Origin of the sequence: Pseudobutyrivibrio xylanivorans (genome assembly GCF_008935055.1) — a bacterium.
GTDB lineage: Bacteria > Bacillota > Clostridia > Lachnospirales > Lachnospiraceae > Pseudobutyrivibrio > Pseudobutyrivibrio xylanivorans_A.
This window is the reverse complement of record NZ_CP043028.1, coordinates 2392102-2449772: the sequence shown is the minus strand read 5'-3', so window position 1 is coordinate 2449772 and position 57671 is coordinate 2392102. Positions and strand designations below refer to the sequence as shown.

Here is a 57671-nt window from a genome sequence, read left to right as displayed (position 1 = left end):
GTGATGGTTTCAATATAGTTCTTCGCAATATCTGCGAAGGATGACTGCTTGATAAACTCACTATTTGATGCGCACTCAATTGCCTCCTCGATGGTCTGAGGCAGCATCTCTAAATATGCAGACTGGTTGTCATCTGTCAAAAGTCTGGAATTAATCTCAAGTGCTGGTGGAAGCTTTTCCTTTCCACGCACTCCTGCCATACCTGCCTGAAGAATAATTGCACTAGCCAAATATGGATTAATGCAAGAATCAGGCGAACGTAGAATAAAATGCTTTCTCTTTCCGTTAATCTCAGGCACTCTAAAAAGACGTGAGTTATTCTGCTGTGACCAGGTAATATACTTTGGTGCTTCCTGCTGTCCAAAGCGATTATAGGAGTCAGCTCGGCAGTTAAGGAACAGTGTGATATCCCTCATTCTGTTGATAATGCCCGCCATGAAGCTCTCAGAGAAATCCTTATCCTCTGTTACGAGATTTGTCTCACCCTTGTAGTTTGCCATACGAATGTGAAGACCATTTCCTGGTGCACCCTCAATTGGCTTTGGTTCAAAGCATGCATAGGCACCATTTCTGGCAGCAATATTTTCAACAACATTCTTGTAGGTAACAAGGTTATCGGCAGTAGTCAAAACATCTGCAGACTCAAAATCAATCTCATTTTGTCCAGGACCACGTTCGTGATGTGAAGACTGTGGACTGATTCCCATCTCCTCAAGTGTAAGACAGATTTCTCTACGAATATTTTCACCCTTATCATTTGGCGCGACATCAAGATATCCACCATTATCAAACGGCTCCCTGGTAGGATTGCCGTTCTCATCAGTTTTGAAGAGATAAAATTCTGACTTAAGTCCCATTCTTGTAGTGAAGCCCATCTCCTCACACTCCTTTAAGGTGTCCTTGAGGAAGTGTCTGTAATCAAGTGAAAATGGTGTGCCGTCAGCATAAACCACATCACAATAAAATCTGATTACACGACCAGACTGTGGACGCCATGGCAGAACGTGCAGGGTATCTGGATCAGGCTTTAGGAACAAATCCTTTTCCACATTTGAATAACCTAAAATCAAAAATGAATCGAAGTTAATTCCATCCTCGAATGCAGTCTTCAACTCCTGTGGCATGATAGAAATATTTTTCTGGGTACCATACAAATCGCAGAAGGCAAGTCTGATGAATTTAACGTCGTTCTCCTCCACAAATTCTATGATGTCCTCAATAGATAAATGAGACATAATATCTCCTCCAGATTTTTCTTTAAATTTTACCCTAATTGGGCATCATGGTAAAGAACTACAGATTAGTGTAGCCCATTAAATATTCGTCAACCTCTCTTGCGCAGTCTCTGCCCTGACGGATTGCCTTTACAACAAGAGACTGACCTGTATGCATATCGCCTGCTGTGAATACCTTCTTTACACTTGTGGCAAAGCCATTTGGCTTTGAAGCTGCCACATTAGTACGTGCATCAACCTCCACCTTGAAGGCATCTGTAACATATTTTTCAGAGCCTAAGAAGCCTGCGGCAATAAGACAAAGCTGACAAGGAATTTCCTTCTCTGTGCCCTCAACTGGAACCATCATTCTTCTTCCAGATTTCTTATCAACCTTGGACTCAAGTGACACTAAAATCAATGACTTAAGATTTCCATTTTTGTCTGTCTTAAATTCCTTTACAGTTGTTGTGTAAATTCGTGGGTCGTGTCCGAACTTTGCAATAGCCTCCTCCTGACCGTAGTCTGTCTTGCAGACAAGTGGCCACTGAGGCCAAGGGTTCGACTCTGCTCGTACATCTGGTGCCTTTGGCATCATCTCAAGCTGAGTCACAGACTTACAACCGTGACGAATTGAAGTACCCACGCAGTCATTTCCTGTGTCACCACCACCGATGATAACCACATCCTTATCCTTTGCAGAAATGTACTGGCCCTCTACCAGCTTCATATTGTTAGCCCAGAGACATTTTGTAGTTGAAGTCAAAAAGTCTAAAGCAAAGTAGATTCCCTTTGCATCCTTGCGACCTACTGCATCAATATCACGAGGATTTGAAGAACCGCAGCAAAGAACAACCGCATCATATTTTGATGTCAAATCCTTTGCCTTGATATCAGCACCAACATTCGCATTTACGATAAAACTGATGCCCTCCTCTTCCATAATTTTCACCTTGCGGTCAATAACCTGTTTTTCAAGCTTCATGTTAGGAATTCCATAACGAAGAAGTCCACCCACGTTGTCATTACGCTCATAAACAGTTACCTTATGACCACGTTTGTTGAGCTGGTCAGCAACAGCAAGTCCTGAAGGACCTGAACCAATTACCGCTACACTCTTTCCTGTACGAACCTGTGGTGGTTTAGCATCAGCAAGTCCATTCGCATATGCGAATTCAATGATTGCCTTCTCATTTTCCTTTGTGGAAACAGCATCACCATTCAAGCCACAAGTACATGCCTTTTCGCAAAGACCTGGACAAACCTTGCAGGTAAACTCAGGGAAATTGCTGGTCTTGTGCAATCTCTTGTAGGCCATCTCATAGTTGCCCTGATAAACCAGCTCGTTCCACTCAGGGATGAGGTTGTTAAGAGGACAGCCTGAGGTCATCCCCTTAATTGTCATACCTGACTGGCAAAAGGGTACGCCACAATCCATGCAGCGAGCACCTTGTCTCTGCTGCTCTTCCTTTGAAAGTGGCTCGTGAAACTCGTTAAAATTCTTTATTCTTTCAAGAGGCTTAACTGCGGCAGCCTCAACTCTATTATAATCTAAAAATCCAGTTGGCTTTCCCATCTAATTAATCCTCCTACTTACAAAGTGCATTGAATGCTTCTATCTGAGCCTGTTCTGAAGATAATCCCTTTTCCTCCATCTGAACAATGGTCTGCATCATCTTCTTGTAATCAAATGGTACGATTCGCTTGAACTTAGGCAGGTACTCGCTGAAATTATCATAGATTTCCTTGCCCTTCTTAGAGCCAGTTGCAGCAACGTGCTCAGCAATAATCTCCTTCAGCTCAAGGACGTCATATTTATCTGTGACAGTCTCAAGACTAACCATGCTCTTGTTCAAACGCTTGTAAAGTGTAGCATCCTCGTCTAAAACATAGGCAATACCACCAGACATACCAGCAGCGAAGTTCTTTCCTGTTGTACCAAGAACAACAACTCGACCACCTGTCATGTACTCGCAACCATGATCACCACAGCCCTCAACGACAGCAGTTGCACCTGAATTTCTTACAGCAAAACGCTCACCGGCAACACCATTGATAAATGCCTTACCAGAGGTTGCACCGTAAAGGGCAACGTTTCCGATGATGATATTCTCATCCTGCTTGTAGGTTGCCTCCTTAGATGGATAAACAACAAGCTTTCCACCTGAAAGTCCCTTGCCAAAATAATCATTTGAATCGCCCTCAAGACGAAGTGTAAGTCCCTTAGGAATAAATGCACCGAAGGACTGACCACCTGCACCATGGCAATTAACTTTGTAGCTATCCTCATTAAGAGTCTCGCCAAATCGACGGGTAAGCTCTGCTCCAAGCAAGGTTCCAAGTGAGCGGTTAACGTTTGAAACCTCAACATCAACCTCTCCATCAGATTCACTTTCGATAGCAAGTGCAAGCTTCTTTAGGAGAATCTTTTCATCTACAGTCTTTTCAAGCTCAAAGTTAAATACGTTCTTCTTGCCGTAGCTAATCTTCTCGTAAGGATTTGGATTAGTAACTACAGCAGACAAATCAACCTTTGCCAAACGTGGCTTAGATTGAACATCCTTAAGCTTCAGCAAATCGTAGCGACCACAAAGATCGTCAACAGTCTTGCAACCAAGTTCTGCCATGTACTCACGAAGCTCCTGTGCGATGAAGCGCATAAAGTTCACCACGTACTCAGGCTTTCCTGAAAATCTCTTTCTAAGCTCAGGATTCTGTGTAGCCACACCAACAGGACATGTATCAAGATTACATACACGCATCATTACACAGCCCATTGTTACAAGTGGAGCTGTTGCAAAGCCAAACTCCTCTGCACCAAGTGCACAGGCAATGGCAACGTCACGTCCACTCATAAGCTTTCCATCTGTCTCGATGACAACCTTGTTTCTAAGGCCATTCATCTCAAGAGTCTGGTGTGCCTCAGCAAGACCAAGCTCCCATGGAAGTCCAGCATTATGGATTGATGACTTTGGAGCAGCACCTGTTCCACCGTCATAGCCTGAAATAAGAATTACCTGTGCGCCAGCCTTTGCAACACCTGAAGCAATTGTTCCAACACCTGCCTCAGAAACCAGCTTAACAGAAATTCTTGCATCCTTATTTGCATTCTTCAAATCATAAATCAGCTCAGCCAAATCCTCGATTGAGTAAATATCATGATGAGGTGGTGGCGAAATCAGCGCCACACCTGGTGTCGAAAGTCTGGTTTTTGCAATCCAAGGATAAACCTTCTTTCCTGGAAGATGACCGCCTTCACCTGGCTTTGCACCCTGAGCCATCTTAATCTGAATTTCCTTTGCAGAAACAAGATATTTGCTGGTAACACCAAATCGACCTGATGCCACCTGCTTAATTGCTGAGCAGCGGTTGAGACCATCTGGACCAACTGTGTAACGCTCCTCTTCCTCTCCACCTTCACCAGAGTTTGACTTACCATGAAGCATATTCATGGCGATAGCCATTGTCTCGTGGGCTTCCTTAGAAATTGAGCCGTAACTCATTGCACCAGTTTTAAATCTCTTAACGATTGAATCAACAGACTCAACCTCATCAATGCTAATACCCTTCTTTGGATATTTGAAATCAATCAAACCGCGAAGATTTCTAACTGCATCCTCCTTGTTAACCAGTGAGGTGTACTCCTTGAAGGTATTGTAATCTCCTGTTCTTGTAGAAAGCTGAAGGAGATGAATTGTTGCAGGATTGTAAAGATGCTCCTCTGCTCCTGAGCGCATCTTATGTTGACCTCTTGAATCGAGAGTTTCGTCCACAGAAAGTCCAAGTGGATCGAAAGCCTTTGAGTGCTGCATCTCCACATCTGCCTGAATATCTGTCAAAGTGATTCCACCGATACGGCTTATTGTGCCAGTGAAATATTTATCGATAACATCTGAGCTGATACCGATAGCCTCAAAAATCTTTGCGCCCTGATAAGACTGAACAGTTGAGATACCCATCTTAGATGCAATCTTGATGATACCTGTGATAACAGCCTCGTTATAAGAATCAATTGCCGCATGAACATCCTTCTTTAGCTGTCCCTTTTCAATAAGCTCAGCAATTGTTTCCTGTGCAAGATAAGGATTAATTGCAGAAGCACCATAACCCAAAATTGTTGCAAAATGATGCACCTCTCTTGGCTCACCAGACTCCAGAATAACTGAAAGGCTGGTACGCTTCTTTGTCTGAACCAAATGATGCTGAACTGCAGCAACTGCAAGAAGTGATGGAATAGCCACATGGTTCTCGTCCACACCTCTGTCTGAAAGGATGATGATATTTGCACCCTCTCGATTTACTCTGTCAACCTCCACATAAAGATGCTCAATAGCCTTCTCAAGGGAAGTATTCTTGTAATAGGTGATAGGCACAGTTTCAGCGCGAAGGCCTGGCACCTTCATAGATTTAATCTTCATCAAATCTGTAACTGTAAGGATTGGGTTGTTAATCTGCAGCATGTTGCAGTTTTCTTCCTTCTCCTCAAGCACGTTTCCAGCTGTTCCAAGGTAAATAGTTGTGGCTGTAACAATCTCCTCACGAATTGAATCGATAGGTGGATTTGTTACCTGTGCAAACAGCTGCTTGAAATAATTGAATAGTGGCTGATGGTGATCTGAGAGCACAGCAAGTGGTACGTCGATACCCATTGCGCCTGTGTTTTCTGCGCCATTAAGAGCCATTGGAAGGATTGACTCCTTAATTTCCTCATAAGAATAGCCAAAGGCCTTCTGGAGTCTGTCGCGCTCTTCCTTTGTGTAGCGAGGCACTGGCTCGTTTGGAATCTTAATCTCTGCAAGATGTGCAAGGTTTGAATCCAGCCACTGACCATAAGGCTGACGCGCAGCATAAGTTGCCTTAAGCTCATCATCATCAATCAGTCTTCCCTTAACAGTATCAACCAGAAGCATCTTGCCTGGCTTTAATCTATCCTTAAGTCGAATTCTCTCTTCTGCGATTGGAAGCACGCCAACCTCAGAAGAAAGGATAAGGTAATCATCATTTGTAATATAGTAACGTGATGGGCGAAGTCCATTTCTATCAAGAACGGCACCCATAATGTCACCATCAGAGAAAAGAATTGAAGCAGGACCATCCCATGGCTCCATCATTGTTGAGTAGTACTGATAGAAGTCACGGCGCGCCTGATCCATTGCCTTGTTCTTTACCCATGGCTCTGGAATAGTAATCATAACTGCAAGAGGAAGTGGCATGCCATTCATTACAAGGAACTCGAGGGCGTTATCAAGCATGGCAGAATCCGAGCCTGCCTGATTGCACACTGGAGTAATCTTTGTCATCTCTGGCTCAAGAACCTGAGAAACCATGGTCTCCTCTCGTGAAAGCATCTTGTCCGCATTACCCTTGATTGTGTTAATCTCACCATTATGAACGATGAAACGGTTTGGATGGGCACGTTCCCATGATGGATTTGTATTGGTAGAGAAACGTGAGTGTACTGTACAGATAGCAGACTCATAGTCCTCATCAAGCAAATCTTCGAAGAAAAGTCTAAGCTGATTTACAAGAAACATTCCCTTATAGACAATTGTTCTGCTTGAAAGTGATGCAACATAAGTATCCTCTGCAGTCTGCTCAAAGACACGTCTTGCAACATAAAGTCTTCTGTCGAAATCAAGTCCCTTAGGGCAATCCTCTGGTCTCTTAATAAACGCCTGATAAATTGTAGGCATGCAGTCTAATGCTGTCTTTCCTAAAATCTCAGGCTTAGTTGGAACTGCACGCCAGCCAAGGAATTCTAGATTTTCCTTTGCCACAATTATCTCAAACATCTTCATGGCCTGCTTTCTCTTCAGCTCCTCAGCTGGAAAGAAAAACATACCTACGCCATAATCTCTTTCATCACCGATGTTAATCCCAATCTCTTTTGCGACTTTAGAAAAGAATTTATGAGAAATCTGAAGAAGAATTCCAACACCGTCTCCAGTCTCTCCATCAGCATCCTTTCCTGCTCTGTGTTCCAGGTTTTCTACAATTTTAAGAGCATCTGACACTGTCTGGTGTGTCTTGATTCCCTTAATGGAAACCACAGCTCCTATACCACAGTTGTCATGCTCAAACTCGGGACTGTACAAGCCCATCTGATGATTTTCCATCTTTCTACTCCTTCCACTTACATACGAAAAAAAAGCGCCTAAACAGACACCCACTTCGGGTGTTTGTTTAGACGCCTTTGTCTTTGAAATAATATACAATTATTTCTATAATATTGCAAGCACTTTTTCACATTAAAGTGTTAAACAAAAATCTCAGGCCACAAAAATGACCTGAGATTTTTAAGAATATAGGGATTATTTTTCAAAAAGGAACTTCTCTGGAAGTTCTACCTTGAAATCATTTGCAAGATGTCTGAACTGATCAGGAGTAATTGTCTGAAGCTTGTTTGGTGTAATTGAAAGAACCTTTACAAGAATCTCTGCTGCCTTCTCAACTGTATGCATTAGACCAAATGTAAGGTCGAAATCCTCACCTGATGCGAACATACCGTGGTGAGCCCAGATAGCTACGTCATACTGCTCCATAAGCTTTGAAGTTGCAACTGCAATATCCTTTCCGCCTGGAACCATCCAGTCTACAACGCCAATACCAGATGGGAATACAACTGGACACTCTGTAGCCATTTCCCAAAGCTCTCTTGTAAATACTTCATCTGAAAGAGGAAGTACAAATGTAAGAGCGATTGTATTTGTAGTGTGAGCATGGTAAACAACTCTGTACTTACCATTTGTCACACGCTTCTTTACTTCAAGATTCATAAGGTGTGATGGAAGCTCTGAAGTTGGTCTGCCGCCGTTTACGAAGCCCCACTGAATCTGATACTTTGTGCCAGTCTCATCTACCTTGATGATACCAATTGAATCCTCTGGATCGATGATAACGTTACGGAAGTACTTTCCACTACCTGTTACCATGAAGTACTCATTTGCAAGACCAGGAACCTCTGTGCCGATTTCCTTCCACTCGCCATCTTCCTTAAGGTATTCCTTAACAGCTGCAACATCTTCATCCTTCATACGATAAGAAAGGTTACCGCCGTTACGCTCATGCCAGCCCTGCTCCCAGCCGTCGTTGGCCATTCTAATAAATCCTTCTACAAACTTAACATCTAAAATACTCATAATAAAACTCCTTACTATAGTCCGGCTGTTACGTCCACAAGCATTATGAATTCTTACGTCGACTACATGTCTCCTTCAGAATTATAATAGCTTGTGAACTACAGCCTCATTTATAAACTTTAATTATCGTGTAATGATTTCTACTGGTACGTCAAATACTTTAGCTACCTTGAGGATTGTATCAATATGACGACCAATTGCTGCTGCGAAGTGATGGGTTGGACCAGCCTCGCTCCACTTTGTTACGAATTCAGCTGGTGAGATTGCAAATTCTGTACGCATCATTGTGTCACCATTCTGAAGAATCTTTCCTGGTACATTTACACCCTCTGCACATACGAATTTGAAGTGTCCTTCACCATCCTGTGTTATTGCAAGGTATGTAATGTCGCCCTCTGGTGGATAAAACTGTGTAAGATATCCGCCGCCAGTCTTTCCGTGGAACACATCTACAATCTTCATAGTAGGCTTCTTTGCCTGAGAGAAGTCAGCATCACCTGAACCACTGTGACCGATGAGAGTTACACCATCATTGAAGTCGATTGTGTACATCTCTGAAAGCTGACCAGAACCAGCGATTGTCTTTAAGATACTCATTGCCATGGCAACCTTGATATCGCCTTCTACTGCGCAGGCTGTTCCCTGCTTAATAAGCATTGAGAATGCTGGAATAAGAAGACTATCAACTACACCAGCCTGTCCCTTTGCAAATCCATCATAGTGAGATGCAACAAATCCAAGCTTCTCGTCCTTAACCCACTGTTCGAAGGCAACAACGTATTTTGCCATCTCGTGGAGCTTCTCCTCATCAACACCGCCAACTACCTCAAAGGTATCAAGGATATCATCAGCCTTTGCCTTGATAGCAGCCTCGTCTGTAATATCATCTGCAATAGCCCAAATCTTTTCCCAATCGAACTGCTTCGTATATACGTGCATTCTTCTGTAAAGATTTGACTCATCAATGTAAAGGTCCATCATACCTGGGTATGGACGGCCAATCTGTGCAAGATTTGTCTCTCTAAATCTTCTACGACACTGAGCAGCTCTACACCACTGGTCAATCTCCTTAGCTACCGCTGCATCACCGCCTTCAACTACACCTGTAATTACAGCTGAACGCTTGCCGTAACGATTTAAATCTGCAACCATTTCGCCTACAGCACCACAAGCGTATGCCTCTCCAAGCCACTCTGCTGTGCCTGCTGTATCATAATCAAGAGCCTTAAGCTTCTGAAGATTTACAAGAACAACAGGAACATCAAGATCCTTTACTGCTGGAAGCATATTGTAGCTTGTTGCATATGTAAGAAGCTGCATGAAAACCAAATCTACATCTGCTGCTCTAAATAAATCACCTGCTGCCTGTGACTGCTCCTTTGTGGTTACCACACCACCATCGATGATTTCAACTGTGTCAGGGATTGACGCTTTGAAATCCTCGAATTGCTTATTGAACTCTGGTACCAAGCTTGGGAACTGTGGTAAGTAAGCACCCAGAGCTATTGAAAAAACTCCCACTTTAGCCTTTGTATTAACTAACATCTTATTCCTCCTATAGTCCGGCTGTTACACTCTCAAGCCTAATGATTTCTTCCGTCGATTACATGTCTCCTTCAGAAATATTAGAGCTTGATAGTTACAGCCTCATATAAATAATTAATTATTCTGTGGATTGAATATCTCAATATTAAACGACTCTCGCACACACTCTCGAGCCGATACGAGGTCGGCAAGTTCGCCTGCCTCAATCATCTGAACCATTGCATTTCCTATTGCTGTTGCCTCTGATGGACCAGCCAATACCACAAGTCCTGTGGCGTCTGCTGTCAGCTGATTGAGATACGCATTCTTGCAGCCACCTCCAATGATGTGGAGTGCCTCGTAGTCTCTGCCTGTGTTGCTTCGTATTTCCGTTATCGTATTTCCGTAGCACTTTGCAAGACTCTTATAAATTACAGCTGCCAACTCTCCTGAGGTGCCAGGCACCTGCTGTCTCGACTCCTCGCAGGCCTTCTTTATCTCCTCTGTCATGTTCCTTGGCGAAAGGAACCTCTCATCATTGGCATCAACAAGTGATGGGAAGCTTTTAGCTCTAGATGCAAGCTCTGCATACTCAGCAAAACTTAGTGCATCATTTGCCTCATGTCTCACCTGCTGAATCATCCAAAGTCCCATGATATTCTTCAGATAACGATATCTGTAGTCATAGCCACCCTCGTTTGTGAAATTGCCCTGACGGTCACAGTCTCTAGAAAGCACATTCTTATTTTCAACACCCATCAGTGACCAGGTACCTGAGCTGATATAAAGTCCCTCATCGCCAAGGTGAGGCATTGACATTACAGCTGATGCTGTGTCGTGACTTGCACACTGAAGTACCTTACAGCTAAAGCCAACTTCTTCGGTCACCTGATTAGAAAGCTGTCCAACCTCATTACCAGGAAGCTTCAGCTCTAAGAATATTTCCTTTGGAAATCCAAGCATTTCGATAAGCTCATAATCCCACTGCTTTGTAGCTGGATTTACAAGTCCTGTGGTTGTGGCATTGGTATACTCCGATGCCTTGTTTCCAGTTAAAAGGAAGTTCAAATAATCAGGAATCATCAGAAGTGTCTTAGCATTTGCAAGTGCTTCTGGTCTTTGAATCCTGTCTGCTGTCAACTGATAAATTGTATTGAAGATTGCCTTCTGAATTCCAATGCGCTTATAAAGCTCATCCTCAGGAATAACCTTATAAACCTCAGCATCCATGCCGTTTGTTCTATGATCTCGGTAACCAAATGTATCGCCAGTGAGATTTCCGTCCTCATCCAAAAGAACATAATCCACACCCCAGGTATCAATAGACATAGAAACTGGAATCCTGCCCATCTCACTACATTTCTTCATACCATTTTTAATCTCTTCAAAAAGAGACTTTGTGTCCCATAGGAGCTTTCCGTCCACCGACTTCATGCCATTTTCAAAGCGATAGATTTCATCCATCAAAATCTTACCGTCTTCAATTGTAAATAGCATGTGGCGTCCGCTTGACGCGCCTATGTCCACGGCTAAATAAAACTCGCCCATAACTTTCCCTCGTTTTTATTTGATGATGCTATTATAGGCCCAGGCAATCCACTATTTAAGGTCGGCAAAAAATAAAAAATAGGACTTTATTTGCAGTTATATTCATTTTATAATTGCATTATGAATGAGATTTTATTGAAGGAGCTAAGCAAGCTCACAGAGGAAGAACAAGAGATTTTAAAGGGAAAAGACATCGACCGCTCCCGCTATTCAGCGGGCAATGCCTTTGTCATCGATAGCGATAAGCTATTAAAAAAAGGACGTCTCATAGAGATACGTCCTCATACCCGTTTTGTGCATTTTCCGAAGCACAGCCATAACTATGTAGAACTGGTTTACATGGTTTCCGGCGAGACTCACCACATCTTAAATGGAAAGGATGAGCTTACTTTAAAGGCTGGCGAGCTTCTTTTCCTGAATCAAAATGCCACCCAAGAAATAATGCCTGCAACAGAAAATGATATTGCAGTCAATTTCATATTACTACCAGAATTCTTTGATGAGGCACTTCAAATGGTTCCTGAAGGCGACTTGCTCCGAGACTTTTTGATTTCTACACTGTCACCAGAATCTTCCTTCCTGACCTATCTGCACTTTCCAACTGCAGATATTCTTCCTGTGCAAAATCTCATGGAAAATATGATTTACACCATTACAAATCAGGAATCAGAAACTATCATAAACACCATCAACCGTTCCACAATGGGTCTTCTTCTGCAGACCTTATCTGTCTATGTTGGTCGAGTTAATGAGCAGACTCCATCCCAGTACGAGCAGAATCTGCTTCTGACTGCCCTGAAATATATCGACTCTCATTACAAGCATGGAAGCTTAGAAGCAATTGCAGAAAAAACAAAGCAGCCTACCTATTACATAAGCAGACTGCTGAAAAAACATACTGGTAAAAATTTTAAAGAACATCTTCTGGCAAGACGCTTGCAGCAGGCAGCCTACCTGCTCAGCCACACCACCCTTACCATCGAAGACATCTATACCTATATCGGCTACGATAACAGTAGCTACTTCTACCGCAAATTCAAGGAAACCTACGGTATGTCTCCGCGAGACTTCAGGCTTCACACGATGTAGCGCTTAAAGAATTCGACCTCGTCCTGGTTGATTTGCTTTGCCTCATCTAAGTTCATATTCACATGGCATACATGCTCCATGTATGTCTGGCCTTCCTTACCATAGCACTTGAACTCTGTGTCCACGCCCTTTTTCTTAAGGAAATTGTGCATAGGCTCCGCATTGCCACGAAGGAAATCATAATAAGCTGTCATCACATAACTAGGTGGGAAGTTTTCAGTAATGTGACCAAGCACATTCACATGATCATCCCATCTTTCTGAGTGCTTACCCAGATAAATATCATGTAAGTCCTTTGTAAGCTTTCCCATCTGGTCATTCTGACTCGGCTCAGTAAACTCGTAAATTCCACAGTTCAATGCAATCGCCCTAATCTTGATGGACTGAGGTGTCTTGAAATCAAACAACTTCTCAAACTCTGGATTAGTGAAAATCGCTGCATAATGACTACACATCTGGGCTCCTGCCGAATCACCCACAAGAAATACGTTATTAATATCAATGAAATGCTCCTCTGCATTGGCAGCAATCCACTCCATCACCTGATTAATTTCTGTAAGCTGCGATGGAAATTTTGCCTTCGGTGCAAGATGATAATTAAAATTAACAACCGTAAATCCAAGGCTTGCCAGATATGCGCAGTAATGCTTGTAAATCTCCTTGGAGCCATAAATATATCCACCACCGTGAATGCTGATAATGGTTGGCTGAAGCCTCTCGGTATGCTTCTCATAATAGATATCCAACAAATTGTCCGGATCGTTATTTCCAAGATAATTTATATCCCGCTCCATGGTGATATTCTCTGGCACCACCAGCTTGGCATCACGCTTCTTATCATTCTTCCCTGCAAGATATTTAAACATAAAAGTCTGAAATGACATAACATTACTCCTCCATCTTAACTACCGCTTTCGCAGGCACCTCTTCACTAAGTGTATATATTCTATTGTCTTCCTTATTCATAATAATCTTTCTGTAAATTATAGTTACCTGACCACAATGAGGTCTGGCTTCAAGAAATGTTTTCTAACAAATAGTGTAATATTATTCCACTAAAATTACACTATATTTTACACTATTTTTTCATTAACCATTTTCTATATTGCCGAAAAATATTAGCGCCTGACTTAGTGTGATATGTACCCTCCTTACTGGTTGTCCAGTAAAGAGGGTACATATCAGTGTAGTCAGGCACTATAATAGTTAGTTTTTATCTAAATAAAGAATAGGTAATAAAAGACATGCCATATAGCACGTATATGTGTGCTGGGTAGAAGAAATAAAAGAACCTTGAATTTCCATTTCCACGCTCTCCATTATAACAAAGCATGAATATAGCTGAAAAGGCAGACATCCATTCAAAGGATTCAAATATAAGGGCGTGGACATTAAATGTTCCCATAGTAAGTGTCACAAGTCCTACTCCAATTAAGAGCTTAAAGATAATGTATGCGTAGATTCTTATGTTCTTGTTCTTGCAAAAACTAAATAGATATAGAATCACTCCTTCATAAAGTGTTAGCGTCCCGCCATCTTGAATCATATTGTGAAGTGGAAGGACTGTGAAGTTGATAAGGCTTGCAAGTATATTAACTATGTGGTTATCTGGATTTGAATATACAAAGCGTACAAAGATATTTGGCAGTATAATAACTGGGATTACCACCGCCAGGATTCCAATTAAGTATTTCTTTTGTCTAATCCACTCAATTCCCATAAGTACTACTAGAAGTATCGAAAAGCTTGAAAGCATGGCGTTTACAGGGAAGAAGCCATCGCCTCTAACTGCAAAGTCAAGTACATTATAGAAGCCAAATTGTATCAGGCCCATAATAATTGAGATAACGTAGATTTTTAGAAAATAGCGTTTTCTGTCATGAGTGTGGATGAAGCCTTCTATGAGGCAAAATAAAAATAAAGGCGCTGCCAATCTTCCGAGCCATGAAAACCATATTGGTATCCTGCCTGTGAATTCAAAAAAGTAGTGAATGTGGTCTAACACCATAAATACAAGTGCCAGATATTTCAGGTCAAATCCTGTTAGGCCTTTTTCAAGTAAGTTTTTCATTGTGATTTCCTCCAAAGCCGTTTTCATCTACTATATCTCATTTTTGTGGATAAAAAAAGCCCTATAGCAGTATTTTTCAATACTTTATAAGGCTATTGTCTTCCCCTATGACTTGGCTTTCACCATCTCATCGTGTGCCATCCATTTTTTGACTTATATGTTACTCTCATTGCCAGTGCTCTGAGAAATGTACCTATGTAACTGTTCTTTGTTCATAGTCATATGCCTCCTCTTAACACAGATTGGGACGTCCTAATAAAAGGCTAATATGATTAAAAATTCTTTTCAAGAATAATCTTAAAAATTTTATTATTACAGTGTTATTTAGGTTTTCTTCAAAAACACTGTAATCAAAAATTTTCAGTTCAGACAACCTACAGTGTTTTTTTGCATTTTTGCAAATAACACTGTAATTTCAGCTACATTTTCACAATCACAATCCATTTTCATATTAAAATCTATCATGAAAGCCTCATTTTTACAGTGTTTCTAGCATTATTCTAAAAAACACTGTAACCAAACATTTTCTCTTACAGTGTTATTTCTATTTTTATAAAAAAACACTGTAACATCCATGATTTACGTAATTTTGAACCAAACTAGCCCCATGCCATTAAATGAGCTGTGGCCTAGCCACAATCCCCTTCTTCAGCCGGCTTGATTACCATTTATAATGCTCTACCACTAACTCAAGAGAGCGAAACTCCCGAAGGGCTTGCTCTTGACCAGTGGTAGAGCCATATACAATGTAGAAAGCTGGATGAAGAATAGCAAAAAAGCTCAGAATCCCTGCGAACAGGAATCTGAGCTTTTCATTTATGTCATTGACTTAACAAATGGTAAATTACTTGTTTGCTATAGCTGCCTGTGGTGGCGTGCTATCCTACGACACTTTTTTACGACTCATTCACAAGCTTTCCTGTCATATGTTCTGGCACTAGTTCTATACATTGGACATTTTTAAATGAGTTCTTAATCTCCTTTTCTAGATAAGCCTGATCATCGGTAAACTTCTTAGTAAGCTCTGAACAAATCTTAAGAGCCACCTCTTCATCTTCAACTAGATGGATTCTACCAAATGTTATTACACTAGTGATATTCAGCGCCCAATCTCCTTCCTTACAAAAGCCATCGTTATGAACACAATAGCTAGCTTTATCGCAAGCCTTGATAGCATCAATCTTGTGTCCTGCCTTTGCTCCATGGAAATAAAGCTTACCATCCTCTTCACAATAATAATGGTTAATTGGGATACCATATGGATAACCATCATCACCAATTACAGATAAGACACCACGCTTAGTGTTTTTCAAAATATCAATACACTCCGCATCTGACACCTGCTGCTTAAATCTACGCATTTCCCTAAACATCTCAAACACCTCATTCTTTCGCTAAAATCTTAAGCCCGGTTATTCCAATTACAATCAGAATAACACAAACCACCTGTGGAACTGACAGTTTTTCATTAAAAAGAAAAACACCTAAAAGTGTCGTTCCTAATATTCCCATACCAGTCCACATTGCATATGCAGTCCCCAATGGAAGCTGCTTTATAGCTATCGCTAAAAACACTGCGCTGGCTATATAGCCTATTCCTGTGATAATAGATGGAATAAGTACTGTAAACCCATTTGACATTTTCATCGCCACAGCCCATGTAATTTCAAGTACACCAGCAATCAATAAATAAATCCACTTCATAAAAACCTCCGTATAATAAAATACGCCATTCCTTCACCTGCGATGACCTAACGGTAAAGGAATGACGTTAATCCCACTACTCGGTAGCAATGGGCGTCTGTTTGATTTAGTTGCTATGATAATATATTAATTTATGGAGTTCGTCAATCTTATTGAAATATACCGTGCTACAAGTCATCATTCCATCATAAAAACTATGTGCTTTACCCAAACTCTTATAAGCACCTTTTATTTCTGTTTCTCTGTCTGTCATATCTGCCGCCTCCGGTTCTCCTCTTATGCATTAACTAAACGACTCCGCCTGTTTTTTCATCACTTCCTCAGCAATCCACAGTCCAAGAAGTGCCACAGGAATTACCAATATAAGCGCAATCACAAGTGCTGGAATATTTGCTATAACAGGTTCCATCATCTCTGCATATCCTTCTGGCATTTCATCTACGGCCGCTTGAAGAGAATCCTCTGTATTTGCCCACCAATGCGCAGAATATGCATAGAATGAATATGCAAAAGGAATAAAGCTGAATCTGACACCTTTCTTGGTATCATAACCAAATACCTTTCGAACCAGCTCAGCAACCGCTGCCACAATAACCATTATGATGTAGAATGCAAGATTACCTTCGCCTACAAGAGTTCCAATGATTAGCACATATGCATTCAAAAATGCCGCAGCTCCAAAACACTTCATCTTTGCACACACATATAGATACACAAACGCGAAAAGATTTGGACGTCCTAATAAAATGCTAAGTTAATTAAAAATTCTTTTCAAGAAAAATCTTAAAACTCTTTAGTTTGCTTTCTTTACGGGTTATTTTGCGATTTTCATGATTTGAACGGTAAAAATTTTTGTAAATCGTCCTTAGTGTGTATTATCTTTGTTGCCTAAAGGACAGCTATGACAATGCGAGTATATAAAAGCAGCACCATCAAGCCCATTCTCCTTCTCAACCAAGAAATTTACAGTGCAAATCCGAGTTTCCCCGTAATAACCCGTAATTTCCGAAACCCACTATATTTTTTTATGCCACAGTGCCCCCGAAACACCCCAAAATCCCCCTGCAGACACGTGGCGGCCGCCACACCCCCACTTTCAAACCTGCTTGATTACCATATACCCAGCCAAAGGCAGTGAGTTAATGGCGCTTTCCTTTCCGCCTCGCTTGATTTGACCACCCTTTTCCCGATTGATTACGGCAGATGTTGTCATTTCTGCAACACGAGACATACTCAAACTTATTGATTGTTCACCCCTTTGCTCCATCTCCATTACAGAAATTTCTTCACTACTATGGGCTCGGCTGACTTCTCACAGTTCGTTGTTACTAGGCTAATGAAACCTCTGTGAGACCTCCACGCTTAAGATGCGCAAACAAATAAGAGGCCAGCTCATCAGCTGGCCTCCTATACTTCCTATAATCTCACTCTATTCAGTTTCCTTAGAATCCTCTTCAGCTTCCTCAGTCTCTGCATCCTCTGACTTGTCATCCTCAGAATCGCTATCATCAGAAGCATCATCTTCATCCTCAGAATCGCTATCATCAGAAGCATCGTCATCATCTTCATCCTCAGACTCATCCGAGATGTTAACCTCTAATCTACCGCCGTCCCAGGCGTCGTTTCCATCTGGGTCGATGGCGAAGGTGATTTCGTCGTTCTTCTTTACTTCATAGTGCTCGTCGAATGTGACTGTTTTATCATCCGAGAAGTTGCCCTGTGTTGTACCGCCAAGCCACTTCTTTTCAACTCCGTTTAAGAAGATTCTCATGCAGGTTCCGTTTGCATTTGGGTCTGCGCTATTGGCAAACTTAGTGTAGCTTCCCTGAACTCGGATGCGGCCATCTTCTGCAACTACCCATTTATAAGCAGCATTTCTGCCATTACCTGGCTCTACAAAATCTGACTTAAGCTCTGGCTTGCCTCCATTAAAGTATCTATTGTTCTCGGCATCGTATGGAAGCTTTTCAAAATTCTTGCCATCCCAATCACATGTACCGTAGAACCAGCCGTTTTCACCCTGAGCGCCAAAGCCTTCTGCCAATGTTGTCTTGTTGGTTCTGTCTTCATCTACTACAGGCTCTTCTGGCTCTTCTAGCTCTTCTGGCTCTTCTTCGTCAGCATCCTTGATTGTAATATCAAGCTTTCCGCCGTCGTAGCTGTCATTGCCATCTGAATCGATAGCAAACATTACCACATCACCTTCGTGAACAAGATATGCCTCATCAATTGCCTTTACAATATCTGCTGCAAAATTGCCCTGGATATCTCCACCAATCCACTTCTTTTCTTCACCGTTGATGAAGATTCGCATGCATACGCCGTTTGCTGCTGGATCTGCATTGTTTGCAAACTTAGTGTAGCTTCCCTTGATGTTGATTCTGCCAGTCTTTGCAACAACCCACTGGTATGCTGCATTTCTGCCATTACCTGGCTCTACAAAGTCAGCCTTAAGCTCTGGCTTGCCATTATTAAAGTATCTGCCCATCTCAGCATCATAGGTAAGTCTTTCAAAGTTCTTACCGTCCCAGTCGCACATGCCGTAGTACCAGCCGTCAGAACCCTGCTCGCCGAATGCGCTGCTAAGATTTGTGTTGTTCTCTCTAGCTTCTTCCTCTGGTGTCTTTTCCTTTGCTGCATAAATGCTAGCTGAAAGTCTTCCTGCATCCCATGCATTATTTGTTTTAGCATCGATTACAAATGAAATCTTGTCACCTCGTACAACGTCAAGCTTTGTAAGCATGATTTCAAGCTTGTTGTCGTTGCCATCGCCTCTAAATGCCTCAACATCCTGCTCTAACAAAATGTCATTATTCTTATAAACGCTAACCTTTACGCCATCAGGATAATTTGGATTTGAATCGTTCTGACCAAACTTAACATATTCAGCAATGATATCGATTTTTCCATCCTCATAAGCAACCCACTGATACATAGCTGGCTTATCCTTGCCTGGATGAACGTAGTCCTTCTTCATCTCGAGACCTTCGTTTTTAGTAGACATATAGGCTGTGCCATCAGCGTTGAGATATGTAAGTACCTTGGCATCGGCAGGTGTTTTGCCTTCAAGGAACCACCAGCCATCGGTGCCCTGTGCCATTGATGTAAGTGCTCCAAGAACTGTATTGTTTGTGCGCTCTTCATCACCTACAACAACCTTTATCTCGTTTGAATCTGCGATGTCGATGTTGAAGCGTCCACCGTCCCATGCATTGTTTTTGTTGCAGGTTACTTCGAAGGTGATAACATCTCCAGCATGCACATCTAGCTTTTTAATATTTATTGCCTTTGTATTTTGCTTGTCCTCGCCTCTTGGGCAGGTTACTGTTTCATCGATGATATTGTGGCGATTGATGTAAACGCCGATTCTAGTACCATCTGGCCAATCCATATTTGGATCTTCATTACCAAACTTTGTGTAATCTCCTGTAATATCGATCTGACCGTTTGCTGCAGCTACCCATTTATACATTGCATTTGCATTAAGTCTAGGCTGCACAAAATCCTTCTTAATCTCAAGGTTCTTTTGCTTTCTTGAAATGTAGCCTGAACCGTCCTCGGTCTTCTTCTGAAGAATCTCAAACTTTTCAATGCCACGGCCTTCGCAGTAGTACCAGCCGTTGCTTCCCTGTGCACCAAAATCCAGAGCAAGGTTTGCGATATTTTTACCGCTCTCATTTACCATAGGAATAGTCTTAAGCTCGGCATCCTCAACTACAAATTTAAAGTTTCCACCATCATAGGCTGTATTGTCTTTGCCATCAACCAATAGAGAAATGCAATCTCCTGGCTTGACCATAAGGCCGTTTACTGATAAATCCTTTGTAACCTCGCGGCCTACAACTGGTGCAAAGCTTTCCTTTTTAATTTGTTTGTCATTCTTGAAGATGTAAACATCTACACCATCTGGCCAATCTGGATTTTTGTCCTCGTTCTTGTGCTTAGTATAATCTGCAAGCACATCTACAGAGCCTTCCTCATTTGCCACCCATTTAACTATGGCTGAGCGGCCCTTGTTTCCTGGCATGATGTAGTCACGCTTGATTTCTACACCATCGATAGTTGTGTACTTATCATTCTTCTTATAAGTTTCAAGATTTACTGCATAGTTAGGATTCAGGTAATAGCCCGACTGATAGCAGTATCCATTAACACCCTGGTTGCCGAAATCTTCCTGGGTGGAAGCATTGTTTGTACGCTGACCACCGAAATAGGTTACATCCTTTTCGGTCTTTCCAACCATAGGAGTGATTCCCTTAATTGAAAATTCATACTTTCCAGCATCATAAGCATTGTTAGATTTTGGATCTACAACCATTGTGATGAAATCGCCCTTTTTAACATCTACTGATGCCACATCCAGGCGCTTTGTAATTTCTCTTAATCTGTCTGGGGCAAAATCTTCAGTTACAAGGGGGGTATCGTTATGGAAGATTGTAACGATTGTTCCATCTGGCCAGCTTGGATTCTTGTCCTCGTTTTTAAACTTGGTATAAGCGGCGTCAACCTTTACCTTGCCGTCCTGCGCAACCTTCCATTTAATAACTGCTGATTTGCCCTTACCTGGATTTACGAAATCTCTTTTGATTTCCAAATAGCTGGAATCAAAATATCTTTCTTCTTCTTTTTCAAAATTCATCATGTTGTAAGAATTTGTAGCTTCGCTTGCAAATCCATCCTGATAGAACCAGCCGTTTTTACCCTGCTCACCAAAATCATATTTTGTATCAGCGAAGTTTTGTCTGGTTTCTGTCTCATCGATAGCCACATCAGCCTCAGTCTTGGCCCCTGTTCTATCTACAATGTCGATATCGAAGCAACCACCATCATAAGATGAATTGCCACCTGCATCTACCACAAAGTAAAGCTCATCAGTTGTTAAAACATCAAGGTGCTTCTCTCTGAATGAAATTTCATTTTCACCTTTTCTTGGTGCAGCTACCTTTTTGCTAAAGAGCTTTTCATCGTTCTTGTAAACAGATACGATAACGCCATCTGGCCAGTCAGGATTTCCATCGTTCTGCTCAAACTTCTTGTACTTTCCTCTTACCTCTACAGCCCCATCAACAGCAGGCTTCCAAGCCAAAATCGCATTGTCGTTGATAGCAGGATGAATGAAATAGTGGCTAAGGACAAGGTTTGGAGATGTTACATTCATAAACTCTCCATTGTTGTCTGTGGAAACAAGCTTTGAATCCTTGCCTGATTTTCCGAAGCGATAAGTCCATCCGTTCTGCCCCTGGGCGCCAAAGTCCTCAATGGAATTTGCATTGTTATCTTTTCTTGCCACATCATTGATGGCTGATGGCCTCTTGGCATCTACATCATTGATGGCTACATATAATGAACCACCATCGTAGGCATTGTTCATGTTAGGATCAACGATGAAGTAAAGGCTTTCAAGCTCGTCTACTGATAGGTTGCTAAGCTCCTTTTCAACAACAGTTTCCCCATCAGTTTTAACATCTACCTCATATCTACCGATGGCCTCATCACCCTTGTACACATATAATGTGACACCATCTGGATAAGATGGATTTTTATCCATATTTACATTCTTTACATAAGTAAGGCTGACATTTATATCACCCTTTTTAGCAGCGCGCCATTCAAGGATTGGTGCTGTGCCTTCTGCAGTGTGGATAAAGTTTGATTTGATTTCCATACCAGTCTTACCAACCTGGAAATACTTTTCTCCATCATACTTTTCCATTCTTCTTGATGCTGCAGGATTTTTTGCTGTACCGTATCTATAGAACCAACCGTTGTTTCCCTGCTCTCCAAAGTCAGCCACATTGAAGGCATTGTTTGTACGGTCTTTGTCGTCTACAAATTCTGGCTCCACATAATCGTCTGCCATAAAAGACTGTGGCCAGCCGCCTGCCAAGGCAACGATTTCATCCTTGATAGTAATTTCATCATTACCTGACCCCAGTGCCATAGTGCCCGCAAGGCCTGCTGCTGCAACTACTACCACACCACCTGTGGCAAGTAGCTTGGCCTTAAGACTAGCACCCAACAATTTCTTAAACATATTCTCCCTCCTATACTACCTACTTATATAGCTTTGTATCCTTGAAGGTCACTGGGGATTTGATGCTAAATAATCCCCATTGGCCTCCCTGTGAAAGATACATTCTCGATGTAAATGCCACCTCGTCATTTACATAACAAACAACCACACCACCGGCAATAACAGCCTTTATATTAAGCTCCCCTGCATTTTTTATATCATAGTCTAAACTAGACTGTGCTGCTGTTTGCACGATGTTGCTTGTGTTATAAAACTCGATTTTATTTGTAGCTGCATTAAACACAATGTTAAGATTTCCAACGCTTTCATCATTTGTATTAAAGCAAAGTCCAAACATACCATTTTCATCAAAATCCGAAACTGTAGTTTCAAGTAGGTAGCTTCCCATAATATTTTTAAAACCAACTACCTCATAATCATTGCCGCTAAATGAATAGTTTCCAGCCTTTTCCTTAACTGATTCTGTCATCTTCACCGGTGAAAGCTTGCATTCATTTTTCAAGGTACTCTTGATGCTAGGATTTAATACAGGATTAAGTGTTCCATCGCTATTTTGATTAAGTAAGTGAGTGACCATATTTCCGCCCCAGTCATACTCATCAGCATCCTGGTGATTCTTCTTTGTTCCGCACCAACCAACTACATAAAGATTATCTCCATCTGTCTCTAAGCGGCCTGCATAAAAACCGTTACAGTCAAATACATCATTAGCTGGCTTTTCAAAGGTTCCATTTAAACTATCGGATATACGATAATGAACCTGCCTGTTTGGCCACTGGTCTGAAAATGATAGATACCACTTATCCTTATACTTTAAAACTGTAGGACATTCCATGTTGGAATCGTTGCCCATATCGTTTTCAAAGAAGACACCCTCATCCTTCCATGTCTTTAAATCATTAGAAGAATACTTTGCTATTACACCATTGTTGTTAGCTCTTGTTGTGATAAACATGAGATAGCATTTATCTTCCTCTGAATACATTACGTAAGGATCTCTAAAATCGTCCTGTGAATAATTGCCGCTTCCTGTAAAGGTATCCTCTGGAATCTTATCCCAGTTTTCCATGTCCTTACTTGTGGCATGCATCACTGCTTCCTTTGGCGAATAGGTATCATTGTGTCCTGTGTAAAAAGCATGATAGATTCCATCCTTATCCTTGATTACACTTCCTGTACCAAGAGCAATATCCTGACTCTCAACTGTTTCACCGTAATTTATAACTACTCCCTTATCATCAAAACTGGAAAAATCCTCTGTCTGAATTAAGCCCCAAGGATGATATCCCTGTTTGCCATTTCTTTGGTCAGCCAGATAGAAAACATTGAATTTTCCATCATCATAAAATGGCATTGTGTCACCAACAAAGCCTTCTATTGAAGCTGGGTAAAACACGTAATTACTCCACTCCTCTCCTATGTACTTTTCCTCATCTGTGACTTCCGCATTAGAACCTGCGCCACAGCCTACCGCATTTACGCACATAGCAGCTAGCAGAAGCATCAAAACAACCTTCTTCATATTCCCTCCTATAGGTGCATTTGCACTACTAATTGTTACATACAGTGTACATTCATGTTACATTTAAAGCAATATTCTAATGCATTTGCACATCATTTTTGTGAAATATGTGATTAATTAAGGGTTTTCTTTTGGTGAAAATTACAACGAGTGTAACTTTACAATGTTACATTTGACACATTGGCGCATTTTCAGTATCATTATTATTAGATTTTACGCAGGAGAAAATTATGGGAAATAGAGTTACTTTACAAGAGATAGCAGATGCCTTGGGACTTTCTAGAAACACTGTTTCAAGAGCACTTAACAATACAGGAAATGTATCAGCAGAAACCAGAAATAAAATATGCCAGACCGCTATGTCCATGGGCTACAAGCAGTTCAATATGGCAGGGTTCACTCAGCCTGCTGCAATGCCAGGAGAAGCAATGGCTCCCACTGATAAAACAGAAATTGCTTTATTCACCCAGGCTTTCCCTGGCAACTCTCACTCTGGAACAAAGCTTTTAGAGGCCTTTCAGCACAAGATAGATGCGCTGGGCTACAAGCTTTCTATAAACATCATTCGCGATTATGAAATCAACAACATGTGCTTTCCAACCAACATTGATATCGAAAATGTTGCCGCAATACTTTGCATGGAGCTGTTTTCAGAAAGCTACTGCGAATTTCTTTGCAAGCAGAATATCCCGATGCTATTTGTGGATACTCCACTTAGCCAAAGATGCCCTATTAAGGCAGATGTTATATATATGGAAAATCTTTCAAGCGTTCACCACATGCTTGATACCATGATTGACAGCGGCTGCAAAAGGATTTCATTTATCGGCGATAGATTCCACTGCCAGTCCTTCTATGAAAGATGGCAGGCTTACGTTTCAGTCCTTACTGACAGAGGCATTGCAATAGATATGGATAGCTGCATACTTGCAGACGACAGCAATCCCTACTCTGACACAACCTGGCTTAGCCAACAGATTGCCTCCCTGAAGCAGCTCCCTGATTTATTTTTCTGTGCCAACGACTTTTTAGCTATGTCTACAATCAAAGCATTGAAATTGTTAGGGAAGAAGGTCCCAAAGGATATTCGTATATGCGGATTCGATGATGCCCCAGAGGCAAGCCTGATGGAGCCTAGCCTTACCACCATCAAAATCCATTCCAGCTCTATGGGCTATATAGCAGCAGATTTGCTTCTTGCAAGAATCGCAAATCCTGCCATGCCTTATAAAAGAACTTATATAGAAACAGATATTATTTACAGAGAATCAACAGCTTCCGAGTAGTTACTCAGAAGCTGCTTCTTGCTCCTTATTCCACATGCAGCGTGATTGTGACATCACCGTTGCTCAGCAATTCTATTAAATCTTTTTCCGACAAGTTGATTTTCCCAAGCCTTGTATATGCCCAGGAATTGGAGCCGTAAAAGACTACCAGCTGATTCCCGGAATACAAAACAACATCTCCCGCTGATGTGGTCGTTTGTTTATCATCTCTTGTAATACTCGTTCCGATAGGTCCCACCTGCTCAAATCCGCCATACATCGACATCGGTATTGTCAGTCCCGAATCTGCAAGACTCTTAAGTTCTTCGACGGAAGCATTATCTTCCCAGGTAATATCTACAGGTATTTCTCCGATTTTCATCACCATGCTTTTCGTGTCATTCACCTCCGCTTCATTTACCTTAGGCTCTTCCCTTAAAGTTGATGTCTCTGTTGCCGCATTATCATTTGTATTCGAGCCACACGCTGTTATTCCCAGCATAATAGACACTAATATGACTATTGTAAATGCTATCCTTATCTTCATATATTTTTCCTTACAAACTCCTCAATATGGTCAAAAGGAATCACATCCATATTGTCATATAAATCTATGTGACTTGCGCCTGGGATAATCATTAGTTCCTTATTGTCTCCCTTTAAAAGCTTGAAAGCATCTTTGCTGAAATAGCAAGAATGAGCTTTCTCGCCATGAACCATAAGTACTGCGCTGTCAATCTCATCTGCATATGTGAACTGGCGCATATTTAATAAAGATGTGCCAGCCTGCACTGCCCAACCACCATTTGAGTTTAGTTTACAAATGTTACTTTCTTATGTTCTACTCTATCATCCTGTGGAAATACCTTATCCCACTCAGTTACCAACTTAAGTTCTTCTGTTTTCATCATGGAAATATACCTCCTATTCCCATGTCAGTTTGCCTGTTTTTTCGGCAATCTCATATCTTCCAATTTTATACTCTAGTTTTTCGAGAGCGATATCATATTTCTCACATACTTCCTTAATTGTCATGACATATGCCCTCCATATAGCATATTTACTGCATTTCAAGCTATCATTTGTACCTTTGATATGTTCACTATACACCTTGGAGTTAACTCCAAGTCAATACTTTAATTGTGAATTTTTAATTTGAGGTACTAAAAGAACAGCTATCTCTTTCGAAGTAACTGTCCTATGTAAAGTCTCTTTAATTAATCAACATCCTCGTTTTCTTCCATTGTAACCAATCAATCCAACTACATCCATCATAAATCTAAATTATCATAGAAGTTCCATATTTACAGTAAAAATTTCACAGGCTCTAATTGCTGAATAAATAGGTATAACCATCTATAATTATTGCATTTAGTTATACCTTTTTAGATTCAATATAATGTTCCATAGCTCACTAAAAGGTATAACCTTCTATAATTTCCCTCGCTAGTTATACCTTTTTGACTTCAATATAATGTCTCAATGCCCACTAAAAGGGTATAACCTTCCATAATTTCCCTCGCTAGTTATACCTTTTTGACTTCAATATAATGTCTCAATGCCCACCAAAAGGTATAACCTGACATAAATTTCCAAGCCAGTTATACCTTTTTGGCTTCATATTAATCTCCTCATATATTATAAAAGGTATAACCACCTCCCATATCAGCCCAAGATTATACCTGCACAGAAAAAAGGAGCCCGCCACAAGGGCAGGCTCTAACAATTCAATTATTTAATTCTTCAAACTGGAGGTTCTCGAGTTCTTTTTCTTTTAAAATGCCCAACAAGCTGGAATTTGTTATTTAACTTTCATTACTGACCCCTGCAATTTAAGCTCTTTTCCCGAATCCGTTACAAAATCTTCTACGCCAAGCGTATTGATTTCGTATAGATTCGAAAACTTATTCAGTAATTTAGTACTACCGATATTTCGAACATCAGCCTCGTAAAAGAAATTCTTTTTACCATATTTATCCTGCGCGAAATGCAATATATAAGAAAGGGCTTCATATGCGTACCCCTTTTCCTGCTCAGGCTCACAAATCCATACTCCCACTTCCGGACAATCCTCTGAAAGTCCATGCATCTCAACACTTCCAACAAATCTTTCTTCTGAATCAACAACCGCAAATAAAAGTGTTTCATCCTTTTTCATTTCATCCAATAATTCTTGTAATAACTCTTTTGCATCATCAACTGTACGAAAAGGATCAGGCCATTGGTATTTTGTAATCTCAGTATTAAAGCCATCATAATACTCATTCAAATACTTCATTTCAAAAGGAACAATGTTAGTCTTTCTATTCGTCATGCTTTCCTCCACAAACTGCGAGATTTATTAATGTTTCTATTCTAGTTGATATGACTATCTAATTAAAGCTTTAATTACCATATTTCCAAAATTTGTTTAATAGAATTATACTTATGCTGTTCTGCATATGTCTTGCAGCGGTTGCGATGATGACTACTGTAACAGTAATAAAGGCTCTGAATAATCTGTTAGCAGAACTTAATGCAATATATGGATTCTACCCAGGCATTTAGCATTAAGTTCTGGAAAGCTTATGTTAAATACCTTTTTGACATACGTAAATACTAGAAAATAAGTCTCTTAGATACTATTTTTCCGTTCCTGTCAACTAAAAAAGGCTACAACATTTTTTGCAGTAACCTTTGTAAAATCAGGGATTATAGATTTTTTTGCATTTACCTCTGGAAGTGACGAATTGATATATTTCCTCCACTTTGAGCGTTTATTATTTTATCGATAGTTATACTCTCTCCTCTTTATTAACTAAAGAAAACGCACAAATCAAGTACATAAGTAACCATCCGAATGATTCAAATCCTGAATCGGATCCTTCAGAAATGTAATTCATAAGCTGACCCAAAAGTGCAGTAATTATAGGGCAACAAATGATTCCAATTATTTTAACTGGAATCATCTTTTTTAGAATCATTCCAATCCAGGCTATAGTTACGAATACATCACATACTATAAAACCTACAGCTAATGGTACCGCAATACTTTTTAATACTCTGAAAACCATATTTACAGAGGTTTGAACATCTCCAGTTACTTCCATTCCAGCGTTGAATACAACGGGAAGCATACATATTCCTATATGAACAAATGCGAAGTAGAGAATACCGGCCCAATTTGCTATTTTGAAGAGTTTAAATAGTTTTGAATTTCCTAGTTTGTATTTTTTATCTAATACGCTGATTACTTCCACAGCACCTACGGCAAATAGTGCAGCACACATAAAGCCTAATATAGAAGATGTTGCATATCTCCAATCAGGTACTACATTCCAAGTGATTCCCATATATGCTTCAGGCGAGCTGGAGGTACTAAATGTTTTGTAACCCAGCAGATAATCACCTATCATAGCTAAAATCATCGAATATACGCCAAACATAATCTTCTGGCGTGATGTAAGGTTATTCATACTAATATCCCCCCCAGATAGTTTTAGAACAATCCCAAGAATTTCTTTTTATATGGCTCTGAACTTACTGATTGTACTGTGTAGCCCGTTTCTCCAATAGCAGCTATAAGTTTTTTCTCGTCAGGTGTTTGTTCTGTGACATACCGCACATCATTCCATCAATTTTCAATATTGTTTTTGTCATTGGTATTTCCTCAATTTCTTTAATGTTTATGTTTGTGTAAATAATATTGCTGCCAAATTAAAGCTCCAACAATAAATATAATCGAAAGAATCTGAATAAGTGTCATAGTAAACACCTCCTCTTCTATCTCTATATTTATTATATCGCTAAAAGTTAGTTATGTCTAACTGAAAAATAAAAAAATTAACACACCACGTGTTAGACCTCCCCAATATCGTTTCTACAAACCTAATTCTTTACAAAGATTTTCGTATCGCTTTTGCTCTTTTTCCTTGATAGGTTTAGAAGAATCTTTGAAGCAATGATCAATTACATCTGCATCCTTTAGTAGTTCATCCATAGGGGAATCAACCACTAATTTGTCATCATGATGATATATTGCAGAGCAAATGGTATCAGTTTCTTCTGCAGAAGTTATAGCTAAATCATCAAGAATCTTTCTAGCTAAATCAGCTCCTAAATGAGCGTGATTATCATATGAGCCACTCTTATATGCGTGCATGTCATGAAGCATAGCTGCCATAGCTGCAAGCTCTTCATTTAGACCACGTTTCTTTGCTAGAATTGTGGCTGCAAGAGATACGCCATATAAATGTGCAGTTGCACTTGTACGCTTCTCTTCTTCCAATAGACTTAGTTCTTTATCTACGTATTCACGAAGTGTTTTTAATCTGCTCATTTGCTATCCTCCCATAGATTAGAAAATATTGCATCAGTTCATATTTCAATACCTCGTACGTGTATGATACAACTAATATGTGTATTTTTAGGGGTGTATCAACCTAATGATAACTAAACAAATCTTTTATAACTCTTTTCTAATCCCTAATATCTTCTCCGCTTGATCCAAATAGTCTTTTAAACTACTCTTGTTATAATGCTTATCTGGCTCTATATTTGGCAATTCTCCGTGGGATTTCATAAAATATACATCCCCTCCGGAACTTCCACAATTAAGAGTATATTGTTCTGGGAAATCAGGTATTAAGGAATACTCTGCTAGATTAATACTTTCGGTATCCTGAATGGGATATACATATATTCTTGTTGTATCCATTGCTTTAAATCTATCAATTCCTCGCAGAAAGTAATCGCTTCTTGTCCAATGTTGTTTTATACGTACTCTCAGAGCAGTCTGCGTTTGCCCTATATAACAAACATTGTACTTATCCAATACAAGCAGATAAATTCCACACATCCCTCGATAGTCGTTTAAATCAACCACTGGCTTGAATTCTGAATGCCTCTTTAAGAATGAATCTAACCGTTTATTAAAATCTTCTGCTGTATTTCTGTTTAATCTATCAGCTTCTTGCAATTGAATTGCATAGATAAATTCGATATTCTCAAATCCTCTACAATGAAATTTCTTTCCTTTCTTCTTACGTCTATAATACGCTTGTATCTCATAATTCAAATAATAGGTAATCAATTCCTCTGCACTATACTCATTACAACTTGTATTTATTCCTTTTAGACCAAAATGAGTATATCTAATCTTTTTCTTACTACCTATATCTGAGAAACAGGGAAATCTGTAATAAAATGTCTCACCGTTTTCAATATTATCGAGAATGCATTTTAACTCGCCTGTATATTCACCTATTAAATGATCATCTGCATCAAATTGCAAAATAGTACCGATAAAACGCATACTACAATCCTCCATGAAGTTAGGCTCCTTCATCCTATATATCATAAATATATGACAGAAATACGTTTAGCTTAACAAAAAACAAAGCTTGATGTCTCGTTTGTTTTATAAAAAGAGAGTTTTCACAAAAACTGAAAACTCTCTTGCTTTAATACCATATTTAATCTACGCTATTTTTCTATATGTTGTCGCCAGCGATATCCTCCTGAAGTAGTACCTTTTCTAATGGCATTACCAATACCTGAACTATTAATTCCCAATTCAGCTCCAGCAGATTTAGCACTTTTAAAAGTTCTTATAAATTCACTCTCTAATGTCAACTGGTCAATAGGTTTACTAGCTTTCTCGCTCATTATTTCTCTCGCACGAAATGGACATCCAGTTCAGTAGACACAATTTTATGTTTTATATACTCATCTGCTAGCTTAAGCAATTCTTTTTTATTTTCATGCTCTATAGTTATGAGTGAATCTTCAAGACTCAAGCTTTTTAACGACTTGACCTCATTAGGTCTTGTCACTCTGGGTTTTGCATCTGAATAATGAGCTAAAAAATATACAACTTGTTTTGTAAAACCCGGCTTTTCCGCAGGATTGTATTGTTCACATACCTTAAAATCAGTAATGAGTTCAACTTCAAGATCTGTCTCTTCTTTAATCTCACGAATTGCTGTCTGTTCTTCTGTTTCTTCGTTTTCCATACGTCCTTTTGGAAAACTGTGAAATCCACTATTTTCTTCAACTAGCAGGTACTTTATGACACCGTTGTCAACTGTATATACTATTGCCCCACAAGATTTTTCAAATATCATATTTCTGTCTCCTCAAATTATTATTTTCCCCCGTTTGTTTATACTCAATCATTTTGCCTTCTATATATCCTGATTTATTAATGTCTTTATTCTAGTTGACTAGACTACCTAATTAAAGCTTTAATTACCATATTATATTAACACCTTTCATAACGCTCCCTATCGAGATCACGCTGAAAGGTATTAACAAGCAACAGTATCAAATAATCCCAGCTTCTCGCAGGCATTGTAAATTCCATCTTTATCAACGTCGGAAGTCACATAGTCTGCAAGCTTCTTCAATTCAGGAATAGCATTTCCCATGGCAACCTTTGTCCAATCATCTGTAAACATTGAAATATCATTGCCAGAATCACCAAAAACAACAGCATCATTATAATCAGCATGAAAATAATCCATAACCTTTTTTATGCCTACAAACTTGTAGCTTGGCTCAATAAACAAATAACGTTCATGAAATCTGCAACAAGGAAGATTATCCAGTGCTTTGAGATTTTTCTCATCTTCTGCTCTGCAGGCTACGTATGCTTTATATATATGTTCATAATCTTCAGGATTCAATCCCCTAACTATCTTTTGTTTCATATATGTATCCTTTGCGATTTCATTAAATCGCTCATCTGGCACATATCTTACAGCTGAATTTTCAGGCTGAATCCCCCATGGATATCCTTTTTCCTGACATTCTCTTATTAAAGCAACCACGTTTTCTTTTGGAAGTGGCTTGATTCCTAATAGAGCTTTATTAATGGTAATACCATAACCTCCATCACTTACCATATTTTCAAAACCTAACTCATTCATTATATCAACTGCAAGAGCCTGAGCTCTGCCTGTTGCAATACATAGAAAATGACCAGCCTTTTTAAGCTTTTGCAGCGCTAAAACAGTTGAGTCAGGAATATAGAAATTTTCATATCCTCCTGCGGCAAGTGTGCCATCGATATCAAAAAACAAATACTTTTTCTTACACATTGCTATCTCCTAACAATATTTTATATTTCCGATTGCAAAAAGATAATAGCACACATATTAACACTAATTAATGTTTGTTATTGTTTGATTTGTAAATTTTCGTGGTATAATTATGTTTAATGAAACATTTATACCTCTGAAGGAGTTTTCTATGAAACAGATAAATGAAAATAATGGAATAGGCCGCCGTGAATCTATCTACGAATTATTAAAAAAACAGACTACAGTAAATGTAAAGAATTTATCACAAAAATTTGGCGTATCTGATATGACAATCAGAAGAGATTTACACATAATGGAAGAACAGGGAATACTTGTCACTCATTATGGCGGAGCTACTATCAGGCATCCAAACTCAGGCATACATGCTTTTGACATGCGAAAAGAAAGCTTCTACGAGGCTAAAGCTGCAATTGCTCGCCGAGCTGCAGAATTTGTTAAAGAAAATGATGTTATTTATTTAGATCCAAGCACCACAGTATTGCTTATGACCCGATATCTTCCATCTTTGCATCACACCGTTGTGACAAGCTCATTGGCTGTAATGCAGGAGTGTTCTCATAATCCATATATAACATTATACATAGCTCCTGGTAAATATCAGGACTCAAACGGCGGTCCTATGGATATGGATACTTTGACTTATCTTTCAAATTTTCATTTTAACGCTGCCTTTCTAGGAACAGGCTATATTGATACAGTCTATGGCGTAACCAGCACTGAAATGGATTGTTCAATAAAACAGGTTGTCATGAGAAACTCGGAGCGAAATATTCTTCTCGTTGACCACTCTAAATTTGGGCAACATATCATGAAAAAGTTCGGAGATATCAAAGACTTTAATACTATTATCACAGACTCTGATATCTCCGATGAAGATCAATATAATATTTTAAAAGAAAAGGTAAATCTAAACATAACACATTTTTGAGGCGCCCCATTGTGATGGTGTTAGATTATTCTACTGCTTTTAGAATCATGTTTAATGGCTTTAATTCATCCTTTGGAAAGTCAATTATCATATGTTCTTGGTAGAGTTTTTCTCTTTTGGCATTTTTTATTCATGAAGCTCTAAAGGTAATCCATCTGGATCAAAAAAGAAAGTCATTTTCTTATTTGTAAATTCATCTGTCCGTATTGGCTCGCATTCGATACCAAGTTTATTCAGTTCAGCTACTACTCTCTCGATTTCATTTACTTTAAAAGCCAGATGCCTAAGACCACAAGCTTCTGGAAATGAAGGTCTCTTTGGCGGATTCTTTGGAGCGAAAATCTCAAGCTCTGTTGTATTATCTATTTTGAGATCAAGTTTCCAGTCATTCTTTTGAGGTCTGTAATTTTCACGAATCACTGTAAAACCGAGCTTATTAACATAAAAATCTTTTGATTTCTCGTAGTTAGACACGATGATGGCGATGTGATGAATAGTAGATAGATTCATGTATTAATTCCTTTCTTTCTTTAAAATTGTATATTGTAAGGTGTTTTCATATATTGTTTATTAATGCCGCAAAATCTTCAAAATACCAGTCTTTGGTTGGCTTTTCGCCACCAGCTTTCTTAAAAAAGCAGCTTGGAATTTCTCGTTGTGCTAGATTTTTTGCTATGCAGGGAGTGCATCCGTTGTCGTGATTTAACATAATCATCCATGATGAATCCCAAATAGTTCAATAAAATTTATTGTTTTACCAGTCCTTTACTTCATAAGAATTACTTACAAGTTTAGCATCTATAGAAGCTGCACCAGTAACATAAGGCTGGAGTTTTTCTGCAGTTTTACCAATCTTACTTCCACCAGATGTTGCAAACGCCATGACTTTTTTACCGGTCCAGTTATAGCCTTGGCAAAATGTGTTGACGACCCTAGGTGCTGCTCCATACCATATTGGGAAGCCAATATATATAGTATCATACTGTTCAAAGTTTTCTATCTTTCCCTGTACGGGAACATCTTTCTTACCAAACTGCTCTTTATTACACCTGGCAAGTGGATTAGTCCATTTGATATCGGCTTTTGTATATGGCTCTACAGGAACAATCTCGAATATATCGGCACCAATCATCTCTGCAAATTCCTTTGCAACCTTAGCTGTTGTGCCTTCAGCACTAAAATAAGTTACTAATGTACTCATAGCGTATTAACCTCCCTCTGATACCTTTATATTTATAATGACCCAGCCTTTTAAAACAGTTGGGTGTACTACTCTTCTTTTACCTGACTCGGATTTAACGCTCAATCCCTAATATGTGCGATTTCATTTTGAATCCATATTTTTCATACAAATGAATCGTAGGGTTACCATCAACCACTTTTACTTCAATGTGCATAGCATTATTTTTGACAAACATAAGCATTGCCCAGTCCATGAGTTCTTTACCAAAGCCTCTTCCTCGGAATTCTTCCTTTATCAGCAAATAGTCCAGTTTACCGTTTTCTCCACTTATATCTACTTTGCAAAAACCAATAATCTGGTTTTCAAATTCTGAGACTGCTATGTAAGATTCTTTATTTCTTAGTGCCGCTTCAAAAGAATCCAGCGTCTTTTCATATGGATTTATAGGATAACATCCTTTGAAATTCTCAGATGTCGTATTGTGATATTCTGATAACTCCTGAATACAGTCATACAGTTTGCTTACCTCGCTCGGCGTTATTTCTCTCATGGTCTTTCTCCTAATAATTTGTTAGAACCATACATTCTGTCGAATCCGTAAACCCTAATTTTTCATAGAGGGTTCTTCCCATTGTGGTTGCATCAAGACTGATTTCTGTGGCACCTTTTTCCCAAGTTTTCTCTATTAGCAATTCGACCATCTTTTGAGCAATACCCTGTCGGCGATATTCATTTTTCGTATATACATTCATAAGATGGGCTCGTTTTCCGGTCGGGTGACCAAATGTTGGCATTATCCTTATAAAGCTCATGGATGCACAACCAACGACAGCATCTCCATCACAAGCAAGGACAGTCATCTGGTCTCCATTCAAAAAGTAATCTCGGCTTTCATTTTTAATTTCATCTGAGTACTCATAATCTTCTGGAAGACTATTAACAACCTTAAGCATTTCAAGGCGAATGCTCATCAAACGTTCAATATCATCTTGTTTTGCTATTTTTATTTCAACCATTTTTATCCCCCTACGTTATTCACAAAACAAACTGCACCATTCAAGCACAATCGCATCTCCTCAAATGCCGATTTATCAATGTCTTTATTCTAGTTGATTTGACTATCTAATTAAAGCTTTAATTACCACATTTTCAACTAAAAAAGGCTACCACATTTTTTGTAGTAACCTTTGTAAAAACAGGGTATATAGGTATTGCGTTTAGTCTTGGATTTTATAGCATGTAAGCCATTGCTCCCACAAATGCTGAAAAGCAAATAAGCGTGATGGGGCTTAATCCTTTTTTTATGATTTTTCTCGAACCAAAATATATCAATGCGATAACACAAGTAAGACCTGCCGTAAGATAATCAGGGCTGCCACTGAAAACAAAACCGCAGTTTTTTATAATCATAAATATACCTGTTGCCAAGATGATTCCTATAATACATGGCTGTAACCCAGATAAAGCAGCCTTGACTAAGCGGTTTTGAAGAAATTTCTTCATTGCTGCCATTATAAGCAAAATGATAAAAAAAGCAGGTAATACAACCGCTGTGGTAGCAATTATCGCACCAAGTAATCCTCCCTTTTCACTTCCGACATATGTGGCCATATTTACCATAATCGGTCCAGGAGTACTTTCGCTGATAGCAATTATGTATGCGAGCATTTCATCATCCAACCAATCGTGAGCCCTGACAACATCCCTGATCAAAGGTATTGCCGCATAAGCTCCACCGAAAGAAAAAAGGCCGACCTCAAAAAATCCGATTAACAGATCAATATATATCATTTCTCTTCCCGCCTCTTTTCCATATTATTCTTTATAACGAAAACAATGATACCGATAAATGCAGCTGCAAGCATAAGTATCATGGATGATATATTAACGGCAAATACGTTTATAAGGAACATCGTAAGCCCAGAACATATAACTATGCTTATCTGCATAGGTTTTTGCTTCATTTTCTTCAGCATTTTTATCGCAGCATCAACAATAAGAATCCCAACAGCGATTTTTATTCCGCGAAATGCATTTGAGACCCAAGTTATTTCAAGAAAACCATTCAGAAATCTTGAGACAGCATATATAATAGCAAAAGACGGAAGTATCATCCCAAGAGTAACTATAATCGCTCCGGGAAGTTTCCCCTTTTTATATCCGACATAAGTTGCACAGTTGATTGCTATGGGACCAGGCGTGGATTCTGCTATCACAATAATGTTCATCATTTCATCATGAGTTATCCATCTTTTATTATCCACGCAGGCATTTTCGATAAGTGAGATCATTGCATACCCACCGCCGAATGTAAATACCCCAATCTTTGCAAATGTTAAAAACAGATCAATTAGCATAATGGCCTCCACAGTGATGTTCTTCATCTTCCGATATAACCTATTATCCCGACAAACCTCGATTTGTTAATTTCACTGCCTTTAATTATACAGAATCCTTAGTTGTCACGGAATACCAAATCGATATTCCTGATATTTATGTTGTTCTAGGAATTAATGAAGACGGACTTACCAAGAAATTGATAATGCCAATCAGAAATTGGGGCAAAGTTCGTGGAGAACTTTCAATTATGTATGCTGGCAGATTAACAGATTAAAAAACAGAACTTATTCTACTATTGTTTCTGTCTTTTTCTTCAATTCGTCTTTGTAATAAAAGAATGCAAACATTTCTATAACGCACTGTATACCTAATAAAAGCATAATGAAAAATTGAACCTGACCTACAGTAAGAGTAGTTTGTGCTCCTATATATGAAGAAACTAACCCCCACACAACAACCATAAACCACAAAACATTTGATGAACAAGCCTTTGCCTTTGTGATTATTAATTTGATTTCAGCATCTTGATTAGCTCTATATTTTACTCCAATATATATCATCCAAATTGCCCATGCTAAAACTAAAACTCCTGCTACAACACCCATTACTGCTAAAAAATTCTGACTTAACATAATCATTATCCTCCTATTTTGTAAAGTTTTTTGATTTTCCTCAGAAAATCAAGAGCCGGACATGGACCAATATTTTCTGAAAGAAAATATTGCTTGGCAAAGCCAAGTTCTTGTGGGCTTTTTCCTTAAGTAGCCCACAAGAAGTCATACTTTATAAACCAATTACTCTTTTAAAAATAAATACTACTGTGAAACTCAATACTCCGGAAATTAATCCAGCAAGTATCATTACAGCTACAACTTGATAATTGCGCTTTCCGATTTCTCGCTGCTTGCTGATTTCATCAAGATTCTTTCCATTCATGAAAGTAACAATTTCCTTATAAGTAACAAGGTCATTCTCTTTTTGAATGCCATTAAGCTTTGTTGCGAAATAAAACATCGCTATAGCAAAAATACCTTCAGGAATTAGTCCCCATAATCCAGTAACTAAATATAATGGACCGAATGTTACAATCATAATAGCCAAACAAGCTAGCATCATTTTTCCGTAAAACTTCATTTGTTTTACATCTTGATCATTAATAATCTCTTGCATTTGTTCTACATCTCCTTTGACTAGTTGATCTAGAGAAATCTCAAAAAGATTACTTAGTAAAAGAATACTTTGAATATCAGGATAGCTTTTCTCGTTTTCCCAATTAGAAATTGTTTGTCTAGATACGAACATCTTCTCAGCTAACTCATCCTGATTCCAATTGTGTGCGCTTCTTAAATCCTTTATTCTTTTTCCAAGTTCCATTTGCTTTCTCCTTGTTGTCTAAATACTACCCAAAGGGCGATGCTTCTTCCATCAAAAGGCTTTTACATTAGCCAAAAATACGGATGTAAAAACCCTTTTACATACCATTTTTGCCCCATTTTACGGGGTTTGGTAACGTTTTTATTTTACTTGTTTTCAATATATAAATAAAGATAAAGAAAGAAAAAAATATGCCTAGACACAGTGCCTAGACATATTACGAATTACTATATTTTCATTTATTCAAAAACATATTTCCTGATTGTAGCTGCCACATCAAGTGGCACTGACATTATTTCCTCATCCACATTTTCTTTAACAGAATTCCAGTCATCGTTTGGCAAACTAAAATCATAGATTTTAACAAAATCATTAGATGGTAATTTTCCTGTTATTACCTTTGTAAGAACAGTAGCAACAAGATAATCACCTATTGCTGATGCATGAGCGCCGTCCACATAATATAAATCTGTATCATATTTGGCCTCTAATTCTTCTCTTGCTGCACTCCAAACCTCACCTACTGGTGCGAGCAATACATCCTGCTCCTTAGCTAGCTTTCTGTATCTATTATTCATTTCTAGCTGATTTTCAGGCTTTGCTTTTTCTGCCCATGTCTCAAATATTATAGGAACTGTCTTAGCCATTTTACAAAGCTCAATTATCTTTGAAGCATAGGTAAAAGTATCAGCCTCCTCTGGCATCGGGTGGGCCTGTTCCTGAATAACACAATAGTCATAATTACCATGTAATATGTTAAATCTCTCAGAGAAATATTCCTCATCCATATGCCATTTTAAGGATCTACCAGAATATGCAAGCATGAAAACTTCACAGGATTCGCTAGTTACATTCTCTACCATCTCACTAAGAAGCTGTGGCATGTCATTCATATAGGTATGGCTATTTCCAATAAATATTATTTTCATTTTATTCTCCTTTCAAACTGCCGATTTGGCGGTCTACATTGTATTCCGGTTAATACGAATATCACTTTCCTGCAAGTTTTAAGAATTTCTTATCGTTCATTTGCTCGTTTGTAACATACTCCCCATCATGGAATAACGCATAATTCGTGATCGGTGTCGGTGCATTCTGTGCTTCTTCTTTGCTTTCAAGATGTATTGCCTTGAATGCAATACCATTTTCTTTTGCCGTCTGCTCCAAAACCGGGACATATTTTGCATTGAACGGGCACTGATTCGTATAGTACAGAACATATCCCTGCTCTTCTATATGCGGATGTTTTGCACATTCCTTAAACACCGGAGCTTTTGCATTTTTATCGAATGGCATATACCAAAGCTGAATACCATTATCAGCTTCATCGCTCACGACAAATCCTTTGTACTTCAGAAACTTAGGATCAGCCAGAAACGGTTTCTTCTTTGAAGCGCAAAGAATACAAAGCCCTTTTTTTCCCTTTTCATTACTATCCTCGATGCAGGCAGTAAGTAGATCATTAGAATATCCATGTCCTTTGAAAGCCCCGGACACCCAAAGACAGTCAATGTACATATATCCATCTGCCTCTATCGGAATCCATGCGTTTTCCGCCGGGATATATTCGATAAAGCACTTTCCGCGCTCTACGCTCTTTAGGAAAACAAGCCCTTCATCAAACCTCTCCGAAAGCCATGCCTTCTTAGAAGAAACCTGAACATCCTTATTATTTGATATCGCGCAGCAAATATGCTCCTCTTCGAGGTTATCTTTTGTTACATGAACAAATTCCATGACCGCTCCTTTCAATAATTTGCCAAGGAACACTTAAGCTCCTTGGCATAGATAGTATTTACTCAATAGGGAAACAAGCTTCCGTTACATACTCATCAGGATTCTGTGTCTGTGCAGGACTCACATGATAGATATTAAACATAGGACCATTCATTTTATATCCATTAGCTTTGATCCATGACACCACAGTTGCATATGCCTCACCCATCTGATCGTAACTGCCTTTAATAATACAACTTGCGACTTTTACTTCAGGAAGAGTTTTAAACTTCACATGTTCTGTATCGTTATAAGATCCACTCACGGTCATCCACGCAATGATCTCAACATTTTCTTCCTTGTACTCGGGGTCAAGAAACTCAGCCGCCGCAAGACACGGGTCTGCCGGCACAAGATTCTTGCATTCGCTCATCATTGTATTCCAGAGCATTCCTTCATCCTCATAGTGAGGAACCACCATCTGAACCGAGGCAGCATATCTCTCCGGTATTGTTTTTACAGTTACATCAAAACTCATATTCTGCTCCTTCCTCAGCCTCTTTCTGGCTGTTTCCAGAAGCATCAGTTTGTACTCCGTTTCTTTGGAAAGCTTTGAGAGCTCCTTCTGCCTCTCTGACAGAAAGGCATCCATCTTTTCTTTATCATCATAGCTGTCAAGAATCTTGATAATATCTGCAAGGGCAAAGCCCATATCCTTGAGTGATGTGATCCTACCGATGGTAAAAAGCTGTTCCTCACGATAATAGCGGTACCCGGTAAAATTATCGATTTCAGCCGGTTTCAAAAGTCCGATATCATCATAGTGGCGTAACATCCTGATACTTACTCTGGATAGTTTTGAAAATTCGCCTATTTTAAGCATTTATCCTACCTCCATGGATGTTTTTCTCTTGAGCTCACTACAACGATAATCCCTCACATAATGTGAGAGTCAATATACTTTTTAGCAAGAATTTCGTCTTACATAAAACTGGAATATATTCCGATATAACGTGTCAACATATCCCCCAGACAAATTTGAAGTTGATTGATGATTTAAAATACCTTGTCATACAAGTCTTTATAGTCAGCCTCTGTTATCTCATTATCATCTAAATAATAAGTTTTTATTCCATCATCTTCCCAGTCCTCCCATCCAAATTTGAATGAGTCTACAACCTCTAAATTGCCATTAAACTTGGTTAATGTATATGTACATCTTCCAACGTGAGTTGTATCACTGTGAACAATCCAATATGCTCCATCATACTGAGTGAAAGAACACATTGCTGCTGTTCCTTCACCTTGAGCAAAACATATTACTTTGCCATCTTTGCAATCAAAGCACATATCGCCATACATTGCATTTTCAAGTATAAATTCAACCTCTCCATCATTGTCTAAATCTACTGGATCAACTTTAGTGACTGCTAAGCTAGCATCAAATTCCTCTTCTGGTGTAGTTTCTTCAAACTGAAAACTAGTGTTATCCATAGTCCAAGTAGTATCGTCATAATATGAACGTGCCTCGGCAGTGATTTTACCATCACAAAATGCCTGAAATAATTCCTCAGGTGACATATCGTTGAAGTCTTTTTGCTCATCTGTTTCTAGATTATTTTCAGTATCTGAAGTAGATACATTTACATCCTGTGCTGATTCATTATCCGTTTGTTCAACAGAACTAATATTGTTTTTACCATTATCTGATGCATTGTTATTAAGAACATACCATGTAGCACATCCACCTAGTAAAATAAGCGCTACAAGTATTGTTATAATTAATATTATCTTCTTATTTTTTTTCATAGTATTTTCTCCTTTCAAATATTTCTTCTCTGCTTTTCATATTCAAACTCCGATTTTGTTAATTTCACTGCCTTTAATTATACAGAATCCTTAGTCGTCACGGAATATCAAATCGATATTCCTGATATTTAAGCAGTCCTGTTGCTATATTTTTATCAATCATACAGTTATATTTGTATTCTTTCAGAAAAAAACTGTATCCGTCTCAAAAAATCTCTCCTAGTGTGTATTATTTCCACAAAATTGCTATACAGAATATTAATTATGAGTAGCAACAATCTGTCATATCGTCATAATGCTTTCAAAACTATTTCAACTAGGCATTTCCATACAGTTAAAAAATGTATTTATTAAATAATAACTGTAAGTCTTCAATCTGGCGTTCAAGAACCGCCACACAACATCTTCTCTAGCACTGTCCAACTCATCACTTTTATAACAAATTCGAACACAAAAATAGCCTCCCATCCCTACAAAAAAATCCAGGTCTTCCGATACCGGAAAACTTGGATTTAAAAATCTAATTATGTTAGTTCTACAAATTATCGCCAATTACTTATTCGCAATGCTTGCTTGTGCCGCAGCTAGCGTCACAAATAATATTAACAACATTAAGAACACTACATAGTTAGAGCGTATACTGCATAAAATCCCCTTTATGCTTAACCCCATAAGCTGTGTATAGTTTCACTATCATGGCTAGTCTCCTCTATATTATTATGATTTATTATCTATCATCCTCCTCGTTTTGTCGTTGAACTTGTAATATAAAAAGGGGCTGTGAAATAATCAGCTCATGAAAAAAAGAGAAGTAATAGCTGGAAACAGCCGATTACTTCTCTTTTTTCATGGTAAAATATTACCATGATCAATCAAACCAATTCTTATAATACTCTAAATCAGGGCGTTTTACCATTTTTTATTTCAGATTGCTTGGATATCTGTGATCCGGTTTTTACTTTTGACGAACTCGTGGGAGGTATGAATCTTGAGAAGTATCTGAAAAATGTGCCAGAGCATAAGCTTGGCAGAATCAGATATAATCCAGTCAAAATGTTGAAAACCGTACTATTCGGTTTTATGAGTGAAGGATATATTTCACTAAGAGGACTTCAAGAAAACTGTAGGGTTAACATTCGATTTATGTATCTTATGGACAGGGAAACTCCTTCTTACAGAACCTTCAGCTATTTCATAAACGATGTGTTAAAGGATTCAATAGAGGATATTTTCAATGATATTAATCAGGAAATATTCAGCAGGCATAAAGTTGACCTGAATCATCTTTATATTGATGGTTCGAAGTTTGAAGCTAATGCTAACAAATATACTTGGGTATGGAAGAAGGCCACGGAAAAATCCCGTTACCGTCTTTTTGAAAAGATTACTAAATTACTGCAAGAAATCAACAGCGATCTTCAGTGGAGCGGAATCAAGATTGAGACTAATACAGAGTACATGCCTGAATATATGCGCCAGATAACAGAACGGTTTTCTGAGATATGGAAGCTTGATACTTCAACTTTTGTTTCAGGAAAAGGACATAGGAAAACCGTCCAGCAGAGACAGTACGAAAAGCTTGTAGAGTACACAACAAAGCTCAATGAATATGTCACAAAAATCAGCATCTGTGGAGAAAACAGGAACAGCTATTCAAAGACAGATCCTTCCGCTACATTCATGAGAATAAAGACCGACTACATGGGAAACGACCAGCTTCTTCCCGCATACAACGTTCAGATTGGAGTAGCTGATGAATACATAGCAGTTGTTGATGTTAATCAATAAAGAGCTGACATGGACTGCTTCATACCGTTGATGAATAAGTATTATGAAACATATGGCTTTTATCCAAAATATCCTGTGGCTGATGCTGGATATGGCTCGTTCAATAATTATATCTTTTGCGAGCAAAAAGGCATGAAAAAGTACATGAAGTTCACAATGTTTAAAAAGGAGACGACCGATAAGAAATATCACAACGATCCATTCAGAGCTGTTAATTTTGAGATCGGTGATGATGGGAAAATGCGTTGTCCTAATGGGAGGAGCTTCAACTTTCTATACAGGCAGCATGTAAAAGGAAACCAGTATGGCCGGCAAGAAGAAGTCTATCAGTGTGAAGACTGCAGTGGTTGTCCCTATGCATCGAAGTGTAAGAAAACAGATAAAAACAAAACCGTAAGAATAAACGAAGAACTGACCGCTATGCATCAGGAGGTTATAAATAATCTTGAAAGCATCCAGGGAGCACTCCTTAGAATGAACAGATCCATTCAAGCGGAAGGTACTTTCGGAATCATAAAAAATGATCGTTGGTATAAAAGAATAGTCCGAAAAGGAATAGAATCCGTAAAACTTGAGGTTCTTTTGGTTTCAATAGGTCATAACTTATATAAATATCACAATAAAAAGATGCGTCTCCAAGAAGCTGCCTAATCAAAAAAGTTTGTAGTTTTTTGGGGAAAGGGGCATTATACTCTATTTTTGCCAGAAACAGCATACCTCACAAAAAATGATATAAAAAGGGAGCTGGAAAAAATGATTATCTCATTTTTTCACAGCCCCTTGTAAATCATTGCCTGCTGCAAACACCAGCTTATCTTTTCCAATAATTTAGTTTTGGAAGTTCCTGCTTCAAAATTTCTTCCAAATACTTTTAGTAATTGCAAATACACCGTCATGGTAAGGTCCCTCACCTGTGAAAAAGATTTCAAATCCACACTTTTCCAGCACACGTCCAGATGCAATATTCTCCTGAAGACGAATACCATATACTTCTGTCACGCCAACATAATCTGATATCACCGGAAGAAATGCCTTTACCGCTTCCGTCGCATATCCATTTCTGGTATAGGCTTTTGCAATATGATAGCCAATTTCCCACTTTCCATCGCCGATTGGCACCAACTGCACATAGCCGATATTCCGATTTTCTGCTTTAGCTATAACAGCATAAATCAATGGACCATCTGTAGAACCATACTGTGATATGATAAACTCAATAGTCTCCCTGGCATCATCAACCGTTTCAAACACTTCATCCGGCACAAATCTCCGAATATCCTCATCCAAAGAATTCTTATGAACATCCATGGCCATATCCAAGGTCATTTCAGTTATTTCCAATCGTTCTGTTTCAATTCTCATCACGTATCCCCGCATTTACCCGAATTTATCTTTCGCAAAACTCATATACTTTATTGTAAAAATCCTTATCCTCTTCAAACAATCCGTGGCCCAATCCTTTGAAGATAAGCATCTCACTGTTCTCAATTGCAGCCTTTAACTCATAAGGAGCATCATTTCCAACTGTATTGTCACTGTCTCCCGACATAATATATGTACTGCATTTTATTTTTGATAAAACTGGTCGTGCGTCGAAATTTAATATCGCATATGCGTTTTTGCAAAACCTGTCATAATTCTTAGGCTTTGTAAATCTAGCCAGAAATGGTAAATACTTTTTGTTCTTTTCGTTGAATTCCTTCGTATAAACTTTCTCCGCAGTATCTAGCATTAGCTCTGTATGAGTAGCATTTCGGGTCATTTCTATCCATTTCGTAACTACGTTTTTAATTGTTTCGTTGGCGTATGGTGCAGCGACCACGAGAATCAATTTCTCAACTAACTCAGGATGCTTCGCCGCCAGATATTGAGAAATCATCCCTCCCTGAGATACCCCCATAACCATTGCCCTATCTATCCCAAGATTCCTCATAGCTATTGCCTGATCATCTGCCATATCTTCTATAGAATACCCCTCTGGAATCTCATTCTTCCTGCTGAACATGTAAACAGTATAATCCTTGAAAAACCTTTTGTAGGAACCTGCCAGAAGCATGGCCTTTCCCTTTACCGTCCACAAACCATCTGACAATCCTGGCAAAACTACAAGATTCTTTTTTCCTTCTCCGAAGGTCACATAATACATGTCTGTATTACCAACCTTCACACATCCATTTTTCTGCATTTTTATATCCCCCATCAATTAACCTACAATATAATACCCTTTTTAGTATACCGAACCTAAGGCCAAATTAAAATAATCCACACATATTATTATTTGGTCTTGATTAAGCGTTAATTTTGTTATATATTTCTACTGTTTTCCAAATGCTCATTCGAGTGATAACCCCCGAATTTTACTATTAATTTAGAAAGGATATTAATGAACAAATCTTCATCACTAGAGCACAAAATTGCCTCTTTAAATTCTGAGCTAACTAAGATTACCAAGGAACTTTCTAAAGCTCCTAATGGGTCACTTAATGCCGTGAAAACTTCAAATGGTTTCAAATATTTTCAAATAGAAAAGACCCAGGGAAATGTAAAAAGAACTTACATCAAAAAAGAAAATATTGCATTAGCAACCGCCCTTGCCAAGAAGCGATTTAACAAGGTTCGCAAAAAAGAAATCGAAAATGAGATAGCTTCTATTAAACTAAAATTAGATAGAACTCCCAAAATCACATCTAAAGATCTACTCTATAACGTTCCAGGCTATAGTAATCTTCTTCAAACCTTGCTAAATCCCAATTACATAAAACAACAGAAATGGCTATCACAGCCTTATATACATAATGATAAACACCAGGAAACACTTCGATTTAAAACATCTGTTGGAATCACCGTCAGATCTAAATCAGAAACTCTTATAGTTCGTGGATTATCAGATTATAATATTCCATTCAAATATGAATGTGGGCTCGATATTAATGGAACTATATATTTCCCAGATTTTACAATATATAAAGCTTCTGAAGACATTGAATTAATCTGGGAACACTTTGGAATGATGGACAATACAGAATATCGATTCAATGCAATGAACAAACTTAATAGTTATATCAATAAAGGCTATGTCCCAGGCCATAATCTGATATGTACCTTTGAGACTATTAATTCACCGCTTACAGAAGATATTATTAAGAGAACTATTGAAGCTTACTTGCTGGACAAAAAGGTATAACCACCTATATTTTTTCTCTTAGTTATACCTTTTTGATTTCAATATAATGTCTTGTTGTCCACCAAAAGGTATAACCTCACGTAAATTTCCACTCTGGTTATACCTTTTTGACCTCAATATAATGTCTCATAGCCCGCAAAAAGGTATAACCTCCAGTAATTTTTCACTCTGGTTATACCTTATCGACTTCAATATAATGTCTCATTGCCCGCAAAAAGGTATAACCTCCAGTAATTTTCCACTCTAGTTATACCTTATCGACTTCAATATAATGTCTCATTGCCCACTAAAAGGTATAACCCTCCATAAATTCCCAAGCCAGTTATACCTTTTTTGCCTTCATATTAATCCCTCATAAATTATAAAAGGTATAACCACCTCCTATATCAGCCCATGATTATACCTTCACAGAAAAAAGAGCCCACCACAATGATATGTACCCAGAATCCTGGACACATATTTATGAACTAGGCTGAACACATGGATGCTATCCTGTATTGTACAGGTGGCATCCATTTTGTTTTTGCCTGAATTCTTTTGTTATTATAATAATCTATATATTCATCAATCGCTTTTGCGAATTCTTCATAAGAAGAAAAATCTTTCTCATAACCATAGTACATTTCATTTTTCAATCTGCCAAAGAAAGTTTCCATAATGCAATTATCATAGCAATTACCTTTTCGAGACATGGATTGGATAATTCCATGCTCTTGTAAAGTGTTTCTATAGAGAGCATGCTGATATTGCCATCCTTGATCAGAATGAAATATAAGACCTTCCACTGATGGAAATTTATCAAATGCTTTATTTAACATTCTTTCTATTTGCTCAAGATTAGGGCTTTTAGATAAGTCATATGAAATGATTTCATTCGTATTCATATCTAGAACTGGCGATAGGTAACACTTTCCCCATGTAAAATTAAACTGGGACACATCTGTTGTCCATTTCTGCAAAGGCGCAGTTGTACTGAAGTTTCTATCTATTATGTTATCAGCAATCTTTCCAACTTCGCCCTTATAAGAATGATATTTTTCCTTAGGACGTTTCCCTAATAATCCAGCTTCATGCATAAGACGCTGAACGCGCTTATGATTAACTATATACCCACGATTTATCAACTCCTGATGAACACGTCTAACACCATACCTACGCTTGTTAGATTCAAAAATACTTTTAATTTCTTCAAGTATTTCTTGATTGCGTTCAGCAACAACATCTTTCTTGCTAATCTCAAAATAGTATGTTGATTTAGCCATGTGAAAAGCTTTAAGAAGATGTTTTAATTGGAATCCTTCTTCTCTGAGGTTTTTGATGATTGCTGCTTTTTCGCCTTGAGTTGCGCAGCCCACTTTTCTTGCCTCAAGGCAATCCTTTTTTTTATTACTTCATTTTCTGCTTTTAAATATTCGTTTTCAGCTCTAAGCCTGATAAGTTCTTCTAATTCTGACTCTGTAAGAGGGCGTGGGTTAGTATTTTTTTTCATAGAATAATCCTTTGAAGGCCTTCCTTTGTTTTTTACTAATCCATTATACCCCTGAGTTTTGTAATCTTGTACCCACTTATATAAGGTCCCTTGATGCATTCCTTGCTCGAAAGAAACAGATTGAATAGACTCACCTGCAATAACACGAGAAACTAATGCGTATTTTTCTTCAGGAGTACGCAGTTTTTTCTTATTGCAAAAGGCTTCCGAACCTAAAGCTTCTTCTCTGCGACTCCAGCGTCTTATCATTTTATGAAAATTTTGCGGATTCTTTATGCCTTCTGGAGTTTCAGGCCACTTGCCAGAACGATACAAATCAATACACTCTAATATAAATTCCATACTATAACGCATAAAAATAACCCTCCTTACAGGACATTTACTTTGTCCAGTAAAGAGGGTACATATCACAAGGGTAGGCTCTAACAATTCAATTATTATTGTACACAAAGCTCATAATCTAAGCCAGGGCACTGTGAACATCCTACTTAGAAGCTATGCTTACCTGTGCCGCTTAAACTGGGATACACCATTTTATTAGCCTTAAACATCTTCTTCTTCCAGTCTGTTGTATCTACCTCAAATATTGCGTTTCCAACCTTCGGATTCAGATACCAAATAAATTCTCCCTTATCATAAATGATTCGCTCTACGAATCCATCAATTATTCTATCAGGAATCTTGGCTCTAAGATCAAAAGCTTCCATATTAATAAATGCAGTAAGGCTCTTAATTCTCTCCTGCTTAAGAATATCATTTTCCGATTCGAGTATCTCCTGCTGACATTCTTCATTAGATTTCTCAAGATTTGATATCTGCTTTTCTATCTTTTTCTTCTTCCTTTGATACATTTCTCTGGAAATATCTCCCAAAGTGCACATATCTACAAGTACTGATATCTGACTCTTTAGCTTATCAATTTGTTTGATGTTATTGTCAACCATTTCCTTAACATTTGTTCCATTTGATTTTACATCAAGTAAATCTGCAGCCATAGATATCGCTTCATCATAAACCGCTTGTCTGTTAGATACCAATTTCTTAAATAGAAAATCCGCTTGAACGACAAGTTTCCATTCCTTAAATGTATCATTGTCGCAAATGCCCTCTATATCAAGTCCCTTTTTCTTTCTAAAACGAGGAGTACCAGTATGAAGCTGATCATAACATTGAAATACAAATGAAGTATCCCCAGTCTTGGACATATGTGCCATTCTTCTATTTAAAGCGTGTCCACATTTACATTTGCATTTTCTTCCCCAGACATTCTTGCAAGGAGACTAGCCGTTCATCTTTATATTTCCTTTGGCATCCTTCTTTTCAAATGAATTCAAAGATCTCATTCGCTGAGCTTCATCGTACATCTCTGGAGTAATAATAGGCTCATGATTTTCCTCAACATAAACCTCCTAAGCCACACCACTCTTACCATTGAAGATATTTATACCTACATTGGGTACGATAACAGTAGTTACTTCTACCGCAAATTCAAGGAATCCTATGGCATGTCTCCTAGAGATTATAGATTAGCCAACTAAGGTATCAATCATTCTAAGTACTCTAGTTGCGTTAATCTGAAGCTGCTCTCTTGAAAGTGAGCCATCTTCAAGAGCGGCCTTCATCCTATTGAAGTCTCCCTTGCAGCCTGGCATAAATAAATCGCCACCTGCTTTTGCAACCTCGTTTGAAAGGGCAATTCTATTAATAGAATTCTTGTCCTTCATAATTTCAAGAACCCAATCAGTCATTACGATACCCTTAAAGCCATACTCGCATCTCAAGATATCCTCTATTAAGCCTCTGTGTTCAGCTGTGTGAACACCATTTAATAGGTTGTAACTTGTCATGATTGCCTTTGGCTGTGTCTTTCTAACACAAAGCCCGAAACCTCTTAAATAGATTTCTCTCATGGCGCGCTCACTAACCTGACTGTCGTTGTTGTATCTGTTTGTCTCTGCATTGTTGGCCGCATAATGCTTGATAGTTGTACCACACCCCTTGTGCTTCTGCACTCCTTCAGTAATGGCAGATGCAATCATGCCTGAAACAAATGGATCTTCTGAATAATACTCAAAGTTACGACCGCAAAGAATGCTTCTATGAATGTTAAGAGCTGGTGCAAGCCATAAATGAACTCCAAACATTTCCATCTCTGTTCCAACAATATCGCCAAACTTCTTTGCCAAATCATAGTTAAAGCTCTGGGCAATGGCTGTACCGATAGGAATCATTGTGCATGACTGCTCTTTAATTACAGCATCCTTTGGCACCTTTGTCTTTCCAACCACAAGATTTGCAATGAATCTAACAACAGGTCCCATGGCATCAGTAATGCTTTCTGGCATGCTACCCTTTCCTGATGCGTCGTGAGCTCCCTTTTCATCCTCAAAATAAGTTCTGCAAAGACGAAGACCTGCAGGTCCATCAGCCATAATCATTGGCTTTACTCCCTTTACCTGAGATGTAGTTTCACCTGCAGCACCTGCCACATGAGAGCCTGCATTTCCAACTGCTGAAAACATTTTAGCATCTGGATTGAAAGCACCGATGCCCATATAGATAAGCTCCTCATCAGTCATCTTCTTTGCCTGATCTGCGATATCGTATTTACTGTCATAGCTTACTGACTGGCTCTGAAGCTCTGCCGCAAGAATCTGAAGTCTGGCAGCCTCAGCTGGAACAGCTTCAGCGTTTCTTGCTGGTGCCTTAATATCCTTAAAGCCTGGATTTCCAAGGCAGTTCTTTGCCTTAAGACATGTAACAGTAGCATCAAGTGATACTACAGCAGCAATCTTTGTAGCTACTGAACTATTGCCTACGCGAACTAAATAATCGCCTACTTCAAGAATGTAGCTGGCTGTCTCCTCATCATAAGAAGCAACATCCTGTAAATCAAAGGTGAGCTGAAGCTCCTGCTCCTCACCTGCTGCAAGATTATTAGTCTTTGCAAAAGCAACAAGCTCCTGATATGGCTGGTCAAGCTTGTCCGTTGGCTTAGATAAATAAACCTGAACTACTTCTTTGCCAGCACATGCGCCAGTATTCTTTACTACCGTATTTACGATAATCTCTGAAGCCTTTGCCTGAACTTTTGTCTCGCCAACTTCAAAATTAGTATAAGAAAGACCATATCCAAATGGGAAAAGCGCTTTCTTACCAAAAGTATCGAAGTAACGATATCCTACATAGATACCCTCGTTATATTTTGTCTCATTCCAAGCTCCAAAGGTTCCCTCCTTGCTGTATTGGTCCCAAGCAGCCCAAGTAGTTGTGAGCTTTCCAGATGGATTTTGCTTACCTACTAAAATATCAGCAAGAACCTTGCCAATATTTACACCAAGCTGTGAAATAAGAAGAATGTTATCAACATCCATAACTGGTGTAAGGTCTACAGCACCGCCAACATTAAGAACAAGCATAAATTTCTGATATATCTTGTTGAGCTCTAAAATATCTCGAATCTCAGAGTTGTTAAGCTTTACCTCTCCTTCTACCACTTCTCTGTCTGAGCCTTCGCCAGAATTACGACTAAGTACATAGATTGCTATATCGCCATCCCCTTGAAGCTTAAGGTTATGCTCAGGCTCTTTCATAGTCTTTCCCATAATTGCAAGGAAATTGCCCTTTAATTCTTTACGAACTCTTTTATAGAAATCCTTTTTGGCTTTTGCGCGAACTTCATCATACTGGTCAAGCCAGCCCTTGGATGTAATCTCAAAACCTTCCTGCTCAAGTCCTTCCTCGATAGTGTAGGTAAATCTGGAATTTACCTCACCAGAACCTGTACCACCCTTGATTGTGTAGCGAAGACCTGCACCAAAGGCTGCAAGCTTTCCTGGCTTGTCAATTGGGAAATCTCCATTTGACTTAAGAAGTACAGCACATTCTGCTGCATTATTAAGTACAAAATCTAAATGGTTCTTTTCATACTGTTGCATAATTTATGCTCTCTTTCTTTTTTCTATTTCTTGTCTATACTCCGGTAATTTTTCCTCTAGATCAAACTTAAGTGTTATTACAAACATTATAATAAATAGTACTAAAGGAATATAGATACTAAAGGTATAAATCGCCTGTCTAACGGCTGGTGTAAGCACTGTGGCAAATCCATCATAATTTGCAAGAGCAAGGCAAAATACTATAACTGACGAACCAACACCTGAGCCAATTTTGCCTCCAAAGCTTGAAGCTGCCTGAGATGTTGCCACAATTCTCTTACCATATTTATATTCGTTATAATCAATTGTCATGGCTGTCATTACGCCTAGCAAACACATCATTGGAATATTTGCAAAAGTAGCAAAACATCCAAGAGCTGTGTTATAAACAAAATCTGTAGGATTAATAATTCTAAGAGCTGTAGTTACCATACCAATAAAGAATGACACCTTAAGTGAATTTGTAACACCGAGCTTTTTAATCATTGGTCCAATAAGCGCAAATCCTATAACTGTTGGAATCAAACCAACACCCCCAAGAATTGCTGTAAGGTTATCATCACCATAAATCCACTTGCAATAATAAGCTCCTGCACCACTTGTGATTCCATAAGATAACTGTGAAAGGAATCCCATAACAAGAATCATAACCCAGTATTTATTTCTGAAAAGATTTCCAATGGCTTCTTTGAATGGAACTGCTTCCTCATCATCTTCTACGATAGTTACATCTGCTTCTTTACCAGATTCTACTGCTGTTTCCTTAGAACGGGCATAGCAGATTAAAAGTGTAAGAATAACCATCAAAGCGAAGCCAAAACCAAATTTAACCCATGCGCTCTGATTTCCACCAAGAGCATTTGTAATTGGGATAATGCCGATAGCAATTATCATTCCTGAAACATATCCAGCAGCCGCTCTCCATGTTCCCATAATTCCACGCTCCTGCTGGCTGTTTGTTCTAACTACCATCAGTGAACTATAAGGAATTGCAATTGCTGTATAAACGATAGCTGTTAGAAGAATATTTGTGATAAGCATATATGCTAACTTTAATCCTTCTGAGGCATTAGCCGGAACTGTAAACAACGCAACAATTACTACAGCGGCTGGAATTGCCATCTTAAGTAACCAAGGTCTGTACTTTTCTTTACCTGGCTTTGTGTGATCAATTATGTTTCCCATTATGATATCTGTAAAAGCATCAATCACCTTACAAATCATCAATACCGCTGTTACTGTGGCCGCTGCTACACCAACCTTATCTGTGTAAAAATAAGCAATCTGCGCAATAAGACCAGACATTGCATTAAGAGCAAACTGGCCAAGGGAATCTGCAAAATAATCCCCCGTTCTCATAACCTTTTGGACTCCATCATGGTCCTTCCCCAACGGTTTCTTTGACATTTTTTCATCCTCCTTAAAATACAAGGCTTTTCTCCCTAGCCCTAAACTGTAATTGTATTTTAAAGAGTGACAGACTTATTTTGTTGTAATCACGTGAAAAATGTTGTAATATCGTGTCGTAATACTATGTTTAACCGGAGGGCGCTATGGCATCGGATTCATCAATTATTGAACTTAATATTGCCGGAATGCTTGATAAAATTCTTAGTGATCTTGAAGAACACAACAGATTAACTGAAAAGAAAATTGGCAAACATCATTCCGACCAGTTAATGGAAAATAAAGAAAATGAGCTTTACCATGACACCTACTACTTCGAGCAGGAATACTATTCCTATGTTGAGAAAGGTGATGTAGAGGGATTAAAAGAATTCATTAAAAAGATTCCTAATATGAATGTTGGGCGAACTGCTACAGATTCTGTTCGTCAGGCTAAAAATCTTTTTATTGCCTCTACTACTCTTATCACAAGACGTGCCATAGACGGTGGTTTAGACATAGAAACAGCTTACCAGTTATCAGACTCATATATCTTAGAAGCTGAGAAAATGTCTGATGTTAATGCCATTAATATTTTAAATATGACCTGCATCATTGATTTCGCAAAACGTGTTTCCGAAGCAAAGGTTCCTATGGGGATGTCAAAGGAAATCTTTTCTGTTATTCAATACATATCTAATCACGTAAATACGAATATCACTGTAGAGCAAATAGCTGAAGAGCTTCACGTGGACAGAAGTACTCTATCTAAAAAATTCAAGCGTGAGCTTGGCTTTAACATCAGTACCTACATCATGCGCCGCAAATTAGAAGAAGCAAAGAGCCTCCTCCATTACACTGACAAAACTATCAGCGAAATCAGTGAGTATCTTTGCTTCTCATCACAGAGCTATTTTCAAAATGTATTTAAAGCAAAATACGGCATTACTCCTAAGGACTATCGCAATCAGCCTTTATAGGTCATAGGATCCAAATCCTAAAACTTTAGTCTCGTTGCCTGGAAGAATAACCTGTGCTGTGGTATTGGAAGGAATTTCTATGTGGTACTCATATGTGCCATCCTCCTTCTTTTTCCAGCTGCTGGTTACAGTTCCATATATACTGTCATAACTAAAGCTTGCATTTGTAAAGCTTCCGCCTGGATGTGGTGCAATCACAAAGTGATTCTCACCTGCAATCTTTACTCCGCACATTTCATCAAATACCCACTCACAGACGGCCCCCTTTGAGTAGTGGTTAAGGGATGCTATTCCGCCACCCTTACCATTGTCAGATGTTGGACCATCCCAGTCCTCCCAGATTGTGGTAGCGCCAGTTTTAGGCATGTATAACCAGCCTGGCTTCTCCTCATTTTCAAGAAGCTTATAAGCATATTCAATATCAATCTGCTGAAGCACGTAAAGAATTAATGGAGTTGATAAAAATCCAGTTCCAACTCTCCAATTATAATTTTCGAGAGCTTTAATAAGTCTATGCTTCGCAAATACGTTTTGATCCTCATTTAAAAGATTGAAATATAATGGGCGTACAAGCTTAGCCTGTCTTTCAGTATCAAGTTTGAAGCCTTCTGTTTCTACCAACTTTTGATATGTGCGCTTTGCACCATCACGATACTCCTTGTATTTTGGAATATCATTTACTCTTCCAAGCTCTTCTGCAATCTCCACCATGAGAGACATTACATAAGAAAGATAAGCTGTAGCAACCTCAGGCTGAGACTTAATAAAATCCTTCCAACTCATAGAATGAACCTCTGCAGGCTCAGCCCACTCACCGTAATGCTGTCCAATATTGTAGAGATACTTTCTATCTTCTTTACCAAGCTTCACCTTTTCAGAATTCATAAACTTGGTTTTGCCGGTTCTACTAATCATATAATGAGCATACTTTTTCATATTCTCATAGTACTTTTCAATAATCTGCTTATCTCCGTACTTTTTCCATAAACGATATGGAATCATAATACCGGCATCAGACCAACCTGTAGAACCATTCATAACACGCATATACGAATCAGTTCCTCCCTCTGGAGCAATCTGTGGAAAGCATCCATCCTCTGTCTGCCAATCGCATAAGTCATTCTCATATTTCAAAGCGAATGGAGCATAATTAACCATGTAGCTTGCGGTATTTGCAAAAAGCTGAGCATCTCCTGACCAGCCATGACGCTCCCTAGTAGGGCAATCCGTAGGAAGATCTGCTGAATTATTCTTAAGCGACCAAAGTGTATTAGCTACAAATTTGTTTAACAATTCATTTGAACTGTCAAAACTAAAGGTTCTGTCAAAATTAGAATAAACTGCAATAGCAGTGAAATCTTCAGGATTAATTTCAAAATCAGCCTCTACTAACACATACTGAAATCCAAAGATTGCAAAACGAGTCTTGTAATTATTTGCTCCATCTTTACAAAAATACTCTACCTGCTGAAGAGGAGTTACCAAATCTTTTCTGGCGCATTGAATATTCTTCTGGGTAAATTCGCCATCACTATCTAACTTCTCTCCAAAACGCAAGAAGATACGTTGTCCCACCTTGGCTGTTACATTAAATTCGATATAGCCTGCAATATTCTGACCAAAATCAAGAACTGTTTTCCCTGATGGTGTCTTAATTAGCTTAGGATTTGTTAATCTCTCATTTTCTGTAAGAGAAAAATTATTTGACGCAGAAGGTGTTATATTATGATTTGTAGTCTTGGCAAATGCCCAATTCGCATTTACGAAGTCTTCCAATCTAGCATCGTAAATTTCTCCATCTTTATTATCGGCAAATCTTATAGGGCCGTCATTTGTCCACTGCCAGTTGTCATCGGTCACAACATAATCCACTGTTCCATCTGTATATCTGATTTCTATCTGTGCAATGAGCTTTGTCTCAGAACCATAATAGTTCTTCATTCCCCATGCACCTACGGAGCCTCTATACCAACCATCGGCTAACATAAAGCTCAGCTGGTTTTCACCACTACGTATTTGCGATGTGATATCTACGGTCTGGTACTGAATTCTCTTTCTATAATCTGTAATTCCTGGTGCAAGACAGAAATCACCTATCTTTTCTCCATTAATCTGACCTTCATAAATACCGCAGGCTGTCATATATGCTCTTGCAGATTTTACCTTTTTATCACTTGGAATCAGAAATGACTTTTTGAAGCAGTCCACTGGATATCTTTTCTTTTTATCTACTTCATAATTGCCAGTAATCCACTCTGCTCTCCAGTCATCTGCATCAAGTAATCCTATTTCAAAAGTAGCTAAGTCGCTTACTTCACCAGCCTCATCATTTTCATCCCAAAGCTGCACCTGCCACTGAATATAATCACGACTTTTTAGCTTATTTCCGCTCCACGGGATAAGATGCATCTGGTTAGATGTAACCTTTCCTGTGTTCATCACTTCATTTCCATCTGAATTATAAGCTATAATCTGGTAAGCACTCTGTCTAATTCCACCCTCACAGTTCCAACTAAATCTTGGTTCTGTGACATCAATCCCAATAGGATTTGTTAAGTATTCAGTTTTTAAGTTAATTGCTTTCATTACCTTCTCCACTTCTATAGATACATTTTTCTATGAATTCTACCTTTTGTCACAGACGACTTATTGTAGATATGTGAAATATATTGTATATATGTGTTCTACTATTTTCTTCTTATCTTTCTTTCCATCTTTTCATGCATAATTGGAAGTAAAAATTCCATTTTAATAATTGCACCAATGATTGCTACTGTTGCACCAAACATAATTCCTAAAATATTGCTTGTAATTAATGAGAAAAGATAACCTACAAGAATAGAAAAAGCGCCTAAAACTACTATCAGTTTATTCTGAATAGATAAAGTCTCTCCTCTTTTCATAGCTTCTCGCGCATAGAAGATTGCTCCAAAAATTTCAGTAAGCATCACAATTAAAACAAGTAAGACTTCGCTTCCTCTGCCAAAATGACAGTCCACCATCATCATGCTTACAATACCAGTCAAAATATACATGTTTCCTAATAACATAATAAAACCTCATTTCTAACAAACAGCTTCAGCGCTCTTTCGCTGAAGAATTTCTTCCTGTTCCTTTTCAATTACCTTTTCCACATCAAGGTAGTGTAATAAAACAGCGCAAACCAAACCTGTGACTGCCTCAAGGCCTACAAAAAAAATCGTAATTACGTTTTGTGTTGCATCACTCTGAACCACACCTGTAGTTACCCCAGTAGCCACATCAAACACTGGTGCTACATACCCTGATAAACTAAGTCCAAGATTTAAAACACCCGTAGCCACTCCCGCTGCTACAGTCGTAATAATTGAATATACAGACATGG

At 38.7% G+C, this 57671-nt stretch carries 53 protein-coding genes and 1 pseudogene (2 of these 54 only partly in view); 7 read left to right on the top strand and 47 right to left on the bottom strand.

Features of this window, described 5'->3' with window-relative positions; genetic code table 11:
* The 6 genes from FXF36_RS10995 to rhaB all read right to left on the bottom strand — a co-directional run.
* Positions 1–1235: the 5' portion of a glutamine synthetase family protein gene (locus tag FXF36_RS10995; protein WP_151624028.1), read on the bottom strand. The gene continues 13 nt to the left of window position 1, outside the view; 1235 of the gene's 1248 nt are visible here — the first part of the coding sequence; it begins with the start codon at positions 1233–1235; the stop codon falls past the left edge of the window.
* Between the two features lie 58 nt (positions 1236–1293).
* Positions 1294–2790 carry a glutamate synthase subunit beta gene (gltD, locus tag FXF36_RS10990; RefSeq protein WP_151624026.1) on the bottom strand — a complete coding sequence of 499 codons (1497 nt, stop codon included), beginning with the start codon at positions 2788–2790 and terminating at the stop codon, positions 1294–1296.
* A gap of 13 nt (positions 2791–2803) precedes the next feature.
* Positions 2804–7330 (bottom strand): glutamate synthase large subunit, encoded by a 4527-nt coding sequence (gltB, locus tag FXF36_RS10985; RefSeq protein WP_151624024.1) that lies wholly within the window; start codon positions 7328–7330, stop codon positions 2804–2806.
* 195 nt (positions 7331–7525) lie between these two features.
* The gene (gene rhaD, locus FXF36_RS10980; RefSeq protein WP_151624022.1) at positions 7526–8353 is read right to left on the bottom strand and encodes a rhamnulose-1-phosphate aldolase; all 828 of its coding nucleotides are present in this window, start codon (positions 8351–8353) and stop codon (positions 7526–7528) included.
* A 123-nt stretch (positions 8354–8476) separates the two neighbouring features.
* A complete protein-coding gene (locus FXF36_RS10975) occupies positions 8477–9898 on the bottom strand; it encodes an arabinose isomerase (protein WP_151624020.1) in 1422 nt (473 codons plus the stop codon).
* A gap of 114 nt (positions 9899–10012) precedes the next feature.
* Complete coding sequence (gene rhaB / locus FXF36_RS10970; RefSeq protein ID WP_151624018.1) at positions 10013–11425, bottom strand: rhamnulokinase; 1413 nt, start codon at positions 11423–11425, stop codon at positions 10013–10015.
* Between the two features lie 120 nt (positions 11426–11545).
* Between rhaB and FXF36_RS10965 the strand changes: the two genes are divergently transcribed.
* Entirely contained in the window at positions 11546–12514 is a 969-nt protein-coding gene (locus FXF36_RS10965) for a helix-turn-helix domain-containing protein (protein ID WP_151624016.1), read from the top strand.
* Here the strand turns inward: FXF36_RS10965 and FXF36_RS10960 are convergent.
* From FXF36_RS10960 to FXF36_RS10930, 9 genes are all read right to left on the bottom strand, one after another.
* Positions 12502–13398, bottom strand: a complete 897-nt coding sequence (locus FXF36_RS10960; RefSeq protein ID WP_151624014.1) for an alpha/beta hydrolase — start codon at positions 13396–13398, stop codon at positions 12502–12504. The genes FXF36_RS10965 and FXF36_RS10960 overlap by 13 nt on opposite strands.
* A gap of 329 nt (positions 13399–13727) precedes the next feature.
* Entirely contained in the window at positions 13728–14585 is an 858-nt protein-coding gene (locus FXF36_RS10955; RefSeq protein ID WP_151624012.1) for a TraX family protein, read from the bottom strand.
* 896 nt (positions 14586–15481) lie between these two features.
* Entirely contained in the window at positions 15482–15946 is a 465-nt protein-coding gene (locus tag FXF36_RS10950) for a pyridoxamine 5'-phosphate oxidase family protein (RefSeq protein WP_330583182.1), read from the bottom strand.
* A 22-nt stretch (positions 15947–15968) separates the two neighbouring features.
* A complete protein-coding gene (locus FXF36_RS10945; protein WP_151624008.1) occupies positions 15969–16289 on the bottom strand; it encodes a DMT family transporter in 321 nt (106 codons plus the stop codon).
* Between the two features lie 106 nt (positions 16290–16395).
* Positions 16396–16542 carry a hypothetical protein gene (locus FXF36_RS16370; RefSeq protein WP_167511370.1) on the bottom strand — a complete coding sequence of 49 codons (147 nt, stop codon included), beginning with the start codon at positions 16540–16542 and terminating at the stop codon, positions 16396–16398.
* Between the two features lie 30 nt (positions 16543–16572).
* Positions 16573–17004: an MptD family putative ECF transporter S component gene (locus FXF36_RS10940; RefSeq protein ID WP_263008649.1), complete on the bottom strand. Its 432-nt coding sequence runs from the start codon at positions 17002–17004 to the stop codon at positions 16573–16575.
* 381 nt (positions 17005–17385) lie between these two features.
* Positions 17386–17520, bottom strand: coding sequence for a hypothetical protein (locus tag FXF36_RS16745; protein WP_263008648.1), 135 nt, complete (start codon positions 17518–17520; stop codon positions 17386–17388).
* A gap of 198 nt (positions 17521–17718) precedes the next feature.
* On the bottom strand, positions 17719–22323 hold the full coding sequence (locus tag FXF36_RS10935; protein WP_151624004.1) for a hypothetical protein: 4605 nt from the start codon (positions 22321–22323) through the stop codon (positions 17719–17721).
* A gap of 19 nt (positions 22324–22342) precedes the next feature.
* Positions 22343–23845 carry a glycoside hydrolase family 32 protein gene (locus FXF36_RS10930; RefSeq protein WP_243143504.1) on the bottom strand — a complete coding sequence of 501 codons (1503 nt, stop codon included), beginning with the start codon at positions 23843–23845 and terminating at the stop codon, positions 22343–22345.
* A 230-nt stretch (positions 23846–24075) separates the two neighbouring features.
* Between FXF36_RS10930 and FXF36_RS10925 the strand changes: the two genes are divergently transcribed.
* The gene (locus tag FXF36_RS10925) at positions 24076–25131 is read left to right on the top strand and encodes a LacI family DNA-binding transcriptional regulator (protein ID WP_151624002.1); all 1056 of its coding nucleotides are present in this window, start codon (positions 24076–24078) and stop codon (positions 25129–25131) included.
* Between the two features lie 25 nt (positions 25132–25156).
* Here the strand turns inward: FXF36_RS10925 and FXF36_RS10920 are convergent, their stop codons facing one another.
* From FXF36_RS10920 to FXF36_RS10875, 9 genes are all read right to left on the bottom strand, one after another.
* Complete coding sequence (locus tag FXF36_RS10920) at positions 25157–25657, bottom strand: cyclophilin-like fold protein (RefSeq protein ID WP_151624000.1); 501 nt, start codon at positions 25655–25657, stop codon at positions 25157–25159.
* Entirely contained in the window at positions 25654–25875 is a 222-nt protein-coding gene (locus FXF36_RS10915) for an alpha/beta hydrolase (protein WP_174819744.1), read from the bottom strand. The genes FXF36_RS10920 and FXF36_RS10915 overlap by 4 nt, the downstream gene beginning before the upstream one ends.
* 1036 nt (positions 25876–26911) lie before the next feature.
* Positions 26912–27424 (bottom strand): GNAT family N-acetyltransferase, encoded by a 513-nt coding sequence (locus FXF36_RS10905; RefSeq protein ID WP_151623998.1) that lies wholly within the window; start codon positions 27422–27424, stop codon positions 26912–26914.
* A gap of 460 nt (positions 27425–27884) precedes the next feature.
* On the bottom strand, positions 27885–28565 hold the full coding sequence (locus FXF36_RS10900) for a DUF6796 family protein (protein WP_151623996.1): 681 nt from the start codon (positions 28563–28565) through the stop codon (positions 27885–27887).
* A gap of 404 nt (positions 28566–28969) precedes the next feature.
* On the bottom strand, positions 28970–29428 hold the full coding sequence (locus FXF36_RS10895; protein WP_151623994.1) for an HD domain-containing protein: 459 nt from the start codon (positions 29426–29428) through the stop codon (positions 28970–28972).
* Positions 29429–29554: 126 nt separating this feature from the next.
* Positions 29555–30403 carry a GIY-YIG nuclease family protein gene (locus FXF36_RS10890; protein ID WP_151623992.1) on the bottom strand — a complete coding sequence of 283 codons (849 nt, stop codon included), beginning with the start codon at positions 30401–30403 and terminating at the stop codon, positions 29555–29557.
* A 170-nt stretch (positions 30404–30573) separates the two neighbouring features.
* Positions 30574–30756, bottom strand: coding sequence for a hypothetical protein (locus FXF36_RS10885; RefSeq protein WP_151623990.1), 183 nt, complete (start codon positions 30754–30756; stop codon positions 30574–30576).
* Complete coding sequence (locus FXF36_RS10880; RefSeq protein ID WP_243143503.1) at positions 30756–31214, bottom strand: bis(5'-nucleosyl)-tetraphosphatase; 459 nt, start codon at positions 31212–31214, stop codon at positions 30756–30758. Before FXF36_RS10880 ends, FXF36_RS10885 begins: the two co-directional genes overlap by 1 nt.
* 183 nt (positions 31215–31397) lie before the next feature.
* Positions 31398–32189, bottom strand: a complete 792-nt coding sequence (locus tag FXF36_RS10875; protein WP_151623988.1) for an HAD-IIB family hydrolase — start codon at positions 32187–32189, stop codon at positions 31398–31400.
* A 151-nt stretch (positions 32190–32340) separates the two neighbouring features.
* Here FXF36_RS10875 and FXF36_RS10870 point away from each other — a divergent pair, with 151 nt between their 5' ends.
* Complete coding sequence (locus FXF36_RS10870; RefSeq protein WP_167511369.1) at positions 32341–33120, top strand: DeoR/GlpR family DNA-binding transcription regulator; 780 nt, start codon at positions 32341–32343, stop codon at positions 33118–33120.
* Between the two features lie 126 nt (positions 33121–33246).
* Here the strand turns inward: FXF36_RS10870 and gloA2 are convergent, their stop codons facing one another.
* The 13 genes from gloA2 to FXF36_RS10810 form a co-directional block, all read right to left on the bottom strand.
* A complete protein-coding gene (gene gloA2 / locus FXF36_RS10865) occupies positions 33247–33630 on the bottom strand; it encodes an SMU1112c/YaeR family gloxylase I-like metalloprotein (RefSeq protein ID WP_151623983.1) in 384 nt (127 codons plus the stop codon).
* A 46-nt stretch (positions 33631–33676) separates the two neighbouring features.
* Positions 33677–33829 carry a DUF6485 family protein gene (locus FXF36_RS17025; RefSeq protein WP_420330076.1) on the bottom strand — a complete coding sequence of 51 codons (153 nt, stop codon included), beginning with the start codon at positions 33827–33829 and terminating at the stop codon, positions 33677–33679.
* A gap of 45 nt (positions 33830–33874) precedes the next feature.
* Positions 33875–34321, bottom strand: coding sequence for a flavodoxin (locus FXF36_RS10860; protein ID WP_151623981.1), 447 nt, complete (start codon positions 34319–34321; stop codon positions 33875–33877).
* 94 nt (positions 34322–34415) lie between these two features.
* Positions 34416–34853 carry a GNAT family N-acetyltransferase gene (locus FXF36_RS10855; protein WP_151623979.1) on the bottom strand — a complete coding sequence of 146 codons (438 nt, stop codon included), beginning with the start codon at positions 34851–34853 and terminating at the stop codon, positions 34416–34418.
* A 10-nt stretch (positions 34854–34863) separates the two neighbouring features.
* Positions 34864–35319, bottom strand: a complete 456-nt coding sequence (locus tag FXF36_RS10850; protein WP_151623977.1) for a GNAT family N-acetyltransferase — start codon at positions 35317–35319, stop codon at positions 34864–34866.
* 214 nt (positions 35320–35533) lie between these two features.
* The gene (locus FXF36_RS10845) at positions 35534–36094 is read right to left on the bottom strand and encodes a chromate transporter (protein ID WP_151623975.1); all 561 of its coding nucleotides are present in this window, start codon (positions 36092–36094) and stop codon (positions 35534–35536) included.
* A complete protein-coding gene (locus tag FXF36_RS10840) occupies positions 36091–36687 on the bottom strand; it encodes a chromate transporter (protein ID WP_243143502.1) in 597 nt (198 codons plus the stop codon). The genes FXF36_RS10845 and FXF36_RS10840 overlap by 4 nt, the downstream gene beginning before the upstream one ends.
* 240 nt (positions 36688–36927) lie before the next feature.
* Entirely contained in the window at positions 36928–37275 is a 348-nt protein-coding gene (locus FXF36_RS10835; RefSeq protein WP_151623971.1) for a hypothetical protein, read from the bottom strand.
* Positions 37276–37426: 151 nt separating this feature from the next.
* Positions 37427–38017, bottom strand: coding sequence for a helix-turn-helix domain-containing protein (locus FXF36_RS10830; protein ID WP_151623969.1), 591 nt, complete (start codon positions 38015–38017; stop codon positions 37427–37429).
* Positions 38018–38256: 239 nt separating this feature from the next.
* Positions 38257–38946: a hypothetical protein gene (locus FXF36_RS10825; RefSeq protein WP_151623967.1), complete on the bottom strand. Its 690-nt coding sequence runs from the start codon at positions 38944–38946 to the stop codon at positions 38257–38259.
* 61 nt (positions 38947–39007) lie between these two features.
* The gene (locus FXF36_RS10820) at positions 39008–39754 is read right to left on the bottom strand and encodes an N-acetyltransferase (protein WP_151623965.1); all 747 of its coding nucleotides are present in this window, start codon (positions 39752–39754) and stop codon (positions 39008–39010) included.
* Between the two features lie 58 nt (positions 39755–39812).
* Complete coding sequence (locus tag FXF36_RS10815) at positions 39813–40616, bottom strand: MerR family transcriptional regulator (protein ID WP_151623963.1); 804 nt, start codon at positions 40614–40616, stop codon at positions 39813–39815.
* A gap of 173 nt (positions 40617–40789) precedes the next feature.
* Positions 40790–41542 carry a hypothetical protein gene (locus FXF36_RS10810; RefSeq protein ID WP_151623962.1) on the bottom strand — a complete coding sequence of 251 codons (753 nt, stop codon included), beginning with the start codon at positions 41540–41542 and terminating at the stop codon, positions 40790–40792.
* Positions 41543–42406: 864 nt separating this feature from the next.
* Between FXF36_RS10810 and FXF36_RS17020 the strand changes: the two are divergent.
* A pseudogene (locus FXF36_RS17020) lies at positions 42407–43981 on the top strand (IS1182 family transposase).
* Between the two features lie 198 nt (positions 43982–44179).
* Here the strand turns inward: FXF36_RS17020 and FXF36_RS10800 are convergent.
* Positions 44180–44692: a GNAT family N-acetyltransferase gene (locus FXF36_RS10800; RefSeq protein WP_167511368.1), complete on the bottom strand. Its 513-nt coding sequence runs from the start codon at positions 44690–44692 to the stop codon at positions 44180–44182.
* A 25-nt stretch (positions 44693–44717) separates the two neighbouring features.
* Positions 44718–45515: an alpha/beta fold hydrolase gene (locus FXF36_RS10795; RefSeq protein ID WP_167511367.1), complete on the bottom strand. Its 798-nt coding sequence runs from the start codon at positions 45513–45515 to the stop codon at positions 44718–44720.
* 198 nt (positions 45516–45713) lie between these two features.
* On the opposite strand from FXF36_RS10795, the gene FXF36_RS10790 reads away from it, so the two are divergent.
* Complete coding sequence (locus FXF36_RS10790) at positions 45714–46514, top strand: hypothetical protein (RefSeq protein WP_151623955.1); 801 nt, start codon at positions 45714–45716, stop codon at positions 46512–46514.
* Positions 46515–46981: 467 nt separating this feature from the next.
* Here the strand turns inward: FXF36_RS10790 and FXF36_RS10785 are convergent, their stop codons facing one another.
* The 3 genes from FXF36_RS10785 to FXF36_RS10775 form a co-directional block, all read right to left on the bottom strand.
* Entirely contained in the window at positions 46982–47869 is an 888-nt protein-coding gene (locus FXF36_RS10785; protein WP_151623953.1) for an IS3 family transposase, read from the bottom strand.
* Positions 47800–48357 (bottom strand): helix-turn-helix domain-containing protein, encoded by a 558-nt coding sequence (locus tag FXF36_RS10780; RefSeq protein ID WP_151622863.1) that lies wholly within the window; start codon positions 48355–48357, stop codon positions 47800–47802. Before FXF36_RS10780 ends, FXF36_RS10785 begins: the two co-directional genes overlap by 70 nt.
* Positions 48358–48491: 134 nt before the next feature.
* Complete coding sequence (locus FXF36_RS10775; protein WP_167511366.1) at positions 48492–49217, bottom strand: hypothetical protein; 726 nt, start codon at positions 49215–49217, stop codon at positions 48492–48494.
* Positions 49218–49388: 171 nt separating this feature from the next.
* On the opposite strand from FXF36_RS10775, the gene FXF36_RS17015 reads away from it, so the two are divergent.
* A complete protein-coding gene (locus FXF36_RS17015) occupies positions 49389–49541 on the top strand; it encodes a helix-turn-helix domain-containing protein (RefSeq protein WP_151623949.1) in 153 nt (50 codons plus the stop codon).
* Here FXF36_RS17015 and FXF36_RS10765 read toward each other — a convergent pair.
* Positions 49530–51941 (bottom strand): glycoside hydrolase family 3 N-terminal domain-containing protein, encoded by a 2412-nt coding sequence (locus FXF36_RS10765; RefSeq protein ID WP_151623947.1) that lies wholly within the window; start codon positions 51939–51941, stop codon positions 49530–49532. The two genes, FXF36_RS17015 and FXF36_RS10765, sit on opposite strands and share 12 nt — an antisense overlap.
* Positions 51942–51944: 3 nt before the next feature.
* Positions 51945–53348: an MFS transporter gene (locus tag FXF36_RS10760; RefSeq protein ID WP_151623945.1), complete on the bottom strand. Its 1404-nt coding sequence runs from the start codon at positions 53346–53348 to the stop codon at positions 51945–51947.
* 146 nt (positions 53349–53494) lie between these two features.
* Between FXF36_RS10760 and FXF36_RS10755 the strand changes: the two genes are divergently transcribed.
* Positions 53495–54307 carry an AraC family transcriptional regulator gene (locus FXF36_RS10755; RefSeq protein ID WP_151623943.1) on the top strand — a complete coding sequence of 271 codons (813 nt, stop codon included), beginning with the start codon at positions 53495–53497 and terminating at the stop codon, positions 54305–54307.
* On the opposite strand, the gene FXF36_RS10750 is transcribed toward FXF36_RS10755, so the two are convergent.
* From FXF36_RS10750 to FXF36_RS10740, 3 genes are all read right to left on the bottom strand, one after another.
* The gene (locus FXF36_RS10750; RefSeq protein WP_151623941.1) at positions 54302–56893 is read right to left on the bottom strand and encodes an alpha-L-rhamnosidase; all 2592 of its coding nucleotides are present in this window, start codon (positions 56891–56893) and stop codon (positions 54302–54304) included. The genes FXF36_RS10755 and FXF36_RS10750 overlap by 6 nt on opposite strands.
* Positions 56894–56994: 101 nt before the next feature.
* Positions 56995–57357, bottom strand: coding sequence for a hypothetical protein (locus FXF36_RS10745; RefSeq protein ID WP_090162862.1), 363 nt, complete (start codon positions 57355–57357; stop codon positions 56995–56997).
* Positions 57358–57372: 15 nt separating this feature from the next.
* Positions 57373–57671 carry the final stretch of an MFS transporter gene (locus FXF36_RS10740; protein ID WP_243143613.1) on the bottom strand. It continues 1147 nt past the right edge of the window, so 299 of the gene's 1446 nt are visible here — the last part of the coding sequence; its start codon lies beyond the right edge, outside the window; the stop codon is at positions 57373–57375.

Excerpts from the sequence above, each read along its gene's own strand:
- gltD (WP_151624026.1), bottom strand. The coding sequence starts at position 2,790 with ATGGGAAAGCCAACTGGATTTTTAGATTATAATAGAGTTGAGGCTGCC.
- gltB (WP_151624024.1), bottom strand. The coding sequence starts at position 7,330 with ATGGAAAATCATCAGATGGGCTTGTACAGTCCCGAGTTTGAGCATGAC.
- rhaD (WP_151624022.1), bottom strand. The coding sequence starts at position 8,353 with ATGAGTATTTTAGATGTTAAGTTTGTAGAAGGATTTATTAGAATGGCC.
- FXF36_RS10975 (WP_151624020.1), bottom strand. The coding sequence starts at position 9,898 with ATGTTAGTTAATACAAAGGCTAAAGTGGGAGTTTTTTCAATAGCTCTG.
- rhaB (WP_151624018.1), bottom strand. The coding sequence starts at position 11,425 with ATGGGCGAGTTTTATTTAGCCGTGGACATAGGCGCGTCAAGCGGACGC.
- FXF36_RS10965 (WP_151624016.1), top strand. The coding sequence starts at position 11,546 with ATGAATGAGATTTTATTGAAGGAGCTAAGCAAGCTCACAGAGGAAGAA.
- FXF36_RS10960 (WP_151624014.1), bottom strand. The coding sequence starts at position 13,398 with ATGTCATTTCAGACTTTTATGTTTAAATATCTTGCAGGGAAGAATGAT.
- FXF36_RS10955 (WP_151624012.1), bottom strand. The coding sequence starts at position 14,585 with ATGAAAAACTTACTTGAAAAAGGCCTAACAGGATTTGACCTGAAATAT.
- FXF36_RS10950 (WP_330583182.1), bottom strand. The coding sequence starts at position 15,946 with ATGCGTAGATTTAAGCAGCAGGTGTCAGATGCGGAGTGTATTGATATT.
- FXF36_RS10945 (WP_151624008.1), bottom strand. The coding sequence starts at position 16,289 with ATGAAGTGGATTTATTTATTGATTGCTGGTGTACTTGAAATTACATGG.
- FXF36_RS16370 (WP_167511370.1), bottom strand. The coding sequence starts at position 16,542 with ATGACAGACAGAGAAACAGAAATAAAAGGTGCTTATAAGAGTTTGGGT.
- FXF36_RS16745 (WP_263008648.1), bottom strand. The coding sequence starts at position 17,520 with ATGTCTCGTGTTGCAGAAATGACAACATCTGCCGTAATCAATCGGGAA.
- FXF36_RS10935 (WP_151624004.1), bottom strand. The coding sequence starts at position 22,323 with ATGTTTAAGAAATTGTTGGGTGCTAGTCTTAAGGCCAAGCTACTTGCC.
- FXF36_RS10930 (WP_243143504.1), bottom strand. The coding sequence starts at position 23,845 with ATGAAGAAGGTTGTTTTGATGCTTCTGCTAGCTGCTATGTGCGTAAAT.
- FXF36_RS10925 (WP_151624002.1), top strand. The coding sequence starts at position 24,076 with ATGGGAAATAGAGTTACTTTACAAGAGATAGCAGATGCCTTGGGACTT.
- FXF36_RS10920 (WP_151624000.1), bottom strand. The coding sequence starts at position 25,657 with ATGAAGATAAGGATAGCATTTACAATAGTCATATTAGTGTCTATTATG.
- FXF36_RS10915 (WP_174819744.1), bottom strand. The coding sequence starts at position 25,875 with ATGCGCCAGTTCACATATGCAGATGAGATTGACAGCGCAGTACTTATG.
- FXF36_RS10905 (WP_151623998.1), bottom strand. The coding sequence starts at position 27,424 with ATGACGAATAGAAAGACTAACATTGTTCCTTTTGAAATGAAGTATTTG.
- FXF36_RS10900 (WP_151623996.1), bottom strand. The coding sequence starts at position 28,565 with ATGAATAACCTTACATCACGCCAGAAGATTATGTTTGGCGTATATTCG.
- FXF36_RS10895 (WP_151623994.1), bottom strand. The coding sequence starts at position 29,428 with ATGAGCAGATTAAAAACACTTCGTGAATACGTAGATAAAGAACTAAGT.
- FXF36_RS10890 (WP_151623992.1), bottom strand. The coding sequence starts at position 30,403 with ATGCGTTTTATCGGTACTATTTTGCAATTTGATGCAGATGATCATTTA.
- FXF36_RS10885 (WP_151623990.1), bottom strand. The coding sequence starts at position 30,756 with ATGAGCGAGAAAGCTAGTAAACCTATTGACCAGTTGACATTAGAGAGT.
- FXF36_RS10880 (WP_243143503.1), bottom strand. The coding sequence starts at position 31,214 with ATGATATTTGAAAAATCTTGTGGGGCAATAGTATATACAGTTGACAAC.
- FXF36_RS10875 (WP_151623988.1), bottom strand. The coding sequence starts at position 32,189 with ATGTGTAAGAAAAAGTATTTGTTTTTTGATATCGATGGCACACTTGCC.
- FXF36_RS10870 (WP_167511369.1), top strand. The coding sequence starts at position 32,341 with ATGAAACAGATAAATGAAAATAATGGAATAGGCCGCCGTGAATCTATC.
- gloA2 (WP_151623983.1), bottom strand. The coding sequence starts at position 33,630 with ATGAATCTATCTACTATTCATCACATCGCCATCATCGTGTCTAACTAC.
- FXF36_RS17025 (WP_420330076.1), bottom strand. The coding sequence starts at position 33,829 with ATGTTAAATCACGACAACGGATGCACTCCCTGCATAGCAAAAAATCTA.
- FXF36_RS10860 (WP_151623981.1), bottom strand. The coding sequence starts at position 34,321 with ATGAGTACATTAGTAACTTATTTTAGTGCTGAAGGCACAACAGCTAAG.
- FXF36_RS10855 (WP_151623979.1), bottom strand. The coding sequence starts at position 34,853 with ATGAGAGAAATAACGCCGAGCGAGGTAAGCAAACTGTATGACTGTATT.
- FXF36_RS10850 (WP_151623977.1), bottom strand. The coding sequence starts at position 35,319 with ATGGTTGAAATAAAAATAGCAAAACAAGATGATATTGAACGTTTGATG.
- FXF36_RS10845 (WP_151623975.1), bottom strand. The coding sequence starts at position 36,094 with ATGATATATATTGATCTGTTAATCGGATTTTTTGAGGTCGGCCTTTTT.
- FXF36_RS10840 (WP_243143502.1), bottom strand. The coding sequence starts at position 36,687 with ATGAAGAACATCACTGTGGAGGCCATTATGCTAATTGATCTGTTTTTA.
- FXF36_RS10835 (WP_151623971.1), bottom strand. The coding sequence starts at position 37,275 with ATGTTAAGTCAGAATTTTTTAGCAGTAATGGGTGTTGTAGCAGGAGTT.
- FXF36_RS10830 (WP_151623969.1), bottom strand. The coding sequence starts at position 38,017 with ATGGAACTTGGAAAAAGAATAAAGGATTTAAGAAGCGCACACAATTGG.
- FXF36_RS10825 (WP_151623967.1), bottom strand. The coding sequence starts at position 38,946 with ATGAAAATAATATTTATTGGAAATAGCCATACCTATATGAATGACATG.
- FXF36_RS10820 (WP_151623965.1), bottom strand. The coding sequence starts at position 39,754 with ATGGAATTTGTTCATGTAACAAAAGATAACCTCGAAGAGGAGCATATT.
- FXF36_RS10815 (WP_151623963.1), bottom strand. The coding sequence starts at position 40,616 with ATGCTTAAAATAGGCGAATTTTCAAAACTATCCAGAGTAAGTATCAGG.
- FXF36_RS10810 (WP_151623962.1), bottom strand. The coding sequence starts at position 41,542 with ATGAAAAAAAATAAGAAGATAATATTAATTATAACAATACTTGTAGCG.
- FXF36_RS10800 (WP_167511368.1), bottom strand. The coding sequence starts at position 44,692 with ATGAGAATTGAAACAGAACGATTGGAAATAACTGAAATGACCTTGGAT.
- FXF36_RS10795 (WP_167511367.1), bottom strand. The coding sequence starts at position 45,515 with ATGCAGAAAAATGGATGTGTGAAGGTTGGTAATACAGACATGTATTAT.
- FXF36_RS10790 (WP_151623955.1), top strand. The coding sequence starts at position 45,714 with ATGAACAAATCTTCATCACTAGAGCACAAAATTGCCTCTTTAAATTCT.
- FXF36_RS10780 (WP_151622863.1), bottom strand. The coding sequence starts at position 48,357 with ATGCGTTATAGTATGGAATTTATATTAGAGTGTATTGATTTGTATCGT.
- FXF36_RS10775 (WP_167511366.1), bottom strand. The coding sequence starts at position 49,217 with ATGGCACATATGTCCAAGACTGGGGATACTTCATTTGTATTTCAATGT.
- FXF36_RS17015 (WP_151623949.1), top strand. The coding sequence starts at position 49,389 with ATGATTTTCCTCAACATAAACCTCCTAAGCCACACCACTCTTACCATT.
- FXF36_RS10765 (WP_151623947.1), bottom strand. The coding sequence starts at position 51,941 with ATGCAACAGTATGAAAAGAACCATTTAGATTTTGTACTTAATAATGCA.
- FXF36_RS10760 (WP_151623945.1), bottom strand. The coding sequence starts at position 53,348 with ATGTCAAAGAAACCGTTGGGGAAGGACCATGATGGAGTCCAAAAGGTT.
- FXF36_RS10755 (WP_151623943.1), top strand. The coding sequence starts at position 53,495 with ATGGCATCGGATTCATCAATTATTGAACTTAATATTGCCGGAATGCTT.
- FXF36_RS10750 (WP_151623941.1), bottom strand. The coding sequence starts at position 56,893 with ATGAAAGCAATTAACTTAAAAACTGAATACTTAACAAATCCTATTGGG.
- FXF36_RS10745 (WP_090162862.1), bottom strand. The coding sequence starts at position 57,357 with ATGTTATTAGGAAACATGTATATTTTGACTGGTATTGTAAGCATGATG.